Here is a 55,889-nt window from a genome sequence, read left to right on the forward strand (position 1 = left end):
TCCAGGCGTGGTGGCGGGTCCGGGCGTCGACCATGGTCTGGCGAACGGCCGCGGCGCGGACGGCGAGCCCGGGGACCCGGTCGATGACGTCCATGACCAGTCGGAACCGATCCAGGTCATTGCGCACGACCATGTCGAACGGCGTGGTGGTGGTGCCGGCCTCCTTGTAGCCGCGCACATGGAGCTGGGGATGGCCGGTGCGGCGGTAGGCGAGGCGGTGTACCAGCCACGGGTAGCCGTGGTAGGCGAAGATGACCGGCTTGTCCGGGGTGAACAGCGCGTCGTACTCCGGCTCGGTCATGCCGTGCGGGTGTTCCTCGTGGGGCAGCAGCCGCGTCATGTCGACGACGTTCACGACGCGGACGGCGAGCTCGGGCAGGTGGCGGCGGAGCAGGGAGGCGGCCGCCAGGACTTCCTGCGTGGGTACGTCTCCGGCGCAGCCCAGCACCACGTCGGGTGTCCGGCTTCCGTCGTCGGTGCCGGCCCACTCCCAGATGCCGGCGCCGCGGGCGCAGTGGGCCCGGGCCTCGTCCATGGAGAGCCAGTCGAAGCAGGGCTGCTTGCCCGCCACGATCACGTTCACGTAGTCGCGGGAGGCGAGGACGTGGTCGGCGACCGAGAGCAGGGTGTTGGCGTCCGGGGGCAGGTAGACCCGTACGACCTCGGGACTCTTGTTGAGTACGTGGTCGACGAAGCCGGGGTCCTGGTGCGAGAAGCCGTTGTGGTCCTGGCGCCACACGTGCGAGGTGAGCAGGTAGTTGAGGGAGGGGACCGGCGCCCGCCAGGGCAGTCGGCGCGCGGTCTTGAGCCACTTGATGTGCTGGTTGACCATCGAGTCGACGATGTGGACGAACGCCTCGTAGCAGGAGAAGAGCCCGTGCCGGCCCGTGAGGGTGTAGCCCTCAAGCCAGCCCTGGCAGGTGTGCTCGGAGAGGATCTCCATGACCCTGCCGTCGGTCGCCAGATCCTCGTCGGTGGGCAGGGTCTCGGCCTGCCAGGCCTTGCCGGTCGCCTCGAAGAGCGCGGACAGACGGTTGGAGGCGGTCTCGTCCGGGCCGACGACGCGGAAGTCGCGGCGCTCGGTGGTGTCGGCCATGATCTGCGCGAGCAACCCGCCCAGCACCCGGGTCGGCTCGTGCAGGGTGGCACCGGGTTTGCCCACGGGCACGGCGAACTCGTCGAGAGGAGGGAGGGGCAGCGCACGGGTGAGCAGACCGCCATTGGCATGCGGGGTCGCGCCCAGGCGGCGGTCGCCCTCGGGCACGCAGTCGAGGACTTGGGAGGTGGGGCGGCCGTCGGCGTCGAAGAGCTCATCGGGCCGATAGGAGCGCAGCCATGCCTCCAACTGCCGTAGATGCTCCGGGTTTTCGCGTACTCCTGCGAGCGGCACCTGGTGGGAGCGCCACGTTCCCTCGACCGGCACACCGTCCACGGTCGCAGGACCGGTCCAGCCCTTGGGGGTGCGCAGCACGATCAGGGGCCAGGGGGCACGGGCGCCGACGCCATCGGTGCGGGCGGTGTGCTGGAGTGCGGCGATGCGGTCGAGGGCCTGGTCCATGGCGTGGGCCATGGCGTGGTGGACCTCGTGCGGGTCGGAGCCGGTGACGTAGGCCGGGTCATGCCCGAACCCCCGTAGCAGGGCGTCCAGTTCGGCCTCCGGCAGACGCGAGAGTACCGTCGGGTTGGCGATCTTGTAACCGTTGAGGTGCAGGATCGGCAGGACGGCTCCGTCGTGGACGGGGTCAAGGAACTTGTTGGAGTGCCAGGAGGCGGCGAGCGGGCCGGTCTCGGCCTCCCCGTCGCCGATCACACAGGTGACCAGCAGGTCCGGGTTGTCGAGGGCGGCCCCGTAGGCGTGTGCGAGGGAGTAGCCGAGTTCGCCGCCTTCGTGGATCGAGCCGGGTGTCTCGGGCGCGACATGGCTGGGCACCCCGCCGGGGAAGGAGAACTGCCGGAACAGCTTCTCCATGCCCGCCGCGTCCCGGGTGATGTCCGGGTAGGTCCCCGTATAGGTGCCCTCCAGCCAGGAGTTGGCGAGGACGGCAGGGCCGCCGTGGCCCGGGCCCCAGATGCAGAGCGCGTCGAGGCCGCGTTGCTTGATGACCCGGTTGAGGTGGGTGTGGACGAGGTTGAGCCCGGGCGACGTACCCCAGTGGCCGAGCAGGCGCGGCTTGATGTGTTCGGGTCGCAGCGGTTCGGTCAGCAGCGGGTTGGCCATCAGGTAGATCTGGCCGACGGCCAGGTAGTTCGCCGCACGCCAGTGGGCGTCCAGCGCTGCCAGGTCGAGCGGGCGTGACTCGGGCACGGTACCTGCCTCTCATACCAGTGGGTCGGTCGAGTCGGTTGGGTCGGTCGAGCCGGTCGACGGACAGCTTATCGAAGCGCTCGCAATCGGTCGTACGGGACGACCGCCGCGGGACGGGCATCCTTTTCTGGACGATTCCATCCTGCGTGCATCGGCGCCGAGGGGCGAACCGGCCGGAGGGACGGGGGGAAGGAGGGACGGAAGGAGGGAGTCAGGGACGGGGGGAGTCAGGGACGGGGGGGAAGCAGGGACGGGGGGGAAGCAGGGACGGGGGGGGGGAAGCAGGGACCGACTGGTGCCCGGGGCCGGCCTTGCGGGGCGGCCGCCCGGTCAGGTGCGGGGCGGGAGCAGGGGCCCGAGGGGGCCGAGGTCCAGGTTGAGGTCTTCCAGCGCGTAGCCGTGTTCCGCGCACAGGTCGGAGAGGCGATCGTGGAGCGCCATGAGGGTGGCTCCCAGCTCCTCTTCCTGTTCGTCCGAGAGGCCTCCCGCCTCCACACGACGCAGGGCTTGGCGTTCGATGAGCTGGCGTAGGAGTTCCACAAGGGTCAGGACGAGTTTGAGGAGGTCCTCTTCCACCGTGTCGCGGTCGGTGTAGAGGCGGCGGGCGGGCCGCGGCGACGGTTCGTCGTGCGTGGGGGGCGCCTGAAGGAGGCGGAACGCGTGGGACATCGCGTCACCGACGTCGTGCAGGTGTGCGTCGGCTCGCGGGGCGGATCGTTCCTCACTCATCGTGAGGGCCCCTCTCCGCGGTGGCGGCGGATGTCTCGGAGCTCACGGACACGATGAGTGCGCGCAGCGATATGCGGACGAGGTCGATGTCGGCGATGGACAGGACGATGTCGCCGGTGATGACGACGCCGCCGCTGAGCAGTCGGTCAAGGAGGTCCACCAGCGCGACCTGGCGGCCGGGCAGCGGTTCCTCGCGGTGCGCGATGCTCATGGGCGCTGGTCCTGGCCCGAGGCTGCGTGCCCTCCCGTTTCGGAGGGCGGCATCGCGAAGGAGTACGGGGCCCACGGACCGGTGACTTCGACGTGGATGCCGTCGAAGGTGTGCGCGGCTTCCTCGACGGCAGTCTTGAAGTGCTGTGCGTCCTGGACGGGAACGAGGTAGGCGTCGTTGAGGACGTTTTCCGCCGGGCCGTTCAGGGCGCCGCTCTGAACGGGGTGGCTCACACGGTGGGTGGCGTAGTGGGAGGCGATGGCCTCCAGTGCCGCCGCGGCCTGCTGGGCCTGGCCGTAACGGGCTTCGACGGCATGGTGCTGGGCCTTGCGCCGTTGCAGATACGCCTTGCCGGGTGTGGTGGTGCGGACCGCGGCCTGCTCGTCGGCGGCGTGCCCTTCCTCAGGCTGGTCGGCGAGGGGGGCGAGGTAGATCTTGACGCCGAATTCGGTGTGGGCGTCAAGCTGGGCGAGCCGTTCGGTGAAGGGCGTGTGCTGCCGGCGCAGAGCCTGGCGGGCTCGGTCGTCGTCCTGGTAGACGGTGGCCATGCGCAGGGGCAGGACCGTGGCGTGGGTGGCGAGTGCCTGTACGACGTCGTGATGGGCTCGTGCGACGTCCTCCAGCCACTGAAGGTCCTCGAAGTGGATCTTCAGGTCGTGTTCGTTGAAGTCGTCGGCCGGGACATGGCCTGCGACGAAGGCCAGAGGTGGGTGGGAGGCGTCGGGGGCGGTCGTGGGTGACTCGGTCAGCGGGTGGACCGTCGCACCGTAGACGCCGCGGAGATCCGTGAAGGTCTCGCGCAGGGCATCGGTGAGGTACGCCGCTGCGTACACGTAGGTGAGGGTGCTCCCATCGTCGTTCATCGCCTTCGCCTTTGCGCAGGTCCGCCGTCGTCGTCCTGGGGCGCCTCGTCGAAGGTGCCGGCGTCGAAACTGTCGGCTACCGCGTCACGCGGGGTGTCGGGGCTCGTACCGCGTAGTTGTTCCAGTTCGGCCCGCAGGCGGCGGTTCTCCTGTTCGAGGGGGCTGCCGGTGTGCCGGGAGGACAGTGACGGGTCGTGCTCCCACCAGTCGATGCCCATCTCTTTCGCCTTGTCGACGGAGGCGATGAGGATGCGCAGTTTGATCGTCAGCAGCTCTATGTCGAGGAGGTTGATACGGATGTCCCCGGCTATGACGATGCCCTTGTCGAGGACGCGTTCCAGGATGTCGGCGAGGCTGGAGGAACTCTGTCCGTAGGGCGAGGGGGCGGCGCGGGAGGGGAAGGATCCGAGCCGGCCGGGGAGCGGTTCGTTCACGATGACACCTCGCCGTCACATACGCCGCTGATGGAACTCGGTGATTTCCGCCAGCCGGTCCAGGAGCTGGTCCTCGTACCGGTCGAAGGTGTCCTCGTCGATTTCGCCGCTGAGCAGGCGCCGCTCCAGGTCGGCGAGTTCACGCCGTATGGGTGCCGGATCGTAGTACTGGTTCTCGGCTTCCTCCGTGACGCGCTGGGCGGCCCAGACCACGGCCCGGACCGGTGCTGCGGGGAGCGTGACCAAGTACGTCAGCAATCCCATGGTCCTCGTCCTCCTCGTGACGCAGGTGGGGCAGCTCCGGGGCCGGTCACTGCACGAAGCTGTACGGGGGCAGGGGGCCGGCGACGCGCAGGTCGACGCCGTCCGCGAGCTGGTCGGTGAGGCCCTGGTGGGCGGTGAGGAAGTCGTCCTTCTTCTCGTGCGGCACCAGCAGGGACAGGTTGACGAAGTCGGGGTAGGCCGGTGGGTGGACGACGTGTTCGCGGGCGTAGCCGGTCAACGCCTGGATGAGTCCCGCGCCGAGTGCGTCCTGGCGTTCCTGGACTGCGCGGGCCACGAGTTCTCCGAGGGAGAGGGGCAGCTGCGGGTCCGGGTCGCCGGCTCGGATGCGGTTGTTGAGTTCCCGGGCCTCGGCGGAATCCTGCAGAACGTCTCGCAGCAGCTGCTCCTCGTCCTGTTGGGATGCCCGTACGTGGTATTCGGCGCATCCGTCCAGCCGGTCGAGGGCGGCGAGGTAGGCGGCGGTGTTCGCTTCGAGGGCCTGCCGCACGTCCTGGTCGTCGGCCGCGATGTAGCCGAACTGCATGGGCAGGATGACCGCGCCCGCCATGAAATGTTCCTGGACCTCCCGGTGGATCTGGAGGTCGCGTCGCTTGGGCCGGATCTCTTCCGAGATGTCGCTGACGACCGCGGTCAGAGGGCCTGTCGTGATGGTGCGGACCGGAGTCGGGTGGGCGCCGACTCCGCTGAGGCCGTCGGGACGGCGCGGGTGGTCCTTGCCCGTGATCGCGTACACGTAGAGCGCCATCGCTCACTCCTTCTCGCGGCGTGCCGGCCGCCGGGCGGGACGCCGGCGCCGTGGCGCGGCCTCCTCTTCCTCCGGCTCTTCCTCCGGCTCGTCCGCGCTGCCGGAACGGCCGGACAAGGAGTCGGTGACGGCTTCGACCGCGCCGCTGAGAGCGCCCTTGGACTTGCCGTGCGCACCACCCTCCATCAGACCGCCGACCACCTCGGGCAGCTGGGCGGGGGCCTTGCGGCCGGCTTCCAGGTCGAGGCGGTTGCAGGCTTCGGCGAAGCGCAAATAGGTGTCGACGCTGGCCACCACGATCCGTACATCGATTTTTATGAGTTCGATGCCGACCAGCGAGATGCGGGCGAAGACGTCGATGACAAGGCCGCGGTCGAGGATGAGTTCCAGGACGTCGTAGAGGTTGCCGCTGCCCCCTCCGCCTCTGCTCATGCTGCTGCCGCTCTGCGGCACCATGGTCATGGCGCCTCCTTCCCTGGCGGCCCTTCCGCTAGGTCGGCCGGTCGATCATGCCTCGGCTGTAGCGGCGGGTCCGCTCGTAGGAAACCAGCGCTCCCCGCGGGTCCAAGGCGACTTTGTAACTGGCCATCACGCTGGTCGTATCGGGGATGCGTTCCAGTTCGACCACCTCGACCTGTGCCTCCCACCCGTCCTCGGTCGGTTTGAGCGAGGTGACGGAATCGGGGACGCGGCCCAGGAGTTGGGCGAGCTGTCCGGCGGCGGAACGCATCGCGGAGGCCGCGTCAGGGACGCCGGCCCTGGCCTTCTTGGCGGGCGCGCGACGCGGCCCGTCCCTGTCTGCGTCGTCGGCTTCATCGGCCGGGCGCGGACGGGCACGGCGCGGTCTAGCCGGTTCTGGTGCGGCCATCGGTCACTCCACTGAGGGAACACCACGTGCCGAATACAATGCCATCATATATGTACATATCTCTCTCGCCTCGGGGGCAGGGGGCTGGTAGGCCTCCTGAGCGGGGCGGTCTCCCTGCGTCGGCATCCGACATCACCACGACGTCGGCGTAGCCGCGGACCCCGGACGTTCCCGGGCGGCATGAAGTCAGCAGCCCGGGTGAAGGGATTGCAGCTCATGCAGGACACGACCAAAATCACGCTCGCGGCCGCCATGGCCGGGGGTTACGTACTGGGACGCGCCAAGAAGGGTCGCCTCGCCTTCTCCGTGGCGACCTATCTCGCGGGGCGCCGCTTCGGTCTCGACCCTGCCCAGCTCATGACGCAGGGCCTGGCCAAGCTCAAGGAAACGCCGCAGTTCGCCGAGATCAGCGAGCAACTCCGCGGCGAAGCCCTCAGCGTCGGGAAGAAGGCGTTGAGCGCGACCGCCAACCGCAAGCTCGCCGACCTTGCCGACTCGCTCCATCAGCGCACCCTCGAACTCGGCAGCGGGCACAACGGCGAGGACCGGGACCAGGAAGAGGGCGAGGGCGAGGAGCCGTACGAGGACGAAGACGAAGACGAGGACTCCTACGAGGACGAGGACGGCTACGCGCAATCGCAGGACGAAACCGAGGGCGAAGAAGAACCGGAGGAGGAGCCCGAGGACGAGGGAGGCGAGGAGGAGTACGACGACGAGAGCGAGGACGAGGCCTACGCGAGGCGGCCCGAAGACGAAGAGGATGAGGAGGACGAAGAGGACGAGGAAGAGGAGCCCGAGGAAGCTCCCCCGCCGCGCAGACGCAGCCGGCCTTCCCCGCGCTCCCGCAGCAGCGCCGCCTCCGAGCCCGCCCCCCGCGGGTCCCCGCGTCGCCGGAGTCCCTCAACACCCTCGGCACCTTCGACGCCTGCGAAGAAGTCCGCGGCGAAGACCCCAGCGAAGAAGGCCCCCGCCAAGAAGAGCTCATCATCCCGGGCCGCCGGCCGCTCGCCGGCCGCCAGGAAGAGCACACCTTCTCGGGCCGGCGGGGGCCGCCCAGCGACGAAGAAGGCCGCACCGGCCAAGAAAGCGGCGCCGGCCAAGAAGACCGCCAACAAGGCGGCCTCGAAGCCCCCCGAGAAGAAGGCGAGCGCCAGGAAGAGCGCAAGCGGGCCCGCCCGCAAGACCGCGGCGAAGAAGACTTCGGCGCGCGCACCCGCGCGCAAGACGCTTGCGAAGAAGACGCCTGCGAAGAAGACGGCCGCCAAGAAGACGACGGCGAAAAAGACAGCAGCGAAGAAGACGGCGGGCCGCAGGCCGTCCGCGGGGAGGTAGGCCATGGCACAGTCACAGCGCTCCGAAGGACGGAACGGCAAGTCCGGACTGGATCAGCTCATCGAGGAAGCGACCTCGTTCCTGGGTGCCCAGGCAGGACAGCTGGCGGACAAGGCGACCGACAAGCTCTGGGACGTCACCGACCAGCTCCAGGACGTGGCCGACGGCAAGGGAAAGCTCTCCGACATCGCCGGCGTCGGAGGCCGGCTCCTGCAGGGCGACTCCCCCGTCAAGGCCATGCTCGGGCAGAAGGTCAGCAACGTGAAGGACACGGTGACGGACGCCGCCTCGAACCTGTTCGGCAAGGGCAAAAAGGGCCGTAAGAGCGGCGGCAAGGTCATCAACATCATCGAGTTCATCGACGTCGGCCTGCCCCTGCGCACGGTGTACGACCACTGGACTCAGTACGAGGACTTCAGCAGCTTCGCCAAAGGAGTACGCAGCGTCTCCCGCGACGACGACACCACCAGCGACTGGAAGGTGAAGGTCGGCCCCTCCACGCGCGGATACAAGGCCACCGTCCAGGAGCAGATACCCGACGAGCGGATCGTATGGACCTCGGAGGGCGCCAAGGGGAGCACACGCGGGTGCGTCAGCTTCCACGAGCTGGTGCCCACACTGACCCGCATCGTCGTCGTCGTCGAGTACTACCCCTCCGGGCTCTTCGAGAAGACCGGGAACATCTGGCGGGCTCAGGGCCGTCGGCTGCGTCTGGACCTCAAGCACTTCCTGCGACACGTCTCGCTCACCACGGACGAGGCGGAGGGCTGGCGCGGGGAGATCCGTGACGGTGAGGTGGTGCGCACTCACGAAGAGGCGTTGGAGGAAGAAGGCCAGGAGGAGGACGAAGCGCCCGAGGACGACACCGAGGAGGAGGGCGGCGACTACGACGAGGAGTACGAGGAGGAGCAACCCGGGCAGGACAACGCCGAGGAGGAGGACGAGACCGAGGAACCGTACGCCGACGAGGAGGAGTACGAAGACGACGAAGACGGACAGGACGAGGACGAAGCCCCCGAGGACGAGACCGAGGAGGACTCCGAGGACGATGAGGAAGAGCCCGAGACGCCACGTCGTGGTCGCCGCCGGCAGCGGCGCTGACCACCGCGACCCGTGACCGCAGAAGGGCCGGCACCAAATGCCGGCCCTCGCTCTGCGTCATGCGCGGTCCTTCGCGTCGCTCTGCGAACGCACCGCACTCCCCCGGCGCTCAGTGCTTCAACGTGTCCTTCCCCTTTTGCACCGTCTGCTTGGCGTCCCCCGCGATCTGCTCGCGAGCGCCCTTTGCCTCCAGGCTCTCGTTCCCGACAGCCCGGCCAGTGGTTTCCTTCATCTTGCCCTTGGCCTTATGGGCCACGTTCTTGGCCTTCTTGCCTGCCGCCATCCTCGCCACCTCCACGCCGCACAGCAGCGACTTTTCCGTTCTCAACACCTACCCAGGCATATGCCAAATACACGTGCAATGTAGTAAAAATGCCTCGACCCTATGTCCCCCACCGCCCCGGGGCCTCAACGCGGACGGACCGCGTGGGCACCGCCGTCCTGACCCTGCGATGTGCCACGATCGAGCGGGTGGGACGCCTCCGCGCCCGATACGCTCCTGGACCTGTGAATACCGAATTACTCGTCGCGTCCCTGTCAGGCTCGGTGGCCCTCGCCAGTGTCTGGTTCTCGGCACGCTCCGGCCGCCGACAGGCGCTGCTCGCACACGAGTTGGAGCGCCATACCGCGCAGCAGGACCTCATGGGACGCCACCGCGATCCGCTCCTGTGGGCAGCCTTCGACCTCCAGTCCCGCCTCTACAACATCGTGGACCGGGGTTTCCTGCGGGTGTACTTCCGTGACGGCTCCGACCGTGAACGCGCGTACGCCCGGCGCAGCACGCTGCAACACGCCCTCATGGATCTGGTCGATCTGCTCGATCCGCGCGGGATCCGCTTCCCCGACCACCGCCGCTCACGGCTCGGGCGCCCGCCGGAGAGGTGACACGACGCCGGCCGCCCCCGGGCCGCAGCCCCACCGGCAGCGTGCCGAGGCCGCGGCGCCCGGTGCTTCGACCGGGCCCGCGGCCGCGCACATCAGGCAGGGGAGGTGAACGTACGGCCGAGGTGACGGGCGAAGAAGCGGACCGCGCTCTCGGCTTCGTACCTCGGCAGCTCCTTGTGCTTGCCGGAGTTCACGTGCAACGACTTCTCCTTTGAGGCGAAGGCGTCGAACAGGGCGAGGCCGTCCTCGCGCGCGATGTGCTCGTCGTCCCACTGCAGGTCGAACTCGATCGGGACGGTGATCCGTTTCGCCTTCTCGGCCAGGGCATCAGGCCAGTGCTGACCGAAGACCGCGGCAGTGATCCTGGGTTCGACCGCCACGAACGGCACGCCGATCGCGGTACCCATGTTGATGCCCCAGAAGCCGACCGACTCGTCGGTGCCGATTTCCGGACGATCCTGGAGGGCATCCAGCACGGCCACGTACTCGGGCACGGCGCGTTCCGCCAAGTGGTCGTTGTAGCGCACGACGATCGGGCCTTCCGGCTCGCCCGCCGCCCTCGCCCGGAACAACTCGGCGACTTCGGCCTCGTCGTGCGCTGTACGAGGCCGGTCGCCGTGACCGGGCGCGTCGATGACGGCGACATGGAAGCCGCAACCGGTCACGAGGAGGCGGGCACGGCCCGCCATCGCCGGGTGTTTTTTGTGGTTGCCGCCGCCGTGGGCCATCAGCACCAACGGCGCGCGATCGGCCGTGCCGGAGGCAGGCGACCAGAGGACACCGGGGACATCGCCCAGGGTGAAGTCGCGTTCGAGCATGCCGTTCGACGACGACTCGGCGGTGAACTGCAGAGAGTACATAGGTGTTGCCTTTCGGGAGTGCCTTGTTGGGGTGCTCCCGGCGCGACATTAACCGCCGGCCGTGACGGCAAGGGGGAGCACCCACATCGGTACAGCGTTCATGGGTCTCACCTCCTTGGGCGGTGTCACGGTCGACTGAAAGCTACCAGCTCCACTGATCATCGCTCCACGCCTTTTCCTCCCCCGCCTTCCCTCGCCGTGGCCGGCGGGGGAGTCCTCGAATGGGCGGCAACGGTGTGGCGGTTCACGGGAGTTCGTGCCGGATGCCCTCGGCGATGGCATGGAGCTTGTCCGGGTTGGCGACATTGTGGATGGCTGAGATGCGGCCCTGCGGATCGAAGTCGAACGTCATCGTGGCGATCACACCCTCCGGCCCGCGGAAGACCACCCCCGGGCCACCGTTGATCCAGGTGAGTTCCGCCCGCATCTGCCCCGGCTCGACGCCCTGGTAGGTGACAGTGCCGAGCGCGGCGAACCAGCGGGCCACGGTCTCCAGACCGATGACAGGCTTGAGCGCCTGGCGGACCTTGCCGCCGCCGTCGGTCCACAGGGTCACGTCCGGGGAGAGCACCTCCATCAGGGTGTTGATGTCGCCCCCTGTCGCCGCCGCGAAGAACCGCTCCGTGACGTCGCGTTGGCCGGCGCGGTCCGCGGCAAACCGGGGGCGGCGGGCCTGCACGTGCTCGCGGGCGCGGTGCGCGGCCTGACGGACCGCCGGCTCGGAGCGCTCGACCGCCTCCGCGATCTCGCGGTAGCTGAAGGCGAAGACCTCCTTCAGCACGAACACCGCGCGCTCCAGCGGGCTGAGCGTCTCCAGGACGATCAGCAGGGCCATGGAGACCGAGTCCGCCGCGGCAACACCCTCGGCGGTGTCCGGGCCGGTGAGGATCGGCTCGGGCAGCCAGGGCCCGACGTAGGTCTCGCGCTGAGAGCGGGTCGAACGGAGCCGCTCCATCGCCAGGTTGGAGATGATCCGGGCCAAGTAGGTCTTGGGGTCGGCGACCTGGGAGCGGTCGGCCGCCGACCACTTGAGCCATGCGTCCTGGACCGCGTCCTCGGCGTCGGCTGCGGAGCCGAGAATGCGGTACGCGACGGAGAACAGCAGGGTGCGGTACTCCTGGAAGACGAGCTGATCGGAGTCGGCCTGGTGCGGCCGGCGCTGGGTCACTTGATCCTCCTGGTCCGGGTGTAGCGGCCGCCGTTCGGAGTCGGCCTGGTGCGGCCGGCGCTGGGTCACTTGGTACTCCTGGTCCGGGTGTAGCGGCCGCCGTTCGGAGTCGGTCTGGTGCGGCCGGCGCTGGGTCACTTGGTACTCCAGGTCCGGGTGTAACGGCCGCCGTGCGGCCAGAACGCGCCCGAGGCGGGCATCTTCTTCATACGGGCGAAGGTGGGCCACGGCGAGGCGGTGACCGTCTCCTTGTACTTCGCGGCCCGTTTGCCGGTCAGGACGATCCGGCGCGGGCTGTCGTCGGGGTGGGTGAACTGCACGACGCCGTCGTCGCGGCCGAGGCTGACGGGCGTGTGGTAGTAACCGAAACGGAATGGCTTGGGCTCCTTGCCGGCCAGTGCCCGCAGGATCGAGAGAGCCGCGTGCACCCCGGCGGGCATGCCGCTCTGACAGGTCCCGTGCATCAATCCGTAGCCCTGCCGGATCGCGGCCGCGTCGCCCACGGCGTACACGTCCGGGTGGGAGACCGAGCGCAGTGAGCTGTCGGCGACCACGCGGCCGCGATCGTCGACGGTGAGGCCCGCGGCGGCGGCAAGCGGCGAGACGCGCGTGCCGCAGGTCCACAGCACCACGGCCGCCGGAATGCTGGAACCGTCGGCGAGTTCGACGCTGTCGGGCAGCACCTTGGTGACCTCGACGCCACTGCGTACCTGCACGCCGAGCCGCGCGAGCGCCCCGTCCAGGTGGGTCTTGGCCCGCGGGTGCATGCCCGCGCCGGGTTCCCGCCGGCCCAGGAGCACCACGTTGAGCTCGGGGTACCGCTCGGCGATCTCCGCGGCGGCTTCGACGCCGGTGAGCCCGCTGCCGCCGACCACGGCGGTCCTCCCGTCCGACCGGGCCAGCCGACGCGCGAGTACGGCAGCGTCCTGCGGGCTGTCGAGGGTGTGGGCGTACTCGTCCACGCCGGGGACGGTCGTGGTGTCGGCGATGCCGCCGAGGCCGTAGACCAGGGTGTCGTAGCGCAGAACCCGGTCGTCGTCGACGCGTACGGTCCTGGCCTCCGCGTCCACGGCGGTGACCCAACCGCGAACGAAGTGGGCCCCGGTCCCGGCAAGCAGTTCCGGGATGTGCAGCTCGGCCGTCTGCTGGCCGGTGGCGGTCATATGCAGCCGGAGCCGCTCGGTGAACGTGTCGTAGGGGTTGACCACCGTGACATGCAGGTTTCCGCGCTTCCTGGTACGGGCCGCGAGCTGGATCGCCGCCGCGAGCCCCGCGTAGCCGGCGCCCAGGACCAGAACCTCGTGCTGCCGTGCTGCCGTCGCGTTCATCGCTCTGCTGCCTCTTTCGAGTCGGTCGTTCCTGCCGTGCGGACGACCAACAGACGCAAGCGGCCCTTCCGTTCGTGACATGGAGCCGATGTGACCCGCGTCACTTGCCGACGGGGGTGGGCGAGCACGGACCCAGCCCCCCGAGGCGCCGCGACGCTCTACAACGCGCAGGATTCAACCATGATCGACTCGGTGCCGCACGGGAGCTGACGGGATCAGCCCACGGGCCCGCTCGCTCCGGGCTCCTCCGGAACTGACCGTCGCTCAAACCTTGCTCGCTGCGGACGACGTGGGAAGGTGACAGGTCGACTCGTCCTGGTGAAGACCTGAAGGAACCCAGGGAAGTGCGCACGCTCTCCACCCGGCCCCGGCCGGGCGGGCGGGCCGGTGGCGGGCATCGAGGTCTGCGGCATTCCGGACCCGGAGGCGTCGCCGGCCACTCGCGCCGGGCCATGCCGATCGCGCTCAGCGTCCAGCCGCCCGGGCCATGTCACGCCCCAACAGGCCGTTCTATAGGCTCTGGTACGACTCGGGGGAGGACATGATGAGCAGTGTGCTGGGCGAACCGGTGGCGGTGAGACAGTCGCGATATGTGGCGCGTGCGGCGCGTGCGGCGCGGGCGGCCGGGGTCGGGCTGGTCACGGTGGCGGTCTTCTTGCTGTCGACATGGCTACTGCTGGACTCCAGCGCCTGCCGGAAAGCGTCGGGCTATGGCTGCCTGGGGGTCGCCCTTCTGTGGACCTACGCCGCGCCACTCCTGGATTTCCTCTTCTCGTGGGCAGCCCTGCGTATCGTCCAGGTCCGGCCGGCCTGGCTCACCGCCCTGCTCGGTGTCGGAATCGACTGGTACGTCGCCTGGAGTACGCACACGAGCGAGTGGACTTCCGTCGGGGCCCTGTTCGTCCAACTCGCTTTGTACGTAGCCTTGTTCGCCCTCGCGGCCTGGGCCACTCAGTCGAGCAGGCCACTGTGGCCGCGTGCAGTCGTGGCCCTTGCCCTGGTCCTGCTGATGCCGATCGGATCGTTTGCCGCCTCGCGGGCCGCGCGAAGCAGCCAGGAGAGCGAACTGGCCGCTGCCCGTGTCTCCCTCCTGGGGCCGAACCTGCCCGCGGGTTACTACCTGAACGGCGTCGGCACGACCGGTTCGACTCCCGGAAGCACACCCACCTTCTACTACCGGCTCACCCCGGACAGCCTGCGCAGGGGCGCCAACACGATGGACGAGCTGCACCAGGAGATCCAGGTGATCGTCGGCCCCGTACAGCCGGGATTCACGCCGCCCTCCCACTGCACGGCGGTCACCGGCGACTCTCCGACACCGTCGCCCGCCTGCACCCAGGTGGCTCCCGGAGTGTGGCGATCGTCGAACTACCAGTACGTCACGTACTTCACGCGGGTCGGCGGCGCTGTCGCAGTCATCGAGGCGACCACTCCCCCGGTGAGCGACGCCGTTCTCCGTGAGCTCGCCGCCACGATGCGAGTCCGCACACCGTCGTACTTCTCCGGCGGCTGAAGCCCCGCCGGAGCCCGCCCCGGGAAGGGGCTGAGGAGCTTGGCCGGGCTGGGCTGCGGCACGGCCCCGCCCTCTGCGCTCTGCGCTCTGCGGCTCAGGGACGACGACCGATCCAGGTGGTGCGGACGGTGCGCACACACAGGTCGTCGCGGCGCGCGATGCTGTGCGGCTGTGTCTCGTCGAGCAAGGTGTCCAAGGTGGCCAGGTCGTTCGTGTCGAGGACGGTGGCCGCGTGGGAGCGCAGCTTTGCCAGGCAGACGTGGGCGTAGCGGTTCAGAGCCGGCCCTGCCTGCGTGCGGTCAAGTGCGATCTCGAAGGGCCGACGGGCCTCGACGGCGAACCCGGCGTCGATCAGCTCGTCGGTCCATTCGGAGGGCGGCCGGGTATCCGTCGCGGCGTGCAGGCGGGCCTCCAGGCCGGACCGCCCGATACCGACGTCCTCAGGCAGGAAGCGGGGGAAGAAGTCCATCTCGGTGACGGCCACGAGCCCTCCCGTCCGCAGGCGCTCGAAGGCCTGGGTGAGGATGCGATGGGGGACGGCCGCGTGGTGCAGGAAAGCCGCGGCCCACATCAGGTCGTACGGACCCTCCCCGTCCCTTTGTGGCCACGTCTCATCCAGATTCGCCTGGAGCGTGCGGACCCGGTCCGTGACACCGCGCAGAGCTGCCTGCGCCTGCAGACGGTGCAGCATCTGCGGCGAGATGTCCGCGGCCGTCACCACCGCCCGGGGAAATCGGTGGGCCAGGACGAGACTGCCGGTGCCAGGGCCGCTGCCCAGGTCCAGGATTCGGGCCGGAGCAGCGTCCGAAAGCTCGGCGAGCCAGCCGGTCAGCTCCGCGAGATAGGGCGCAAGAACCTCTGCGTCCAGCTCCAACAGGTCCGCCATCGCGCCACCGGAGCCCATCGCGCGATTGTGGCTGGTGGGACCTGTTGCGCTGTGAAATTCGTTCATGCCGCGACGGTAAAGCGATCGTTGCCTTCCAGTCATAGACTCTTGCCGGTGGAGCAAGAAGCTACGGTGGATGCCATCGTCAGGATGCGGATCCGAGCCCTGCGCAAGGCCCATGGCTGGTCACTGGACAACCTCGCCGAACGCGCGGGCATCAGTCCGTCCCAGCTCAGCCGGATCGAGACCGGCCACCGGCGCATCAGCCTCGATCAGCTCACCGCCATCTCGGGAGCCCTGGGCAAGTCCCTGGACGAGCTTGTCGAGTCCCCTGACGACTCCGACGTCGTCATCCGCCCCGACCGCGACGAGAAGCGCGGTCTGACCATCTGGCTCCTCACCCAGGACAGCGGCCCCCACGGTCTGACCGTCGCCAAGATGCGCATCACCGACCAGGCCGGCAGCGTCGCCCCCGGCGACCTCGGTGTCCATCCCGGCCGGGACTGGTTCACCGTCCTGTCCGGCACCGTCATCCTCTATCTCGGCGAACGCGTCATCCGGGTCGAGACCGGCCAGGCCGCTTCGTTCTCCACGATGACTCCGCACACCATCCGGAGCGACCGCGGCCCCGCCGAAATCCTGTGCATCCTCGACCACAACGGGGAACGCAGCCACCTCCACACATGAACGCCTCGACTGGTGATCAGCTGAGCGGCTGAGGGCCCATGCGGATGCGGAGGGAGAGCGTACTGACCGGCACGTCGGACTTCCATGGTCGCTGCACTTTGCCAGGCTGGGCCGGGGCTGGGCATGGCGCATGGCTGGGCTGTTCAGCGCGCAACAGGCTGTGCGACAGGCTGCCGGCGCCGGACCAGCCTATGGTCGGTAGGGGGAGAGGGCAGTCTCCCATCAGACACCCATCGGATCGCGAACCGACCGCCTCAGACCGGAAACCGACCGACCGCCTCAGACCTGAAACCGCCGTCGCGGGTAACCACGCGGACGGCGGCGGCCTCACCTGGAGGGACCGTCATGGGCCCTGTGCACGGTTTGCAGGGCCGTACGGCCGTCATCACCGGCGGAGCCCGCGGTATAGGTGCGGTGTTGGCGCGGGAGCTTGCCGAGCGCGGCATGCGGGTGGCCCTGCTGGGACTGGAGGGCGACCGCCTGCGCGAGGTCGCCCGGGCCCTGCCGACAGAGACGTGCTGCGTCGATGTGGACGTCACCGACGAGGCAGCGATGGAGCGCGCGGCCGGCACGGTCGACCAGGAGTTGGGGCCTCCGTCGGTGGTCGTGGCCAACGCGGGTATCGCCGAAGGCGGCCCCTTCGCCACCGGTGACCCGACGACATGGCGGCGCGTCATCGAGGTCAACCTCTGCGGGAGCGCCACCACCGCCCGCGTGTTCCTTCCCGCGCTGCTCAGCAACCGTGGCTACTTTCTGCAAATCGCCTCCACCGCCGCGTTCGGCTCGGCGCCGATGATGAGCGCCTACTGCGCGTCGAAGGCGGGAGTCGAGTCCTTCGCCCAGTCCCTGCGCGCCGAACTGGCGCCCCAGGGCACCCAGGTGGGTATCGCCTACGTCCACTGGACCGACACCGAAATGATCCGCGACGCCGACCAGCACACAGTGCTGCGTGAGCTACGCGCCCATATGCCACCCGGTGCCCGGCGCACCTACCCCGCGCCCACCATCGCCACTTGGCTGGCCCGCGGCATCGACCGACGTCGTGCCTCTCTGTACGCCCCACCCTGGCTACGCTGCGTCCAGCCGCTGCGTCCCTTCCTCCCCTTGGCCGTCACCGCCGTCTCACGCCGAGCCCTGCCACGCATGGCCGACCAGGGTCCTGTCGCTCCGACCGGACTGCTCGGACGGGGCGGTCAAGCCGCCCGGACGGGCTGATGGAGCCGCCAACCTCGATCTGCGAGACCACCGACGCGCCATCGCGGCGCCCCATGGCAGTGACACTGTGACCGCCACCTGCTTGCGTCCGGCCCGCCCAGCCCGAACCGATTGATGAGGTGGATTCCGACGAAGGTGTTCACCGCCGAGCTGGTCGACGCGGCGCTAGCCAACCACGACCGTGCCGAGCGGCGGCGCCGCAGTCTCCTACCGGGCACGACGCTGCTGGACCCCGATCGGACTTTTCGTCGCTACCTCAACGCCGAATCTGCCGCATCTGCCGCAGACGAGGTTGGGCCCGTCTTGGCCGGCGAGCCCGCAGCAACCACTGACACGCCGCGGGTCGGCGTGAAGCGCTGTCCCAGGAACGTCCTCCGGGTGGCAGATCAGAAGGCTGCCGTCGAAGTGGATCGTGAAGGTCCCCAGAGACATCCGCGGCGGAACGACCTCGTGACCCGATGGCCGCTCGCGACCCCTCACTGGTTCTCTCGCCACCACTTCGCTGGTCACGGGCTGCTGACAATTGACACAGCGGAAGATGGTCATGCAGTCGTTCTCTCGGGTTGCACGGGGCGCTATGAGGTCGGGGACGCCGAGGCAGCTTCATCGGCCTCACAAGGCCCCCACCCGCCGGCGCCTCGCCAGGACCCGCCGGTGCCTCACCATGCCCCATTTCACCGAAGCCGCATCGGGCCCCACCCTCGCCGATGCCCGTCGAAGCCAAGATTCGACGGTGTCCTCCAGGGGATGTATGACGACGGGCCCACCCTCGACATCCTGGGTGGCGTGCTCGAGTCCACCCTGAACACCGAACCCTCTCCCCTCCGCAAGCCCCGAAAGCGACCAACTAGGCTGACACGGTGACTGATGAGCAGGGGCGGGTGCAGCCGTCGGGAGTGTGGGCCACCGCTGTGGGCGTGGCGAGGGTACGGGCGCTGGAGAGCGAGCGGAAGGACGCGTTGTTCCGCGACCCGCTGGCGCAGGCCTTCGCCACCGCCGGTGGCCTGTGGCCCGATTCGGCGCCGCTGCCCGATGACGAAGCCGCGCGGCGCCGACGGCTGGCTGTCTCGTTCTCCATCGTCATCAGGACGAAGTTCCTCGACGACCTGCTGTGGCAGGCCTCCGCGTCCGGGGTTCGGCAGGTCGTGCTGCTCGGTGCCGGCATGGACAGCCGTGCCTTCCGGATGGACTTGCCCGAGGGCACCCGGCTCTTCGAAGTCGACACCTCCGCGCCACTGGATTTCAAGGCTACGGTGCTGCGCCAGGAGCAGGCCGTGGCGCGCTGCGAGAGGGTCACCGTGGCGGTGGATCTGCGTGAGGATTGGCCGACCGCGCTGGCGGCCGCAGGGCACGACCCGGCCGTGCCGACCGCGTGGATCGCCGAAGGTCTGCTGATCTATCTGCCCGAGGACGCGGTGGAGTTGCTCCTGGCCCGGATCAGCGCGCAATCGGCGGCAGGCAGTTGGATGGGGCTGACCCTGGGCTCGCGCGGCGTGATCGAGCGCTTCGGCGCGGACGCCGCACCGGGAACGGCGGCGTCCATGTGGGTCTCGGAGATGCCCGACGACCCGGTGGGCTGGCTGGCGACGCACGGCTGGGAGGCCGACAGTCACACCGTGCGCGAGCGCGCCGCCGCGTACGGCCGCCCGATCAACACGCCGCCGCCGCGTGAAGAGGGGCCTGGCGGACTCATCTCGGCGATCCGCCGCTAGAGCGCCGCTCGGCCGATAGAACGTCCCGCGGACGTGGGCCTCGCGGACGTGGGCCACCGCTTCCCCACCCCTGCACCCCCGCGGGGCGCGGACCGCGGTGCCGACGGTAGGGCGTCGGAAGCGCAGCCGTAGCAGCGGGAGCAGCGGGAGCAGCGGGATGCAGCGGTAGAGGGCTCTCGATTGTCAGTGGCTCGCCGTACTCTCCGGTGGATGAATGACCATCGGACAGCGCCACGCACCCTCGAAGCTGCAATCAGGGATACGCGTCAGGCTCTTGTCGAACTCGACAGCGCGCTGGAGTGGCTGCTGCGCCCTGGCGCAGCTGCAGATGGGCCGCTGGCCGCTGAGGTGTGGGCGTTCGACGAGGCCTTGACGCACGTCTTGCTGGTGCACCACCGCTGGCGCGGGTGGGTGCCGCCGGGCGGCAAAGTCGATCCCGGAGAAACGCCACGCGAGGCAGCACGTCGAGAGCTGTTCGAGGAGACCGGAGTGAAGACGGAGCTGCTGGCGATACCAGCTGCTGCCACCGTGCGCTCCTACCACCCCGACTGGTCGGCCACTACGGGGCTTTCCTACCTGGCGGTCATCGATCGGCAGACGCCACTCAACCCCGAGAAGGGGCAGCCGGCGGCCTGGCAGCGCCTGGACGAACCATGGCAGGGCTGGTTCTCCGACGATCGGCTCCAGATGAAGCAGTGCTCCAGCCGGATCCGGCTCGGAGAGGTCGGCGAGCCCTTCTGACTGTCCCGCGGCCGCGCCCGCCAACGTCGGTCGGCCTCGCGGCGTCGCAGCCTCACGGGCAGTACCTGACCCGACGCCACATTGAGCGAGCCCAGGAACTGTTGCGAACCGCCAACCTCACGGTGACCAAGGTCTGCAACCTGGTCGGCTTCTCCAGCCTCGGCAGCTTCTCGTCCCGCTTCAAGAAAGCCACCGGGCTCACGCCGTCCGCATACCGAGCACGGCACGTCGGACGTGGGGCCGCCCTCATCCCCGGTTGTTACGCGATGCTGTGGGCCGGCGGCTTCCCTCGCGCCGAGGCGCCAGCCGGAGAGAGCGATTTTCGAGAAGCGCCCTGAGGATCCGGCTGCCTACGGTGGCATTACCGAAAACCGCGCACCAGGGAGCAACGCCATGATCAAGGGACTGACCATCTCCACCATCTGGGTCCTTGACCAGGATCGTGCCAAGGACTTCTACACCGACAAGCTGGGACTGGAGGTCCGCACGGACATGACCATGGGAGAGGGCGGCTCGCGCTTTCTGACGGTCGGTGCCAAGGATCAGCCCGAGGTCGAGCTCAATTTGATGGTGCCGGGCGCCCCCGCCATGGACTTCGAGTCCGCCGAAGCCATGAAGAAGCTGATCGCGAAGGGGGTGCTCGGCGCGGGCGTTCTGGCCACGGACGACATTCACGGCGACTACGCCAAGCTCAAGGCCCACGGGGTGGAGTTCCTCCAGGAACCTCGGGAACGCCCGTACGGGACCGAGGCTATTTTCCGGGACGATTCGGGCAACTGGTTCTCGTTGACCCAGCCCCGCGCCGGCGACCTCGACCTGGGCAAGGACTGGCACTGACGTGGTACTGACCTGATGTCGGAGCGCCCTGGCGGACACACCGCAACAGCGGGGCGACCGACCACACCGGGGACGCACGCAACGGATGGCCCTCTCAACTCGCCTTCTGGCACAGCCCGTTGTGCGCCACCACCACCGCCGTGCGTGTTGGGGGGCATACGCCTCGGCCAGGAGCCCGGGTTCGAACACGCCGGGAGCTACCCGCAGAAGCCGCCTTCCCGCACGCGGCGTTGCATGGCGTACCGTTTCGACAACCGAGCCGGGAGGACACCCGTGGGTGAGAACAAACGCCTGATGCTGGCCGGCGAGTGGTACCTGCCCGACGATCCCGAACTCCTCGCCGACTCCGAGCGCCGCGTCCGGCTGTGCGCCGCCTACGACGCGGCAGTCACAGCACCCGCCGCCGAACGGCACGCGATCCTCACGGAACTGCTCGGCACGGTGGACCCGTCCGTCCGCGTCCGGCCGCCGTTCCGCTGCGATTTCGGCTACAACATCAGTATCGGTGCGAGGACGTTCGTGAACTTCGGCGCGGTATTCCTCGACACCGGAACCATCAGCGTCGGGTCGGATGTCCAGATCGGGCCGAACGTACAACTCCTCACCCCGACGCACGAGTTGGATGCGGTGCGAAGGCGGGCGGGATGGGAGAAGGCCCTGCCCGTGACCATCGGAGACAACGTGTGGCTGGGCGGCGGGGTGATCGTTTGCCCCGGCGTGAGCATCGGTGCGAACACGGTGGTGGGTGCGGGCGCCGTCGTCGCTCGCACCTTGCCGCCAGGCGTGCTCGCGGTCGGCAATCCAGCCCGGGTGGTACGGGAACTGACCTGAGGGGCGCGGGCCCGGGCGCCGCGTATGTCCAGCACAGCCGTACCGCCGTGCAGCTGTGCACCATCCGCACCCGCGCGCCCGACGAGGACGCGGCCGGTTACCCCCGCCTGCTCGACGAGTACGGATGACCATGTCCAGTGACGGGGCGAGTTGAGGGCGGGTCAGGGTGGATCGAGGACGGGTCCAGTTGGCAACGCACAGGCCGTGTCATGAGCTGGTACGTGTGCGGCCCACAGGTCACCCGGGCCGCGCGGCCGTCGGTGCGCCACGGATAGCCTGCGCGAATGAAACGGATTCAGCGGGCCGCCGGCGCGATCGTCGGCTCAGCGGTGGGTGATGCTCTGGGCGGGCCTTTCGAGTTCAGTCTTCGGGGGGCGTTCTCCGCCCGATTCCCCACGCCCGGCGCTGGCGGCGAGATGTGCGGAGGCGGTGGCTGGGACCCCGGCGAGGCCACTGACGACACGCAGATGGCCGTCCTGGTCGCGGAGTCCCTGTTGGACCGGGGCGGACTGGATCTGCCGGACATTTTTGGCCGCTTCCAACGGTGGGCTGTGTCAGATCCCAAGGACATCGGCCTGCAGACCGAGGACGTCCTCACCAACGGCATGCCCTGGGACCTCGCCGCCGCGCTCCATTTCCAGGTCAACCAACGAGCAGCCGGAAACGGCTCTTTGATGCGGGCCTCGACCTCCGCGGTCCATTTCGCGGCCGCCGGTCAGGAAGCCACCATGAATGCGGCCCGCCGCATCGCCGCTCTCACCCATGGAGACCGCGCGGCCTGGGAAGGCACCGCGATCTTCCACGAACTCATCCGCGTCACGTTCGAGGACACCGATCCCCTCACCGCGCTCCCGGACGTCCTGGCTCTCGTCCACCCCGACCACCGCGACCGGTACACCACCGTGCTCTCGCCCCACTGGCACCCCGATGAGGCAACCGAGTTCAACGGCGCCGTCTGGCCGTGCCTGGGTTCCGCGGTATGGGCCCTGCGCACCACCACCAGCTTCGAAGCCGCGATACGGGCCGCGATCGACCTCGGCGGTGACACGGACACCGTTGCCGCGGTGACCGGGGGTCTCGCGGGGGCGTACTACGGACTGGACGCGATCCCCGCGCACTGGAGCCTGCCCCTCCATGTTCCCCTGCCAGGCTTCGACGGACGCGTGCTGCGCCGGGCCGACCTCCTTCATCTCGCACAGCGCCTCGCAGAGGGCCACGGATAGCCGGCTCAGCCGCATCCGTTCGGCGCCGACCGCGCTCGGCGCCCCGCGCGGTCCGGCCGCACTATCGACTCCCAACTCGGCTGCGCCCCTGGGGCCGTTGCCCAGTCCGGGTGCGGCTGCAACCAGTGCGACCGTCGGCCCGTCTTGCTTGCTATTCGAGCCGCTACGAAAGGCGCACCAGTGCACCGTGCCACCGCCACCATCCTCACGGCGACCGCCGTCGCCGCCCTCGCACTCACCGGCTGCGGCAGCGATCAGGGGGCATCCAACAACGCTCCGCCGTGCCCGACTCCGGTCCGCACCAATGGTGGCGATCTCGTCCCGCCCGGCGTCCGACCGTGCCTCCTGTCGGGCCCGGGCGCGACCGCGAGACCAACGCCCGGCCGCACCACCAGCACCCGTCCGACATCCAGCCCCTCGCAGGGAGCCGGCGGGAGAACTGGAGCATCCAGCACCAAGAGCGCAAGCAGACCCAAGACCGCGCCCCCTGCCAAGGCACCCGCCACCCGCTCGAAGCCGAAAGCCCCCGCCGCCCCGCCCCGCGCCCGCCGCTGATCCATCCCCCGCACCGGAGACCACCCGGGCGGCCCGGGCTCTCTCCCCCATGGCGAAGCCCCGCCAACACCTCGGGATACGCCCCCCACATCTCGAACCGAAGCCGCAGGCCCCGAGCGAGCCGGACGTCACGGTGGAGGGGAGGTGTTCACCCCCGCCATTCGTCCACGGACTACGCGGGCTCCAACGGCTCCACGAGCCAAACGAGCCCCACGATTACGGGCGTGCCCCGGCTCCCGAGGCAACAGCAACAGCAACAGCGCGCAGGACACGCGAGTGCGGACACCCGCATCCGCTCCTCACCCGAGCCACGTCAGGAACCGCATATGCTCCTCACCGCAACCGCCCGACCACCGGGAAGGATGGTGGCCGGCCGGGCTGCAGGACGACCCGTGGATCGGACGACAAGGTGCACTGGGACTTCACCGGAGACATCGCGCCACGCACGGCTCGGTGTCCCGGTGCTCTGCTGAGCGCTGTGCGGGCAGGTGCCGGCCCGCCGCTGGATCAAGGATCTGCCACTACTGCGCGAGATCCGCCTCCGTCGTGTTGACCACGAACTCACGGGCTCGACACACCAACCACGACAGGAGTTCTCATGCCCACCAAGTCTCTGCAGATTCCGACCGCCGATGGCCAGTCCGACGCGTTCGCCGCCTTCCCCGACGGGGGTGGCCGGCACCCTGGGGTGCTGATGTACGCGGACGGCTTCGGCATCCGGCCCGTGCTGCGCGCAATGGCCCTCGAACTGGCCGAGCACGGGTACTACGTGCTGGTGCCCAATTTCTTCTACCGGCACGGCCCCACACCGGTGATCGAGCTCCCCGAGTACATCGGAGCCGAGGAGCGCCCCGCGGTCTTCGCCCAGCTGATGCCCATGATCCAGACGCACACCGCGGAACGTACGGTGCGCGACGCAGACGCCTATCTCCGTTTCCTCACCGCGCAGCCCGAGGTCGCCGCCGGTCCGGTGGCGGTGACCGGCTACTGCATCGGCGGCCTCCTCGCGGTACGCACCGCCGCGGCCCACCCCAGCCAAGTGGCCGCCGTCGCCGCGTTCCACGCCCCCGTGAGTGCCGACGGGAGTGATCCCTTCGCCCAACTCGCCGCCCCCGTGCACTTCGGTCACGCCGCAAGCGACCTGACGCCCGAGGCTCTCGAAGAGCTCAACCACACTCTCGATTCGGCGGGCGTCGACTACACCTCCGAGATCTACCCCGCCAGCGCGCACGGCTTCACCATGGCCGACACAGACGCCTTCAACTCCGCCGCCCTACAGCTGCATTGGGACCGTCTGCTGCCTCTCCTGCGCCGCACCCTGACCAACGACTGAGGCTCGGCGCTCGGGGCCGGGTGAGCGCGGTCCGGGACTGCCTCGCCCGGCACCAGGGGTCAACTCCCCGCCGGGATACCGCCCCGGGAGCGACCACACCCAAACGCGGCGCTCGGGAGGCGTTCCGCGCACGGGCCGCAGTCATCACGTCGTGCAGCCGAAATGAGCCTCGCCCCCTTCACAGCCGGAGCCCCGAAGCCGGCGCCCACGCCTACCGGCGCTCAGGAACAGCCTTCGGTGTCCTGCGCACTCATCTCGCCAACCGCAGGCCCGGCCTGGGCAGCCGCGACACTGCTCCTCGCCGCCGTCGTCGTTCACACCAACGGCGAGCTCTGGCGCTCGGCAGCAGGCTTCGAGGTCCCCTTCGCCCTCGCTCCCGGCCATGCCACGGGCCAGCGCGGGGCTGGCGCTTCGGAATCAGAAACACTACGCTCCCCGAGAGCGCTTCTAACTTCGAAGCATCGCCCAGCAGGAGGTCGCCGTCATGGCCACCCGGATCCCACCGCTAACGGTCCCGTATCCCGGACAGGCCGCGGCAGTACTGCAGCGCATGATGCCCGGCGGAGAAGAGCCCATCGCCCTCTTCCGCACCTACGCCCATAACCTTCCCCTCGCCGAGGCCTTGCACAGCTGGGGCTCCTACCAGCTCAGCCGCCGACTCAGTCTCGACCTGCGAGACCGGGAACTCGTCATCGACCGTACCTGCGCACGGTGCGGCTGCGAGTACGAATGGGGCGTCCACATCGCCCTGTTCGCCGACCGCGCCGGACTGACCCCCCACCAGATCGCCTCCCTGACCCATGGATCCAGCGTCGACCCCTGTTGGAGCGACGAGCGCGACCGACTCCTCCTCGACACCGCCGACGCCCTGCACGACGGCAACGACATCGACGACGAGCTGTGGGCTCGCCTCAGCGCCCACTTCAGCCCCGAACAGATCCTCGATCTGCTCATGCTGTGCGGCTGGTACCACGCCATCAGCTTCACCGCCCGCGCCACCCGGCTCCCACCGGAGCCGGGCGCACCGCGGTTCGGCGATTTCCACACGCCCGGCACGCGGGCCGGCTGCTGATGCGCGTACGCGGCCAAACCGCACCCCGCGCTCGCAGCAGCACCCGCCGCACCCGCCGGCGCACCCCCGCACTTCCGCACCCCGCCCCCCAGTCCCCAGTCCGCAGCCCGCAGCCCGCAGCCCGCAGCCCGCAGCCGCGAGTAACGCGGCGTCCGATTGCCGCCAGCAAGGACCCACCGCGCCAGCCATGCTGACGGCATGACGATGTCACCACACCCTCGGTCGGCAACCGTTCTCACCGGCATGTACGCAGCTGAAGCGGCCTACCTGGAGGCAGGAGGTCCCGGCGAGGTCTCGTTCGACCTGCTGGCTCCGTTCTTCGCGCCGGACGTCCGGTTGCACCAAGCGGACGCGCTGCCCTACGGCGGCGTTTGGCGCGGGCACAACGGCATGGCGCAGTTCTTCCTCAAGATGGGAAAGGTGTGGGAGTCGTTCGCCATGGTGGAGCAGGAGTTCCTTGCCACGGGTGAGACCGCGGTGGTCCTCACCCAGGTCCGTGCTCGCGCTCGCGCGACCGGCCGCGAACTCGACTTCCCTATCCTGCAAACCATCAGCGTCAAGGACGGGCGGATAACCGAGGTTCGCCCGTTCTACTGGGACACGCAGGCAATCGCCGACGCCTGCACCGTTCCGACACCGGCGGCCGAAGCACGTGCGACGGCAGACTGACGACGACGGCAGACCGCCCCGTACCCGCCCCCACACCCGCCGATTGCGGAATGAGCCCGCCCGCCGGTCGAGGACTGGGCCATGCAGAAGAGGGGCGATAGTTCGAGCGATAGTTCGTAAGAACAAATCGGATGGCCGTGTTCCCGCGGACGACTTCCACCCCGAGCTGGACCTCCTCGCCTCACGCGGCTGGCTCACCGACCCCGCCGGCGCCCCCGGGTGCGGCCGTGGTGGCGACCGCGGCGGCCCGGGTGCAGTAAGGCCGGGTAAGGCCGTAGTCACCGACCCTTCCGTCCCCCGGGCGTTGATGCAACCGGGCGGTCCGCTGCACCCGTTCGGGGTCATCGCCGACGGCGCGGTCATATGATCTTCCCCGAGGTCTGCTCTGATGACGCCACCCCGCTGTCGATGTCTGGGAGGGCTGCACGGTGAGACCCCGGGTCAGGAACTGGAGCATGGCGCTCGCCGCGGCAAGTGCCATGACGTTGGCCGCCGCGGCGCCCAGGCCTCTGTCATCAGACCCTGCTGCCGCGACCGTCCCCGTTCTGGCGGACACGGCGCTGGAGGCCGTGGTGGGCAAGAAGCCCACTGGCGGACGGTGCTCCGGAAGCTGCCCCGTCGGCTCGTGCGCGACCGCGGGCTTCTGGGACGAGAACCGTCTGCAGGCGACAGATGCGAGGGACGACACCGACCGGCGTCAACTGCTCATCCGGCGAACCGACTTGGGCCCGGCCGGGCGACCCGGCTCCGCTACGGAAACCAGGACGTCGTCGGCCGACCCGGCCGATGCCCTGACCGTGAGGCTGACGGCGGACGGCCGGCTCACGGACGTGAGCGTCACCGACGCCATGGGAAGACACGTGGCCGGCCGGATCAGCGACGACGGCTCCTGCTGGCACACCACGGCGCCGCTGCGCGCCGGCACCCACTACCGGATCCGAGCCACGGCCGAGGACCAGGACGGCACCCCGGGACAGGCTGGTTGGGCCTTGGCGACCGCGCAGCCACCACCGGGCAGCCGCCTCACCGCGACCTTCGGCCCCACGGCCGGGGTCTATGGGGTGGGGCAGCCCGTCGTCGCCGAGCTGTCCCGGCCCGTCCCGGGCGACGACGCCCAGGCGCGACGGCTCGTCGAACGGTCGCTCCAGGTCACCTCCCAGCCCGCCGTGCGGGGCGCCTGGCACTGGGTGGACGACAGCACGCTGCACTACCGGCCCCAGACGTACTGGCCCGCCCACGCCACGATCCAGGTCCGCAGCGGCCTCGACCGCGTACACGTGACCAACACGCTGTACGGCGGCCCCTCACAGCCGCTCACCCTCGCCACCGGGGACCGGGTCGAAGCCGTCACCGACGTCGCGGCACACGAGATGACCGTCAAGCGCAACGGCCGCACGGTCCGAACGATCCCCGTGACCACCGGCAAGCAGGGCTTCCGCACCCGCGCGGGTATCAAGGTGGTCCTCGGCAAGGAGCGCACGGTACGCATGCGGGGCGACTCCATTGGCATCGCCCGCGGCACCAGCGACTTCTACGACCTGCCCGTCTCCTACGCCACCCGCCTCACCTGGAGCGGCGAGTACGTCCACGCCGCGCCCTGGTCCCTCGAAGCCCAGGGCGCCGAGAATGTCAGCCACGGCTGCACCGGCATGTCAACGGACGACGCCGCGTGGTTCTTCAACACCGTCCGCCCCGGCGACATCGTCGATGTCGTCCACGGCTACGGAGCCCCCATGACCGTCTTCGACAACGGGTACGGCGACTGGAACCTGACCTGGAAGCAGTGGCGTACGGGCAGTTCGCTGGCCGCCGCCTCCTACCACCCGACCAACTCCATGGCCCCCGCGCGCCTGCGCCCCGCGACGTGAACGTGCTCTCGCGCCAGACGTCCCAAGACCCCGCCTCTGCTGTGAGAGCGACAGGTCGCCCCAAGGGTCCTGCCCCCGGGGGCCGTTCATGCTAAGTCGACTCGGAGTAGGGGCACGACGGAGTCAACTTCCTTGGACCGGCTGGTGTGGAACCGTCAGTTATAGATTGCCGCTATCTGGTCGGCGAGCGATTCCAGGTAGGCCGCTGTCCGGCCGGTGAGGGGCTTGCCGGCGAAGACCGGCCTGTTGAGGGCGAGCTCCTCGAACTCGGCTGCCAACTCGTGATCGCGAAGCGCCGCATCAAGCCCACTCCGGTGTGCGCCTAATGCGCCGCACTTGCGCCCTGTGCGCCCTGGCGCGGCCGTGGAAGGTGGTCGGGCAGGTCGGTGAGCCGTTCGATGCGGAGCATCGTCTCGTCTGCCGTCGGCGAGGGTCCACCTGTGACGAAGTCGATGCCACGGTCCAGCCAGATGCCGGCGAGCCCTGCGAGGCTCAAGGGCGGGGGTGCAGCGTTTCTCCGTCCGGCGGTGGGGCTCCGGTGATGTTGGTGAGCAGGTCGGTGCACAGGTCGCGGAGTTTGATGTTGCGGTGTTGCGAAGCGGTGCGCAAGATCGCGAACGCTTCCTCTGCCGTGCAGCGCTGCTGGCCCATGATGACGCCGATGGCCTGGTCGATGACGCTGCGCGAGACGAGCGCCGCCTGGAGGTCGGCGGCGAAGGTGCGGGCGTCCGCGATGCGATGGGCGAGCTCGATGGCCCCGGTCGCCTGGGAGGCGAGATTGCGCAGGTCCGTCAGGTCGGCCGCCTCGAAGGCGCTCGGCTTGGGGGCGTAAAGGTTGAGGGCGCCGGAGGTGTCCGTGTGGGCCGCGATCGGCAAGGACATGGAGGACCGGGTGCCAAGGGCGGCTGCGTGGGCGGGGTAGGGGCCCCAGCGGGTTTCGCTGAGCATGTCGGTGACAGCCACCTCCTCGCCTGTCCGCAGGGACTGCAAACAGGGGCCGTCGTCCTGTCCGTACTGGGCTTCGTCCAGCTCGGGGGCGTCGTGGCCGGCGCTGACGACCGTGGTGGGGCGGCCCTGGCGCTCCAGGGTGATGCCACAGCCCTCGGCCTCCGGGGCCAGCGCCAGCGCACATTCGGCCAACGCCTGCAGGAAGGTGTCGAGGGAAGTGGTGTCCAACAGGAGCGAGGTCACATCCGGCAGGCCGGGCGTGGGGACGCCAGTCATGATCGCTTCCGTTCCGGGCAGAGCCCGCGAGTGGCCGGTGTCAGGTGCCGCCGGGGCCCGCGGTCCAGTCCGAAGGGGTATCTCCAGCGCGATCGGCCGCCGCCGCTGATGACGGATCCGGACGGCGACGTCCTGTTTCCACTATGCGCCCCCGAGCCCAGGGGGGCCGCGCAGACGCCCCGCCCCGCCCCGCCCCGGCCCGCCCCGGCCCGCCCCGGCCCGCCCCGGCCATGATCCGCCAGACACCCCGTAGCTCCGGTCCGTAGCGCCAAGCAGCTCAGGCCGGCTCCAGCGGCCGGCCGAGCGGCTTCTGGCAAGATGGAGCCGCGGGTTAGGAAGCGGCCCCTTGTTTTGTGCTGCTTTCACGGAGAAACCGATGTCCGGCCTGCCCTACACCTTCCGTCTTGACGATCACCGTTTGATCATTGAGTTGCACGAGGTCATCGACTCCGACAACTCGGGCCCCGTCGAGGACGGGCTGTGCGCCCTCCTGCCCCATCCCGGTGCCGCATGCGTCGTCGTGGACATCCACGTCGCTGTCGTCACCGCCGCCAACCTCCACCTGCTCCTGAGGCTGCGTCAGGTCGTCGAGCGGAACGGCATGCTCCTGTTCGTCGTCGCGCGCCAACCGTCGGCGCGCAAGGTCTTCCGCATCACCCATTTGGAACGAACCCTGCGTGTGACCGCCTCCCTCTCCCGAGCCCGCGGTGCCACCCGCCGACCCGCCGGCGACAGGCACTCCACTCCGGGAGGCGCGGCCGGCCCTGCTCGACCTGGAACCCCGCCGATCGGATACCTCCACAAGTTGCTTCACTCGCTCGTGGGCCGGATCTTCAATCGCCTCGGATAGAGCACCTGTTGACCCACAGTGGCCCCCAAGTGGTGGGGCGGGTCGGGCACGGCATCTCCGTAATGTCTCCGCGCTCAGCCGATACGTCCAACTAATTCCCTGTCTCCGCCCGCAAGGGCGTGCGGACAGGGACGATGGGTGGGAACGGCAGGGCGTGCGCGACAAAACGGAGGAGCCGGCGTGAGCGACGACGAAGACCGCGGGCCGGGTCGGGCCAAGGACCGGACTCAGGCCGAGGGCCGTGGTGAGGGCCTGGGCGACAGCCGTGGTGACTACCTGGGAGACATGGGCCAGAGCCAGGGCCACGGCCAGAGCCGGGGCCGGGGCCGGGACGCGAGCCAGTGCCAGGACCTCCAGGACCTCCAGGACCTCCAGGACCTCCAGGACCAGGGTCCGGACCCGGACCAGCCCGCCCGGGCCGTGTTCGATGTGCTGGGCCTCGCCTACGAGAAGGCGTTCGGCGCTTCCGAAACGCACCGGGCGTCGCTCGCCTGGCTGTTGAGCGAGCTTCCCCCCGAAGCACGCGTGTTGGACGTCGGCAGCGGGACAGGCCGCCCCACCGCGGCGGCGCTTGCCGCTGCCGGGCACCAGGTGCTCGGTATCGACGTCTCCCCCGTCATGGTTGAGATCGCCACCCGACAGGTTCCCGGCGCGGAGTTCCGGTGCGCGGACATCCGAACCGTCGTGCTCGGCGACGAGTCGTATGACGCGGTATGCGTGTACTTCTCGCTGCTGCAGATGTCCCGCGAGGAGCAAACGCGCCTCGTGGCCGGGCTCTCCCGCGCGGTGAAGCCCGGTGGCCATATGGCGCTGGCGACCATTCCCGTGGACGCTGAAGGGGTCGAGGTCGTATTCATGGATCAGCCGGTGCGCGCGACGAGTTTCTCCCGTGACGATTTCGTCGCCATGGTCACCGATGCACATCTGACCGTGCAGTCCGAGCACACCTTGGTATTCACCCCGGCGCACCCCGGTGCCGCAGCGGAACCCCACCTGTTCCTGCACTGCCGACGGGATTGAGCATCTGACGCTGCGCGCACCGACTGAGCCGGGGCGGACGAACGAACGCGGCGAGCCGGCGGGGACCGGCTCCAGGCAGATCAGGAGTAGCGGGAGGCGGCGGATGGGTGGCCGTCACGGACGCCCACCCATCGGGACCGGCCCACCTGAACCACTGCGGGCTATCTGGGCCGCCCCGCCCTGCCCGCCTACGGCCCGGTCAGCCGGTTCAGCCCGTGATGGCCACCGGCCCGTCCCACGCGTCACGGTCGACGGTGATGGTGTAACCGCCGCGGGATTCCTTGCTGTTGACCATGTACTGGTGGCCACGGCTGTGGTCCGTGTAGAGGGCCTTCGACCAAGGCCAGTCGCTGGTCGTCGAGTTGACGTTGTCCCACTTCGCGTACCAGAGGTTGCCGGGCAGGTCGGTGCGGTTGGCGGCGGTGGCGATGGCCTGCGCACTGGAGGTGCTGAAGCCGTAGTAACCGGCTCGGTAGGTCTTGGCGCGCAGGGTCTTGGTGAAGGCGCGGACGTAGGACAGGACCGCGTTGTTGCAGGAAACGTTTTTGGTGTCGTACGGCTCCATGTCGAGGTAGATCGCGCTGCCCTGCTTCATGCCGAGCGCCGACGCCTTGGCCGCCGCGTCCGCGCCGTCGGTGGCGCCCAGGGAGGAGGCGTTGGAGGCGGTCATCTTCTCGGGGTTGGAGCCGGTCTGGCACGACGGCTGCGCACCCACGTACAGGGGGACGAGCTTCCAGCCCTGGGCGGTGACCGTCTTCACCCAGGGTGCGGTGAGGTTGGGCTGGGAGCAACCACGGTTCTTGCCGCCGATGTAGACAGCTGCCGCACCGTAGGGCCCGGACTTCCAGGCCTTCATCGCGTTGGCGGAGGGAGCGGTGCAGGTGTCGAAGGCAAGTCCGGTGTACGTCCTCTGCGCGGGCCACACCGTGGCCGCCGATGCGCTCTGCGCGATCATGCCGCCTCCACCGGCGACGGCGACCGCGGCGGCGCCCCAGGCGATGTAGCGGTTTCTCTTGGAGAGTCGGTGCGCGGGCTTGCGCGGCTTGTCGGACATGTGGTCCCCACCCCTTGCTGGCTGTCTCTGGTCTGGATGTACGGCCACCGGAGCCGACCTCAAGCGGCGTGTGCGCCGAACTCCTGCCGTGTGCTGCCCCAGGGGCGCAGCACAGATTAGCCAGAGCGTTTGATTCCGTGAGGTTTCCGTGATCCTCACCAGCACAAGACTTGGCCAAGGCGGAGCAAAGACCGGGCGTCCACACTCCCGGTGGCGGTTGTCCGGCCGGCCTCGAACGACCCTCTGTTGCCGCAGGTCCGGGCGGGACAAAGGGAGGCTACGTCACCCCACTCAGGCCAAATCGGCACCCGGTGTGGCGCGTTGGCTGCTGCGCGGCTATCGCCCTTCGCCTTCCGGAGGCAGGTGCGCCGGCGGACCGCCCGGGTGTAATGATGAGCCGCTCCGATCGGGCTCTCGCCCTCCTCGAAGCCTTCGGCGGGCGTGTGCCCGCTCGCCAATGGGCGCCCGGATCCGGGTGCTTTTCATGGAAACATCTCCTGGGGAGGGACCCCGTGACAACCAAGCGTGCCGTCACCGCTGCCGTCGCGACCGCGACCGCTGCCGTACTCATGTCCGCGCAGAGCGCATACGCCTGCACCATCGGTGACTTCACCGCGAAGGTGACATGTGACACCAGCACCGGTAAGGCGATGTCCGCCATCATCGTCACGGACAAGGACCCCTCCGGCACACCCGCGGACATCAGTGTGCGGATACGGCTGGCAGACGGCTTCGACTCCGAGACGGTGGGCTCCGGGCACATCGCGCACCCCACCGCGGCGGGTGTGAGCACGACCATCCTGGTGCCGTTGATGCAGGGCTACCAGTGGAACATCCACGTGACGGCGGGCAGCATTCACGACGAGCTGTTGACGAACCTGCCGGTCTCCCCGGAGGGCCCCTGCGTGGTCGCTTCCTCGCACCCCTCCAGCACCCCGTCCCACCCGACCCACTCGGCAACGCCGTCCGCCGCCGCGACGCCGACCTCCCCGGCCGCCGCCCCCGGCACCTCCACCTCCCCGGCCCCCTCGGCCGCCTCGTCCTCGCCGGCCGCGGGAACCGGGCTCGCCGAGACCGGAGGCGGCAGCAACACCGCTCTCATCGGCGGGGCGGCCGCCTTGGTGATCACGGCCGGCGCAGGCGTGCTGTTCGCGACGCGACGCCGTACGGGATCCACACGCCACTAACCGCTGGAAGACAGAGCTGTACCTGCCCCGGGGCTTGCCCCCCCGGGGCAGGTATGACACAGCGTCAGGTGCCCGGAGCCGCTTACCGGGGACGACTGTAGGGGCGCGTCATGATCTCCATGTTGTGACCGTCGGGATCCTTGAAGTAGGCGCCGCTGCCGCCGAACAAGTGGTTGATCCGGCCGGGTTCGGTGTGGTTCGGGTCGGCGTAGTAAGTGACTCCGACCGCTTCGAGGCGGGTGATCATGGAGTCGAAGTGGCCGTCCGGGACGAGGAAGTCGCACCCGGCAGGTGATGTGCCACAGAGCACAGATCGGAACGGACGACTGCGTCGACTACCTCGGTCGCACGAGCCGGGTTTCGTAGGCGAACACCACGGCCTGCACCCGGTCGCGGAGTTCCAGCTTGAGCAGGATGCGGTTCAGATGCGTCTTCACCGTCGCTTCGGCCAAGTGCAGTGCGGCGGCGATTTCCGTGTTGGACAGGCCACGGCCGACCTCCGTGAGCACCTCGCGTTCACGGGCGGTCAGCCTGCCGAGCCGGTCGTCGGCTTCGCGACCGGGGCCCGAAGGGAGTTGGTGGGCGAAGTTCTCCAGGAGCAGCCGTGTGATGCGCGGTGCCACGACCGCGTCGTCGGCGGCGACGGAGCGGATGGCGGCGAGCAGTTCCACCGGGAGCGCGTTCTTGAGCAGGAAGCCCGAGGCCCCGGCCCGCAGCCCGGCGAAGGCGTACTCGTCGAGGTCGAACGTGGTCAGGATGAGCACCTTCGAATCCGGGGACTCGGCGACGATGCGCTCGGTCGCCTCGATTCCGTCGGTGCCGGGCATCCGTACATCCATCAGCACGACGTCGGGCCGCAGCTCGTGGGCGAGCCGTGCGGCCTCCGCGCCGTCGCCGGCCTCACCGACCGGCTCCATGTCGGGCTGGGCGTCGAGCACCATCGTGAATGCCATGCGCAGCAGGGGCTCGTCATCGACGAGAAGGACGCGGATGGTCATACGGACTCAGGTTCACTTCCGTTGAGGGCGAGTACGGCGCGGACCTGCCAGCCACCGCCGGGACGAGGGCCTGCCATGAGCGTGCCTCCATAGGCCGCGGCCCGCTCCCGCATCCCGTGCAGTCCGTGACCGTTCGTGAGGGTAACGGGTGAGTCGTTGGTGGGGCCGTCGTCGGTGACGTCGACCGTGATCTCCCGCGAGCCGCAGCTGACGCGTACGGCGGCCGCGGTGCCCAGAGGGGTGTGCTTGAGGGTGTTGGTGAGGGCTTCCTGGACCAGTCGGTAGACGGTGAGCTGCGCGGCGGCGGAAGCGGCTGACGGGTCGCCTTCGATCTCCAGACGGGTGGGCAGCCCGGCGGCACGCACCTGCTCGGCCAGCTGTTCCAGTTCGGCTATGGCCGGCATGGGATGGCGCAGGGCGTCCGGCTCGTCGGCCCGTAGTACGCCGAGGAAGCGCCGCATGTCGGTGATGGCCTGTCGGCCCGTGGTGGAGACCTGACGCATGGCCGTGGTGGCCCGCTCGGGGGTGCGGTCCTGGGCGAAGACCGCGCCGTCGGCGAGTGCGACCATGACCGACAGGTTGTGCGTGACGATGTCGTGCATCTCGCGGGCGATCCGGGAGCGCTCTCCGGCGACGGCGAGCTGCGCCTGCTGGTCCCGCTCGCGTTCCAGTCGCTGGGCCCGCTCTTCCAGGAGGGCCATCTCGGCGCGCCGGCCGCGCATGTTGCTGCCGATGACCGAGGCGGCCACCACCATCGCCGAGAGTGCGATGAACGCCTCGACGGCCCTGTCGTCAGGGGCCCAGCGGATGGCGGCCAGCAGCACCCCGCCTTCCAGGACCCCGATGGCAAGCCGGGTACGCTGCCTGCTCGCGTGCGCGGCCACCGTATAGAGGCCGATGAGCAGGGCGATGTCCGCCGGAAGCCGCAGGTCGGCGAGCCACTGGACGAACGCGACCCCCGCCATGGTCAGGAACACGGCGAACGGCGCCCGTCTGCGCCAGACGAGCGGCAGGACCATGGGCGCCGTGAAGCCGACGATCGTCCACGGGTGGTCGTGCAGCGACCGTCGGGCCATGCCGGTGAGCGCCAGGAAGACGGCCGCCGCGAACAGGGCGTCCACCGCGAGCGGCGACAGCCTGTCACGGGCCCGGAGCCGGGCGTGCCCCGCGAGGGCGCGCCACGACTCGGCCCGGCGCCGCACGGAGGCCACGGGGGTGTACGTCATCGTCCCGCCCGGGGCGGGTGTGAGGGACCGGCGGCGCCGGGGCGCCGCGGTGTCGGTGTGCCCGCGCCGCCGCCGGTCGCCGCCGGCCCCATCAGGCGTCCCGCCGCTTGAGGGCCACTCCCGCCCCGGCCAGCGCGATCAGCGCGTACAGGCAGAAGAATGCGAACCCGGTCCATGGGGCCAGGGTATGCGGCTCCTGGTGGATGTGGATGAGGCCCTGCCCCGCGGTGCTCGGCAGGTACGGGTTGATGTGCTGGAACCACGACGAGGGCAGGGCCTCGGCGAGTACCGGCAGCACGAGCAGTACGCCGAAGACGGTGGCGATGCCGCCCGCCGTGTTGCGGATCAGCGCGCCGAAGGCCACTCCGAGCAGACCCACGACCGTCAGGTAGAGGCCCGCTCCGAGGACCGCCCGCAGCACGCCGGGTGCGCTGAGCGAGGTTCCCAGGTGGTGCCCGGACATCGCGGCCTGGCCCACGAGGAACGCGACGAGCGAGGCGATCGTGGTCAGCACCCACGCCACCACGCCGTACACCAGTGCCTTGGCCCACAGGACGGGCAGCCGGCGGGGTACCGCGGACAGTGAGGCGCGGATCATGCCCGTCGCGTACTCGCCGCTGACGACGAGGACCCCGAGGACACCGACGGCGAGCTGGGCGAGGAAGAACCCGCGCAGGCTGACCAGGGTGGGGTCGAAGTGGGCTTTCTCGTCGGCGGGCAGATGCGCCCAGTGATCAGCCGTGAAGTAGCTGAACAGCAGGCCGAGGCCGATCATCGCGAGGACGGCGGCGAGCAGCGTGAAGAGTGTGGAGCGCAGCGAACGCAGCTTGATCCACTCGGAGTGGATCACCCGGGCCTGCGTCACCTCGCCGCGTGCCGAGGCGGGGATGATGGATGCCGTCGTCATGCCGCACTTCCTTCGCTGCCCGCGGCGACCAGTTCGGGTGCCGGGGCCTGGTACTCCACGGCGTCCTTGGTGAGCTCCATGAACGCTTCTTCGAGCGAGGCCTGCTGCGGGGTGAGTTCGGCCAGCGCGATGGCGTGATCGGCGGCGATGCGCCCTATCCGCTCACTGCTGAGTCCGTTCACTTCCAGGACCCCCGGCTCCTGCGAGCCGACCGTGACGTCGGGACTTTCGAGCAGGGCGCGCAGCTTCTCCGCCTCATCGGTGCGCACGCGGACCAGGTCGCCGGCGGCCTGCGCGGTGAACTCGGCCACCGAGGTGTCGGCGATGAGCCGGCCGCGTCCGATCACGATCAAGTGCTCGGCGGTGAGCGCCATTTCGGACATCAGGTGCGAGGAGACCAGGACGGTACGACCCTCGGCGGCGAGGCCCTTGAGCAGATTGCGGATCCAGAGGATGCCCTCGGGATCGAGGCCGTTGACCGGCTCGTCGAGGATCACCGTCGCCGGGTCGCCCAGCAGCGCGCTGGCGATGCCGAGACGCTGCCCCATACCGAGGGAGAACCCGCCCACCCTCTTTTTCGCGACGGCACGCAGTCCCACCAGGTCGATCACCTCGTCCACCCGGCGGGCCGAGATGCCGGTGGTGGCGGCGAGGGCCAGGAGGTGGTTGTACGCACTGCGCCCGGTGTGGATGGCCCGTGCCTCCAGCATCGCCCCCACCTCGTGCAGCGGTGCCCGGTGCTCGGCGTAGCGCTTGCCGTTCACGACCGCGTGGCCCGAAGTGGGCGCGTCGAGGCCGAGGAGCATCCGCATCGTGGTGGATTTGCCGGCGCCGTTGGGCCCGAGGAATCCGGTGACGATGCCGGGGCGGACCGTGAAACTGAGGTCCGCGACGGCGGTGCGCTCGCCGTAGCGTTTGGTGAGGGAATGGGCTTCGATCATGGAGAGGATCCTTGCGAAAAAAGGCATCGGGGGTCCGGATCGGACGCTCTCCACGCTAGGTCCGGGCCCCGGCCGCCACGACGCCCCACCGGCCGATATCACGGCGTCGGCCGTGCACCCCGGGATGGAACGCACCTACACCCGGAGGTGTACAGGGCCGGCTCCGGGCAAGGGGCGGGACGCTCCGGCCCCGATGTTCTACATCATGTAGTAGGTTCTCGTGGCACTCCCTGCCCTGACCCGCTGTCACGGTTCCCGAGGGAGGCGGTGTTTCGCATGCTTCAGGAGGCTGATCGGCTGTGCTCCGTCATGACATCCCGGGCGATACCAGGCCCCCCGACCCATCCTGCGGCGGCCGGATCACCATCGTGTCCGCGAGCGTGGGCGCGGGACACGACGGCGCCGCCGACGCTCTCGCCCTGCGGCTGGACGCGGCCGGGTTCCAGGTGGACCGGCACGACTTCCTCGACCTGCTGCCGGCCCGGCTCGGCCACATCCTGCGCGGCGGCTACCACCGGCTCCTGACCAGAGCACCCGCCGGATATCAGCGTATCTACGCCGCCACCGAACGCACCGGCTCCCCCGGCCCCGCCATGCGCGCCGTGCTCCGCGGCGCCGAGAGCCGCCTTCTGCGGGCCGTCGGACCGCACTCACGGGCCGTCATATCGACCTATCCACTCGCGAGCCAAGTGCTGGGCGCCCTGCGCCGGAACGGCCGGCTGGGCATCCCCACTCTCACCTATCTCACGGACTTCTCCGTCCACCCTCTGTGGGTCGCCCCCGGCGTCGATGCCCACCTCGCCGCACATCCGGTTCCGGCCGCTCAGGCGACCGCGCTCGGTGCGGCTGCCGTGCGGGTGAGCGGGCCGGTGACCGGGCCGCGTTTCATCGCGGTCGACGAGGGCCGGCGCCGGGACGCCCGGGACCGGTTCGGGCTTCCGCACGACGCCGCGCTCGCCCTGCTGGTCGCGGGATCCTGGGGCGTCGGGTCCGTGCGGGAGTCCGCCGCCGAGATACGTGACTGCGCGGCCGCGGAGCCGGTGATCGTATGCGGGCACAACACGGCGCTGGCCGGGCAGTTGCGCGCCGACGGGTTCCGGTACGTCCATGAGTGGATCGACGACATGCCGCTGCTGATGCGCGCCTGCGACGTCCTCGTCCAGAACGCGGGCGGCCTCACCTCGCTCGAAGCGTTCGCCAGCGGGCTGCCCGTGATGAGTTACCGCTGCATACCGGGGCACGGGCAGACCAATGCGGCCGCCCTCCACGAGGCCGGGCTCGCCGTACGGGTATCGGAGCCGGGAGGTCTCGCCTCCGTCCTTACCGATCTGACCAGAGGAGCGCTCGGGGAGCGGCAGCGCGCGGCCGGGCTCGCTCTCTTCTCGGCGACGCCCGGCCCCGTCGCTGCTGTCGCCGCCGTCGCCGCTGCGACCCGGCCCCAGCCGCACGTACGCAAGAGACCCCACCGCGCTTGGCGCAGAGGCAAGTTGGCGGCCGTCGGCCTGACCGCCACCCTGTCGCTCGGCATCGGCGCGCCGTTCATGCACGCCTTCGCCGCCGACCACGGGCGGCTGCCTCACGTCGCCCACACCTTCTTCGAGAGGTACGAACTGTGACGTCCCGTGCCGCAAGGGCCGCTCTGTCCGTCGCGGCCGGGGCGCTTCCCGCCCTCGCCGCCGCGCACGCGGCACCCGCCGTGTCCGCCATCGGCCCGCTGCGCAACCGCGCCATGCCCGGGCTGTCGGGGCGGGGCCGTCCCGACCACATCGCGCTGACCTTCGACGACGGGCCCGACCACCTTTCCACCCCGCACTTCCTGCGCCTGCTGGACCGCGAAGGGGTGAGGGCGACGTTCTTCCTGCTGGGCTCCATGCTCGCCCGCTCACCCGGGCTCGGCAGAGAGATGGCCGCCGCCGGGCACGAGCTCGGCGTGCACGGCTGGGCCCATCGGCCGCTCGTGCTGCGCGGGCCGCGCTCCACCCGGGACGACCTCGCGCGGGCCTACGACATGATCGGCGAGGTCACCGGGGAGGCGCCCCGCCTGTTCCGGCCCCCGTACGGGGTGATGAGCACCGCAGCTCACCTCGCCTGCCGCAGACTCGGGCTCGCCCCGGTGCTCTGGACTGCCTGGGGCGAGGACTGGCGCAGTCGGGCCACACCGCGCTCGGTCCACGACACCGTGATGGGCTCGCTGCGCGGCGGTGGCACGGTGCTGCTGCACGACTCCGACTGCACGTCCGCCACCGGCTCCTGGCGCACCACCCTGAGCGCTGTACCCGCGCTCCTCGACACCTGGCGGTCCCGGGACTGGCAGACCGGGCCGCTGCGCGACCACGGCTGCGACCGTCTCTACGCCGCGTAGTAGCTTGGGCCCACCCGGTGGCCACCGGGTCGAGCACGGTGACGAAGGGGTGCGAACGTGTCGGACGACGGCGCGGGTACGGCAGGGCGGCGGGCACCGGGTGCACTGGAGAACGAGGTGCTCGCCGTCCTCTGGGCGACCGGGGAGCCCGCGGCCGCCGCCACGGTCCGCGAGCGGGTGGCCGGCGACCCCGCGTACACGACGATCCTGACTATCTTGTCCAGGCTGTACGAGAAGGGCCTGGTCACCCGGGAGCGCGCAGGTCGCGGCTACCTCTACTCGCCCGTGCGCGACGAGGCGGGGCACGCCGCGGCGGGGATGCGGGCGCTGCTCGACAAGGGAGGCGACCGGGCCGCGGTACTCGCCCGGTTCGTGTCCGAACTCGCCACCGAGGACGAAGAGATCCTGGAGCAGTTGCTGCGCGGACACCAGGAGGGCTGAGCGGTGCGCGTCGCCCTCTTCACTCCTCTCATGGTCAGCGTGGTGCTCGCCGTCGCGGCGCCCTGGGCCGGCGGCCGGCTGCCGCCGCGCATGGCCGCCTGGCTGTTGACGCTCGCCTCGCTGGTCGTGGCGGTCGGCACGGCTACCGCTCTGGGCATGATGGCCTTCACGCTCATCGCACAGATCCCGGCCATCGCCGCGGAGGGCGAGTGGTCACCCCGCCTGGTGGCGGCACACACACCGGTCGACTGGCCGGTGGCCGCAGCCTGCACGCTCGTCCTCGCCGGATGCCTGGGTTCGCTCGCTGTCAGTGCTTGGCGGCAGGGCACGATGTGGCTGGCTGCCCGCCGGGAGTCCCGGGCGCTGCCGACCAACGGCGAACTGACGGTGGTCGACGATCCGGTGCCGCACGCTTTCGCACTGCCCGGCTCACCCGGTCGTATCGTCGTCTCGTCCGGGATGCTGCGCGCGCTGTCCGCCGAGGAGCGCACCGCGCTGCTCGCCCATGAGCGGTCCCATCTGCGTCACCGCCATCACCTGTTCCTGCTCACCCTGAACCTCGCGGCGGCACTCCACCCGCTGCTGCGGCCCGTGGCGCGGGCCGGGAGCTTCGCGGTGGAGCGCTGGGCCGACGAAGAGGCAGGCGCTCAGGTGGGCGACCGGACCCTGGTGGCGCGGGCGGTCGCGCGCGCGGCCCTCGCGGCCAAACGCGCCCCGCGCCAGTCGCTCGCCGCGACCGGCGGCCCCGTACCGCAACGCGTGCGGGCGCTGCTTGCTCCCCCGCCGACCCTCCGCCGCGATCTGGTCGTGGCGCACGCCCTGTTGATGCTGGTCTGCTGCACCAGCCTGGTCCTCTCCGCCAGCGACATGGACCAGCTCTTCGACAATTCGGCGCCACGGTCAGCGACTTACGCCGTCGGCACGGTCATCGGTGCGGAATCGGTCAGGGCCCTGATGAACCAAGGCGTTACGGTCCCATGTCGCGAGCACCGTGTTGATCGCCACCACGAGGGCGAACACGGCGGCCCACCCATGCCGGCTGATTGCAGGGTCCGCCGCTCGTGACATGTCTATCTTGCGTGACCTGGGCGTTCTTGGCTGTCTCACGGCATGTCACCCGTGATCAGTCTCAAATCTGTGGCATTTTCTCGCGAGGGCTGGGTCGAGATCGGGCGGCTTGCCCGAGTCGGCCGGGTACACCACGCTGAGCCCCGGGCACGAGGACTACCGGCGAGCCCAGATCGCGCGCCGATGAGTTTCCCGCGCCGCAGTGGTCCATACGCCGGACACCTACGGACGGAAGGCTGGGCCATGCGGAAACTGATCTACGGCATGAACCTGACCCTGGACGGCTACATCGCCGCGGCCGGCGACGACATCGGCTGGAGCGGACCGCCGAGCGACGAGCTGTTCCAGTGGTGGCTCGACCACGAGAAGGCAAGTGGTCTGTCGCTGTATGGGCGCAAGCTGTGGGAGACGATGAGTTCCCACTGGCCGACCGGCGACCAGCAGCCCAACGTCACCCCGGCGGAGATCGAGTTCGCGCGGAACTGGCGGGACACGCCGAAGGTGGTGTTCTCCTCGACGATCGACAAGGTCGACTGGAACACCCGCCTGGTCACCGGCGACGCGATCGCCGAGATCACCCGGCTCAAGGCCGAGGACGGCGGCCCAATGAACATCGGCGGCGCGACACTCGCTGGGGCGGCCATGCGCGCCGGGCTGGTCGACGAGTACGTGATCGCCGCCCATCCGGTCCTGGTCGGCAGCGGCACGCCGTTCTTCGCCCCGCTGGACAGCTGGGTGAACCTGAACCTGGTGGAGACGCGGACGTTTCCCGGCGGCGTGGTCCTGACCAGGTACGAGACGAGGCGCTGAGCAGCAGCACCCACGCGCTAGTCTCACGGTGATGTCGTACACGACATCGGTACGAGACGGCCCGTGAGATTACGACATCAGCCGCGAGACCCTACACCGGTGGCTGCGCGGCAGCTCGGCACAACTGCCCGCCGGCGCAGGGCCGATGACGTGGCAGGGCCGATGACGTACAAGGAGGCGGCGGCTCCGTCTCCTCGCGTCAGGTGGGCTCCCCCAGGTGGCGCAGGGCTCGGCGGAAGTCGTCGAGGGCGAGCCTGAACTCATGGGCGGCGGCATGGAAGGTCGACCGGTCGATCAGGGCCCTGGCCAGGGTGCGCGTTCCGTCTGCCGGGTCGCACTTCGCCAGCCGGCCGGCCAGGTCCACTCCGTCGTGGAACAGGGGGCGGACGTGCTCCGCGAACAAATGGGTGCGGTCCTGCCAGTAGACGGCGGAGCGGATGGTGAGGACCCTTTGCAGCCGGACCAGTTCGGCCAGATGCCGGTCCGGATCCTCGACGGCTCGCGGAGCGAGGGCGTCCACCTCTTCTTGGAGCGCGTGGCGGCTGTCGAAGTAGCGCCGCTTGACATCGGGGGACCACCGCATGGGCACCGCCCCCGAAGACGGACGCGGTTCACCGGGTTCAGGCCGATCGCCTTCGGCGCCGGGGAAGGACAACAGCACTGCCCAGAACGACGCCTGGTAACCACTCCAGGACGTCCGCTCACCAGAATCGGACAATTCCGTCAGCAAGGCGAGCGCCTCTTGCCGTACGCGGGCGGCCTGCTGCCCTCGGCCGTGAGTGCCGAGCATCTGCGCGTACCCGATGAGCGAGTAGAGATGGCTGGCCATCGAACCGCGGTCGTTGGCGGCATCGGCCGCTTCCATGCTGACGAGTGTCTCGAATGCGGCGAGCGCTTCGCCGTACCGGCCGGCGTTGTGGAGAGTGGCGATCCACTCCAGAAGTGACCATGCGAGCGCCCCTCCGGCGGGTCCCGCGGGCAGGATTGCCTCGACCAACTCGGTCAGGGCATCGGCAGCCTCGGCGTACCGGCCTTCCTCGGAAAGGCCTGCAGCCCACTCGCCCAGCCCTTTGGCCACGGGAGCTCCGGACAGTTCGGCCTGTGCGCGGCCAATGGAGAGCATCTCGGCGCGCATGGCGAGCCCTTCGGCGCGTCGACCCGCGGCGTACAGCTGCCTCTGGCACGAGCAAAGGGCCGTACAGAACATCAGCACGGGCAGCTTCGGCCGGGTCGATGGACCGCGCCGCGGCCACGGCCTCCTCGCACAGCGCGAGGCTGTCCGGATGCGGCCTGCCGCGGCCGGCGTCGTAACTCAGACGCTGCAGCGCCTTGGCCAGGAGCGGCAGATACGAGGCGGGACCGACGTGGGCGCCGGCGTCTGGATCACGACACACGGGCCGCTCGTGCTACACGGTGGGGCGGCTGTGTCCGTCAGCCGTGAAGCCGCACAAGGCATGGTCGACGAGAGTGCCCACCGCGCGGTTAAGGGTGGCCAGGTCGGGCGGGGCCGTAGTGGTGGTGAGGGAGACGGTCACGGCGCGGGTGCCGTCCGCGCTCACGGCTGGGCGGGTGTTGACGCCGATCCCGTCGCCCTCATGGGTGTAGTAGAAGCCACCGCAGGAGAGCGGAATCTTGCGCAGTCCGAGGCCGTAGGTACCCGCGGGCATTTCGGCCACGTCGTCCGGGTCGTCGGTGCGCTGGACCGTCTGCCGCATGTCGCGCCACTGCTCGGCGGGGAGCAGTCTGCCGTCGGCCAGGGCACGGAAGAAGGTGTTCAGGTCGGCGGTGGTGCTCACCACACCGGAGTCCGCAGTGTGCTGCAGGCTGTGTTCGGTGACATCGAGGCGCTTGCCGTCCTGGGTGGTGAGGTACGCGTTCACGTGCGGGTCGGGCAGGCGGGGGTCGAGTCCGGGGAGGGAAGTGTGGCGCAGGCCCAGTCTTGCGATCACCCGGTGCTCGATCAGCTCCTGCCAGCTCGCGCCGCCGGCCTTCTCGGCGATCATCGCGGCCAGCAGATAGTTGGTGTTCGAGTACGCCCACCGGGTGCCGCCGGCCGGCTGCGGCAGGAACGCGGGCCGGTGTTTCATCGCAACCGCGACGAGATCGGCCGCCGGGGTGGTGTCGTAACGGTGCTCGTCGAAGTGGTTGATCAGTTGGTCCCGGATCTCCGGGTCGTCGATGTAGTCGAACAGACCGCTGGTCTGGCGGAGCAGGTCGCGGACGGTGATGCGGCTGCCGTCGTTGCCGTTGCCCCTGACGACGCCCGGCAGCCAGTGCTCGACGGTGTCCTCCAGCGACAGCCGTTTCTCCGCGGCCAGTTGGAGGACCACGGTCGCCATGAACGTCTTCGTAGTGCTCGCCGTGCGGAAGTGCGCGTTCCACGGAATGGGCTCAGCGCCGCCGGCCGTTCGGGTGCCGATACGTGCCATCACAGGCGCGCCGTTCGTTGCGTCCACCCTGGCCAGCACGTTCACATCACCGCCGCCGGCTTTGCGTACGGCCGCGAGATCCTGCTGGAGCATGTGCTTGCCGTACACGGTCCTCGCGGCCGCGGAGCCAACGACGGGGGCCGCGACCGCGGGGGAGCTCAGCGCGAGCAACGCGGCGGCCAGTGCGACAGCCTTGACCTTCTTGGACAACGGCATCTGCATGTTCGTATCCCCCGGTGCTCTGAGTCCTGCTCGGTGACGATCACCAGCCAACCGGAACCGGAAGAGCGAAGGCATGGGGCAGCCATCCGATTCCGGGGTGTACCTAGGCCCCCTGACGCGTGGACACCGGTTCGACGACGGCTCGATCCACTGGAGCCTGGGCACCGGGCGGCACGCCGCGCGGGGGCCCGCCCGGTCGGTCAGGCGTAGCCCCAACTCGACTGAGACAACGGCTACTTGGAGTGGACGGGGTGATGGCTCAGCCGTGCGGTGGCACACCCGAGGTATGGGGCATCGCGGTGGCGGCCGCGGCACCGTCGGCGCGGGGGATGTGGGACAGGTCGTTGAGCAGCGCGTCCAGCCAGGAGACCGTCGCGTAGTACAGCCGGGGCGCGTCCGGTGGCTCCGCCGCGAACGCGGTGAGCGCCGGATCGAAGGGCCGCAGAGGGGCGGTAGGGGTGTCGTCGCCGGGGTCCAGCGCGGCCGAGACCAGCAGCATCCGCCCGGCCACCCGCTCCCCCAGTGCGCCGACGGCCGTGGCCGCGGCCGGGCCGAGCCGGCACTGCGGCGGTTCCAGTAGACGGTCCGAACCCCACAGCGCGTGGTGCCCGGCGATCAGTGTCGCCTGCCAGTCCACCTGACGCTGCGCCGCTCGGCGGGCGGTGCCCCCGGGGGGCGACGGCTCGCTCTGGTACTGCGCATAGGCGGACTCCGCGAGGATGACGGCGTGTTGGAGCGAACGGCGGCCCGGAACGGTGGGTCGCGCCGCGGCCGCGGCACCACCGGCCGGTGCTCTATCGGCCGCGGCACCACCGGCCCGTGCTCTATCGGCCGCTGCCCGCTCGACCGGTGCCCCCTCCGCCGGCGCTCCCTCCCCCCGCGCCCCCTCACCCCGCGCCCCGTCGGCCGGCGCCCCCTCGGCCAGCGCTCCGTCGGCCACGGCGGCGCTGGTGGCCACCACGATCTCGGCTGCCCTGCGCAGGAGTTCGGCCGCGGTGCGGCGCAGTTCGTCGTGGGCACCGCGCGGCCAGGCCAGCAGACCGATGACAGCTCCGATGGCACTGCCGATGAGCACGTCCAGCATCCTCACCTCCGCCAAGTGCCAGCTGGGAGGGGCGAGTTGGGCGAAGACCAGGGCCACAAGCACCGTGAACAGCCCTTGCGCCCAGCCGATTCCCTTGACCGGCCCCACGGTGAAGGCGAACAGCATCCACAGCGGGAGCAGCGCCGCGTACCAGACGGTGTCCGCCCCGACGAGGGTGAGCACCCCGGCGGTCACCAGGGCTCCGGCGAGGGTGCCGGTGAGTGCGGTGCGGATGGTGCTCCAGGTCTCTTCCATGGTCGTACGGGTCAGGGTGAGCGTCGCCAGCGTCGCCCAGAAACCGTGCGGCAGCGTGTCCAGGCCGGCCACCAGCCGGGCCGCCGTGAGAGCCAGGGCCAGGCGCACCGCGTTCTGGAAGAACACCGAGCGCTGTCCGGCGTGCCCCTGGATCCGGTGCCACCACAGGGTCGGGCCGCTGAGCGAGGCGTACCAGAAGCGGCCGGGCGCCACCGGCACCGAGGCGTGCCGTCCGCGCGTCGCCAGGTCCGCCGCCGTACCCATGGCGAGGGCGGCGTCGGCGATCTCCAGGACGGCGGCGTGCCGGCGCAGCAGGGTGGCGGAGAAGCCGGGTGCGGCGCGGGAGGGGGGCGACGGCGTGCCGCCCACGTGGGCGGCGGGAGCGGTGAGTGGTGCGGGGCCGGCGGACAGGGCCGAGAGGTGTGCACGTGCCGCGACGAGGGCCGCGTACGACGTGACCGGAGGCGGGCTCCCGCGCAGACAGGCGGACGTGGCCGTGGCCAGGTCCGTCACCGCCGTCAGCACGGCGATGACCTCGGGCCCCGGGGGCGTTTGTGGTGCGGGAGACAGCAGCGCCAGCCGGTTGAGCAGGGTGCGGGTGGCCAGGCCGGTGTGGGTGAGTGCGCGGTCCCGCACGGCGGGTCCCGCCGGCCGCTCGGCCTCCGGCACGGTCAGCGGCCGTAGCTCCTGGCCGCTCTGCCGGGCGGCTCGGAGGTCGTCGGCGGTGAGGGTGTACGGGGACGTGGTGAGCAGCGTCGCGATGCGGGCGGCGGTCCGGGCGGCTTCGGCGGCCCGTTCCCGGTACGACAGGGGCGCGGGCTCGGGAAGGATCAGCGTCTCGAGAACGATGAACAGCACCAGGCCGCTTGTCGTCCCGAACAGCCGCTCGGGCAGTGAGGCGGGGTCGTACGGGGGGAAGGACGGCAGGATGTAGAGCAGTTGCAGACCGGGCGCCGCTCCGGCCGGACGCGGCCCGCCGACGGCTGCGAAGGCCAGGGCGAAGCCGATCAGCAACATCCCGGTGACCGCGCTCCAGGTCCGCACCGACAGATAGGTGCCGACGGTGACGAGCAGCCAGCACACCGGGAGGGCGCGTACCACCGTGACCGCGCGCTGCCGCCCGGTGCCGGGAATCCGGGAGAGTCCGCCCACCGCCACGGCGCCGAACAGGGCGTAGGTCGCCGCGACGGGCCGGCCGAGGCCGTAGCGGAAGAGGTAGAACCCGGCTGCGGCACTCAGCGTCACGCGTACGGCCCGACGGCCGGCGGCGGCGTAGGCCGGCGGCATCCGACGCACTGAGACACCCCACACTCCTACAGAATCACCCACCGCCGCGCCCAGGGCACCTTCTCGGCGCATCGGGCAGCTGAGGGAGGCCGTCCCTGCGCCGACCGCACGGGCCGAGGGAACCTGGCCCGATGTGAACGCCTCAAGCCCCGCGTGATCCGACAGCACTCCGGGGGCTCGGTTTCGGCCTTCGCCGTGGCTCGGCTGGTGGGCGGCCACACACGCCGGGCTGCTGCTCGCGCTCGTCACCTTCCCGACGGGACGATCAGCTGAGCGGGGCGCTCTGCTCCTGGACAAGCAGCACCGCGTCCCGCGCCCGGCATACGGAGGCCCTCACCTCGTGGGCAACCTCGCGGGGCAACCCCTGGCCGGTGTCCCTCGTCGGGTCTTTTTCGGCGTGCACTACAGCGTCGATGTGCTCACCGGACAGCTTTGGACGCCGGCTGGGTGACCGTCGCCGCCATGGTGCTGCACCGCCGGTCAACCCTCGGCTTGCGAGGCGCCATCCGAGAGGTGCCACCCGAGAAGTGCCGCCCGGCCCGGCGGATGAACCCGTGCCATGATGCCGCCGTGCCGATCAACCACAACGTTCACTACCATGACCTGTTACTGCGTGAACTTCCTTCGTCATGCCGCACCGCCCTCGATGTGGGCTGTGGCACCGGGGAGTTCGCCCGGAAACTGGCGCGTCGAGGAATCGAGGTCGACGCCCTCGACGCGGACCGCCACGTCATCGACGCCGCACGCGAGCAGACAGCTGCGCTCGACCCGCCCCGGAACATCACCTTCGCGCAGGCGGACATCCGTCAACTCGCTCTGCCGCCAGGGACGTAGGACTACATCGCCTGCCTTGCCAGCATTCACCACGTCCCCTTCGAGACAGTGCGGAAGCTGCGCGCGGCGCTGACCGAGAACGGCGTGCTGGTCATCCTCGGCTGCTACCGGGCGACGACTCTGTGGGACCACACCCTGGGCCTGCTGGCCGTCCCCGTGAACGCCGCTTGGCGGACCGTGGTCTTCCTCCGGGAGAAAGGCCGGGGAATGCGCACCGCCCAAGGGCAACGACCAAGGGCATGCCCTCAGGGCTCCCCGGCGTACCCCCGAACGTTGGGAGCTGGGTGCCGACGACCAGCCGTCCGCCGATGATCGCGGGGCGCGGACGGCTCGCGGGACAGGCCCTTCGCGGAAGTCGGCGGCCGCCACCCGTGTGGCCCCCGCGGCTTGTGTCTCGTCAGGCCGGCTCGACCGTCTGCATGAGGCGCTGGAAGGCCGTCATACAGGGCAGGCAGTGGTGGTCGGTCTGGGTGTCCCCGTCGGGGACGACGGGCTGGCCGCACAGAGTGGCCTGGTGATCATGGGCGACGACGTGCCACACCCGGCGGGTACCGGAAATGGCCGTGCCGACGTGCATCTCGTACATGGCAGTCCTCCTACAGGGGGAGCACTCCACACCACCATCCCGACAGGGGCCATGCCCGCCCAGGACGCCATTCGGGTGAACCCGTCGTCACTGTGACCGGGGCCCGGGAAGCCGTGCGCCGTGCCGGGCGGCGGGTGGGCTCGCCCCCCCCCTCACGGCAGTGATGGCCGTGCTGGCCGTGACAGCTTTCCTGAACGTCATGGACGCCATGAATCCCATGGATCCCATGAACCCCATGGCTGTCAGAACAGCACCGTGCACCACCGGTTGAAGTTCACCTCCGTCCCGGTCGAGCCGCGCTGTACGCGTGTGTCCACGGGAGGCGGCCCCTCGTGGCGCGGGGCTGCCGCGGCCGTGCGCTGCGGCAGGGCGGGACAGCACTTCGCCCGGTGCGGGCCTTTGATCGGATGAGCGCACTCTTCCATGGAAGGGGAAACGAGCGACCGCCCCGGGAGGTTGCGCGGTCCGCGGAGGGCGCCCTGGACGCGCCCGATCGCCCCTCCGGGGGAGCTCGCGGTGTGACTGTCATCCGATTCGCTCGTTTGTAGGGCGTCGACACAACGACCGCCCCGGAGAAGGTGTCCACCATGCCAGCCCCTCAACGCGAGCGTCATCCCCGTCGTGTCAGCCCGGTGCCGGGTCCGGTACCGGGGCTCGGCCAGGCGGAGGCGGCTCTTGTCGAGCACTACCCCAGGCTCGTCCGGCTGGCCTACCTCATCCTCCCGCCCCGACTCGGCCGCCATCGGCGCGTGCTCGCCGCGCACGGCGTGGTACAGAGCGCGCTGCCCGCCCGTCCAGGGCAGGTCACACGAGCCCGGGTACCCGTACAAGGGGGTGCACATGGCGGCACGCAAGGCGGTGCACAAGAGGGCGCACAGGCGGGTGTACACGGAGGTGACCGCGCTCCGGCCCTCGGCTGGCTCCTGCGGCGCGTGGTCCGCGCCGCACTGTCGTACGAGCCCGGAGCCGCTCGCTGGCGCAGAGCCGTACGGCCGGCGCTGCCCGCAGTCTGGGGGCTGCGGCTGACGCCCCGGATCGGCGGGGCGGACGAACTGGCCCTGGAACAGCAGCTGGCGACCGTGCCGGCCGAAGTCCGCGCGGCCTTCGTGCTGCGGCACCTGGAGGGATGCACGGCCGATGGCGCCGCCGAGCTTCTGGCGGCTGCCGGAGTGCCGGATCCGCAGGCCGCGCTGCACGCATCCGAACGGCTCGGCCCGCAGGACGGCGCCGGGGCGGGAACGCTGCTCGGCTCCGTCGAGTTCGACCCGTGTACCGTGCAGGCCCGGCCCACGGACCTGTTGCGCCGTCGCCACTGGCAGCGTTGGGGCGCGGCCGGCGCCCTGCTGGTGGCGGTCCTGCTGACCGTGGGACAGAGCGCCAGGGACCCGTCATCGCCGGAACCGGCGGGCCGCTCTGCCGTCGAAGTCGCGATGGCCGACCCGGCGTCCTTGGTGCGCGCCCCCGACGCCGATTGGCAGTCGAGCTCCCGCATCGACTTCACGGTCTGGCCCGCGCGCGGCAGCCTCACCGGCGACCGAGCGCTGTTGGCCCGCGCGCTGCGGGCGTGGGCGCGGCCCGGCCCGGGCGTGCACGTGTCGGCCGCCCCCAGGACCGGGACCGGTCCCGCGCCCACCGCGCCCCAACTCCTCTACGCGGGACGGGTGGACGACACCGACGTGGTCCTCCTGTACGACGGCGAACGCGTCGTGCGCTATACGGAAGCGACGGGCCGGCCGACCGAACTGGTCTTCTCTCGCGCAGACGACTCCGACGTCACGACGGCGGCCGCCCTCGTCCTCACCCGGACCGAGCGTCAGGCTCGCTTCCTGTTCGCGCCCTGGGTCGCCGAGTCGACCACCCGCGATCTCCTGGCACCCGATGCCCCGGCCCGCCCGTTGCACGTCGCCGACGACGGCGTCAGCGACGAGGTGGCACGCCCGGATCTGAGCGGGCCGTGTTCCAACTGGCCTGCTCTGCAACTGCGTTCGTCCGAGCGCATTGCCGAGAAGCACGCTTTTCTGCTCACCGACCTCGGAGGCCTGTCACCGGTCCACCTCACCTATACCCCTCCGCCGGGCAGCGGGGCACCGGCCCGCCAGCCTCGCGAAGCCACGAGTACAGCGGCGCTGGTGAGCTGGGGCCACACTGCCTGTACGTTGCGGTCCGCTGCGGCGGGAGGCGGCGTACGGGCGGTGAACAACTGGGTGTTCGCGGAACAGCAACTGCCCGAGGGCGCGGGCCAGGCGGAGTGGCTGTGCTCAAGGGCCGACACCTGGAACGGGCCGGGCCGGGCCCTCGTACGGTTCCAGCCGCCCACCACCCCGGCGCGGGAGCCCGGCACCCTGATCGCCGACGCCCGCAACACCTCGTACTGCAGCCGCTTCAACCAGCACGTCCTGGCCGACACCCGGTGGAACGCCCCATCGGGCACCCCGTACCTGCTGGCCGCCGGGAGCCGGGCCGTGACCCGGATCACCGTCACGGGGCAGGTGCGCGCGGACGCCACCGGTACGACCCTCGCCGTGAAGGCCGCCCGGGACCAGTCGGCACAGCTCAGCGGAGCGCTCAGCACCGGAAGGACGCTCAGCGCAGTTCAGTGAGCCGGAGCCGGTCGGACTGAGCGGTAATGAGGCCGGTCCTGCCTGGTGCATTGTCGAGCGTTTCGGTCAGCCAGAGCGATGCGGCCGCAGCAGGGGCGAACCTCACGCGGGATCGACCGACGGCACCAGCTACGGTTACGCCGTCGACGACACGGAAGCATGGGGGACGGCAGTGGCCAGCCTGAGCAATGAGACTCCGGCGATCTCCGGACCGCTGGGGATGCTGCCCAGCGTCGTCAGGGGCGGAGCAACCCTGGCGCTGCTCGCGGCGCTGACCGCGATCATTCTCGCTCTCCTGCCCGTGTCGAAGACGGTTCACGGCCTCGACTCCGACGATCGCGCCGACACAACTGACGTGACCTGCGGATCAGTTCTGATGCCCTCGGGCGACGATGTCCTGGGCGACTACACCGACAGGAATTCGGCGCTGGCATGCAGCTCGGCGAGGTTGCAACGGGCGGGGTGGGCCGGCATAGCGCTCGGTGGCTCCGTCGTCATCCTCGTCTTCTCCCTGCTGATGGGAGACGGCATGGCCCCAAGCCCTGATCCGGAATCGCCACAGGTGCGGAGTGCCACCGACCAAGAGGCCGCCGAATAGCCCGTCGCAGCAACCCAGCTCATACCCCTAGATGCCCGTCGACCAAGCCCTACCGGTTCGGAGTCCAGGGCTGCGGCAAGGGCTGCGGACCCTCCAGTGCGCTGCGGAACTTCTCCTTCAGGCTCTTCGCCGGTGCCTCTTCCTCCGTCCGTGCGTGCATGAGCCGCGCCGCGGTCACCCGAAAATGGCATGCCCGATGGCGCTGCCGCACCAGGACGACCCACGTTCCGTCCTGCGCGAGAAACGCCTCGCGACCCGGTTCGTCTCCCGGCCGGGCGTGCCGGGCCAGCACCGCCGGTATGTGACGCAGCGCCGCGTCCTCGGCCACTGCGACCGCCTCCGCCTGGTCCCCGCCAATGCGGTGCGCACCCACCAGCATCCACCGGTGCAGCGCCAGTTCCTCGCCGTCAGCCCGCTTGTGTATCCGGGTGTCCTCCTCGATGAGGACGTACCACTCGTTGGTCACAGCCCATGCCTTCCCTGCTTGTCCGTCCCTCACGTCATACTCGACCACACCCCACACCGACCCGGGCGCCCTCACCCACGGACAGCTCCCCCGCGGGCCAGACGCGCACCGCGTCGTACCAGCGCAGGGCGTTGTACTCACCTGGCAGCAGGTGCGCGCGCCCGGCCTCGGCAGCCGGCGCGAGGAACCGGTGGCGCCGGGCGCAGACCTGATCAGGCCCGCCTGCCTGGTCGAGGGAGGGTCACGCCCTTCTGTCCCGGCGCAGCACTCGCAGGCTGTGGGCCTCCATCGGGAACTCGGCTTCCGCTTCGAACACCGCCGTCCCCTCCCTGTCGGCCGAAGGGTCGGCGGTGTCCAGCACCAGCTGCCATTCCTCGCCGAAGGCAGCCGGCGGCAGACGGAAGTCAATGGGCTGCCGGTAGCTGTTGAACAGCAGAAGGAACGTGTCGTCGGTGAGGGGCCGGCCCCGGGCGTCGCGTTCCATGAGCCCGTCGGCGCTCAGATACACCGCGAGGGCATGCGCGTCGCCGCGCTTCCAGTCCTCGTCGCCCATCTGGCACGCGTCGGGCCGCAGCCAGACCACCTCGGCCCGCTCGGGCGGGGTGTCGGGGGTCGGGCCGACGGGGAAGTGCCGGCGCCGAAGCCCCGGATGGGCGTGGCGCAGCGCCACCACGCGCCGGGCGAAGTCGAGCAACCCGCGGCGCTCGTCGTCCAACTCCCAGTCCACCCACGAGATCTCGTTGTCCTGGCAGTAGGCGTTGTTGTTGCCGCCCTGGGTGCGTCCCATCTCGTCGCCGTGGGCGAGCATGGGCACGCCCTGGGAGAGCAGCAGGGTGGCGAGCAGGTTGCGCTGCTGGCGCAGCCGCAGTTCGCGCACGCCGGGATCGTCGGTCTCGCCCTCGGCCCCGCAGTTCCACGACCGGTTGTCGTCGGCGCCGTCCCGGTTGTCCTCGCCGTTGGCGTCGTTGCGCTTGGTGTCGTACGAGACGAGGTCGCGCAGTGTGAAGCCGTCGTGTGCCACCACGAAGTTGACACTCGCGCGGGGCCGTCGCCGGTCGTGTTGATAGAGGTCGGATGAGCCGGTGAGCCGGGACGCGAAGTCGGCCAGGGTGTCGTCGTCGCCCCGCCAGAAGCTGCGTACGGTGTCGCGGTAGTGGCCGTTCCACTCGGACCACAGGGCAGGGAAGTTGCCCACCTGGTAGCCGCCGTCCCCGATGTCCCAGGGTTCGGCGATCAGCTTGACCTGGCTGATCACCGGGTCCTGCTGGACCAGGTCGAAGAAGGCCGAGAGGCGGTCCACCTCGTGGAACTGGCGCGCCAGGGTCGCCGCGAGGTCGAAGCGGAAGCCGTCGACGCGCATCTCGGTGACCCAGTACCGCAGCGAGTCCATGATGAGCTGCAGGACGTTGGGGTGCCGCATGAGCAGGGAGTTGCCGGTGCCGGTTGTGTCGAAGTAATGCGCCGGGTCGTCGTCGACGAGACGGTAGTACGCCGCGTTGTCGATGCCCCGGAACGACAGTGTGGGTCCCTGATCGTTGCCCTCTGCCGTGTGGTTGAACACCACGTCGAGGATGACCTCGATTCCGGCGGCGTGGAGCGCCTTCACCATCTCCTTGAATTCGACGACCTGTTGGCCCCGGGTGCCGCCGGCCGCGAAGCCGTTGTGCGGTGCGAAGAACCCGATGGTGTTGTAGCCCCAGTAGTTCGACAGACCGCGGTCGACGAGGAATCCGTCCTGCGTGAACTGATGCACCGGCATCAACTCCACTGCTGTGACGTCGAGTTCCTTGAGGTGGTCGATCACCTCGGGATGCGCGAGCCCCGCGTAGGTGCCGCGCAGCTCCTTGGGCACACTCGGGTGACGCATCGTCAGGCCGCGGACGTGCGCCTCGTAGATCACCGACTCGTGGTAGGGGTGACCCGGACGCCGGTCGCCCTCCCAGTCGAAACCCCGGTCCGTCACGACGCCGAACATGCCGTGCCCGGCGCTGTCCAGGCCGTTGGGCGTCCCGGGGGTGTCCGGGTCGGCGCTGAGCAGCGAGGGGTCCCCGTCGAGCTGTCCGTCCACGGCGGTGGCGTACGGATCGAGCAGCAGCTTCGCGGGGTCGCAGCGCAGGCCCTCGTCGGGGCGGTACGGTCCGTGCACGCGATAGCCGTACCGCTGGCCGGGGCCCACCCCCGGCAGGTACGCGTGCCACACCGACCCGTCCGCGTCGGTGAGCGGTACGCGCCGCTCTTGACCCGCGTCGTCGAAGAGGCAGAGCTCCACCCCCTCGGCGACCTCGGAGAAGAGAGCGAAATTGGTTCCGGCGCCGTCGTGGACGGCACCGAGCGGATAAGGACGACCAGGCCACGTCTCCATCCCCGCATCAAAACACGGGAGCCCCGGACGGCCGTCCCCGACGCGACGGCGCCACGACGGCTTTGCCCGATCGCCGGTCGGACTCAGCCCGCCGCGTAGCCCTGGACGGAACGGTCGGCTGCGGGAACGGCGAGAGCGCCGGGTGGGTGACGGTGCTCACGTCGCGTCTCCTTGTGATTCCCCCCGAGGGGGCCGCCTTGTTCGACCCTCCTGCTCTCCTCCCCCCGAGCGGGGCACGCCGGCAGCAGCAGCGCCAGTGGCAGACCGACCGCGGCGACCGGGGCCAGGGCGAGCAGCGTTGGACCCGTCGGCGGGGCGAGTGCCGCAGGAGAGCCGGAGCCCCGGCGGGCCCAGGTGGTTATCCAGCGCCGCCCTGATGAGCCGGTCGAGGTGCGCGTCAGCCGGGCCGCCGCCTGACGCTTCGTCACCGAGGGCGAGCTGGATGCTGCCCCCTGCCCACAGGAGAGCGATGCCGTGCAGGTTGGCCCTCAGAGCGGCGGCCGTCACCGCGGGCAGGGTGCCGGGGACGGAAGCGGCGGGCTGCTCGGCCCGGCACTGGCCGGCCTGCGCGATGCAGATCGAAGAGGCTGTCACTCGTGGGCCGGCGCGGCCGGGAACCCTCCCGTCGCCACCGGCCCCCAGCGAACCGGCGTCACCCGGATCAGGGACTTGCCCTGCTTCTCCATCGCCGCGCGGTACTCCGCCCAGTCCGGGTGTTCGCCGCTGATGCTGCGGAAGTAGTCCACCAACGGCTCGACCGACTCCGGCGCGTCGATGACCTCGGCCTCGCCGTCCACCTGGACCCACGGCCCGTCCCACTCG

55 protein-coding genes and 2 pseudogenes (2 of these 57 cut by a window edge) are annotated in these 55,889 nt (G+C 70.1%); 27 read left to right on the forward strand and 30 right to left on the reverse strand.

Features of this window, described 5'->3' with window-relative positions; all coding sequences use genetic code 11:
- From AB0D31_RS03455 to AB0D31_RS03495, 9 genes are all read right to left on the reverse strand, one after another.
- Positions 1–2,305 carry the 5' portion of a phosphoketolase family protein gene (locus AB0D31_RS03455; RefSeq protein ID WP_362716347.1) on the reverse strand. It extends 56 nt beyond the left edge of the window, so the window shows 2,305 of its 2,361 coding nt (coding positions 1–2,305); the start codon lies at positions 2,303–2,305; the stop codon falls past the left edge of the window.
- A gap of 330 nt (positions 2,306–2,635) precedes the next feature.
- On the reverse strand, positions 2,636–3,034 hold the full coding sequence (locus AB0D31_RS03460) for a gas vesicle protein K (protein ID WP_362716350.1): 399 nt from the start codon (positions 3,032–3,034) through the stop codon (positions 2,636–2,638).
- The gene (locus AB0D31_RS03465; RefSeq protein WP_362716353.1) at positions 3,027–3,245 is read right to left on the reverse strand and encodes a gas vesicle protein; all 219 of its coding nucleotides are present in this window, start codon (positions 3,243–3,245) and stop codon (positions 3,027–3,029) included. The genes AB0D31_RS03460 and AB0D31_RS03465 overlap by 8 nt, the downstream gene beginning before the upstream one ends.
- Positions 3,242–4,108: a GvpL/GvpF family gas vesicle protein gene (locus tag AB0D31_RS03470; RefSeq protein ID WP_362716356.1), complete on the reverse strand. Its 867-nt coding sequence runs from the start codon at positions 4,106–4,108 to the stop codon at positions 3,242–3,244. The genes AB0D31_RS03465 and AB0D31_RS03470 overlap by 4 nt, the downstream gene beginning before the upstream one ends.
- The gene (locus tag AB0D31_RS03475) at positions 4,105–4,542 is read right to left on the reverse strand and encodes a gas vesicle protein (protein WP_362716359.1); all 438 of its coding nucleotides are present in this window, start codon (positions 4,540–4,542) and stop codon (positions 4,105–4,107) included. The genes AB0D31_RS03470 and AB0D31_RS03475 overlap by 4 nt, the downstream gene beginning before the upstream one ends.
- Positions 4,543–4,557: 15 nt before the next feature.
- Positions 4,558–4,806, reverse strand: a complete 249-nt coding sequence (locus AB0D31_RS03480) for a gas vesicle protein GvpG (RefSeq protein WP_362716361.1) — start codon at positions 4,804–4,806, stop codon at positions 4,558–4,560.
- Positions 4,807–4,852: 46 nt separating this feature from the next.
- The gene (locus AB0D31_RS03485; RefSeq protein ID WP_362716363.1) at positions 4,853–5,572 is read right to left on the reverse strand and encodes a GvpL/GvpF family gas vesicle protein; all 720 of its coding nucleotides are present in this window, start codon (positions 5,570–5,572) and stop codon (positions 4,853–4,855) included.
- A 3-nt stretch (positions 5,573–5,575) separates the two neighbouring features.
- Positions 5,576–6,034, reverse strand: coding sequence for a gas vesicle protein GvpJ (gene gvpJ / locus AB0D31_RS03490; RefSeq protein ID WP_362716366.1), 459 nt, complete (start codon positions 6,032–6,034; stop codon positions 5,576–5,578).
- 28 nt (positions 6,035–6,062) lie between these two features.
- A complete protein-coding gene (locus AB0D31_RS03495) occupies positions 6,063–6,440 on the reverse strand; it encodes a gas vesicle protein (protein WP_362716369.1) in 378 nt (125 codons plus the stop codon).
- 216 nt (positions 6,441–6,656) lie between these two features.
- Between AB0D31_RS03495 and AB0D31_RS03500 the strand changes: the two genes are divergently transcribed.
- Entirely contained in the window at positions 6,657–7,772 is a 1,116-nt protein-coding gene (locus AB0D31_RS03500; RefSeq protein WP_362716372.1) for a histone protein, read from the forward strand.
- A 3-nt stretch (positions 7,773–7,775) separates the two neighbouring features.
- On the forward strand, positions 7,776–8,873 hold the full coding sequence (locus AB0D31_RS03505) for an SRPBCC family protein (protein WP_362716375.1): 1,098 nt from the start codon (positions 7,776–7,778) through the stop codon (positions 8,871–8,873).
- Between the two features lie 109 nt (positions 8,874–8,982).
- Here the strand turns inward: AB0D31_RS03505 and AB0D31_RS03510 are convergent, their stop codons facing one another.
- Positions 8,983–9,156, reverse strand: a complete 174-nt coding sequence (locus AB0D31_RS03510) for a CsbD family protein (RefSeq protein WP_362716689.1) — start codon at positions 9,154–9,156, stop codon at positions 8,983–8,985.
- Between the two features lie 224 nt (positions 9,157–9,380).
- Between AB0D31_RS03510 and AB0D31_RS03515 the strand changes: the two genes are divergently transcribed.
- Positions 9,381–9,758, forward strand: coding sequence for a hypothetical protein (locus AB0D31_RS03515; protein WP_362716377.1), 378 nt, complete (start codon positions 9,381–9,383; stop codon positions 9,756–9,758).
- 92 nt (positions 9,759–9,850) lie between these two features.
- Here AB0D31_RS03515 and AB0D31_RS03520 read toward each other — a convergent pair whose 3' ends face one another.
- The 3 genes from AB0D31_RS03520 to AB0D31_RS03530 form a co-directional block, all read right to left on the reverse strand.
- Positions 9,851–10,618, reverse strand: a complete 768-nt coding sequence (locus AB0D31_RS03520) for an alpha/beta hydrolase (RefSeq protein WP_362716379.1) — start codon at positions 10,616–10,618, stop codon at positions 9,851–9,853.
- 244 nt (positions 10,619–10,862) lie between these two features.
- Positions 10,863–11,786: an RNA polymerase sigma-70 factor gene (locus AB0D31_RS03525; protein WP_362716382.1), complete on the reverse strand. Its 924-nt coding sequence runs from the start codon at positions 11,784–11,786 to the stop codon at positions 10,863–10,865.
- Positions 11,787–11,920: 134 nt separating this feature from the next.
- The gene (locus AB0D31_RS03530; protein WP_362716384.1) at positions 11,921–13,114 is read right to left on the reverse strand and encodes an FAD-dependent oxidoreductase; all 1,194 of its coding nucleotides are present in this window, start codon (positions 13,112–13,114) and stop codon (positions 11,921–11,923) included.
- Positions 13,115–13,658: 544 nt separating this feature from the next.
- Here AB0D31_RS03530 and AB0D31_RS03535 point away from each other — a divergent pair.
- Positions 13,659–14,627, forward strand: a complete 969-nt coding sequence (locus tag AB0D31_RS03535) for a hypothetical protein (protein WP_362716387.1) — start codon at positions 13,659–13,661, stop codon at positions 14,625–14,627.
- Positions 14,628–14,721: 94 nt separating this feature from the next.
- On the opposite strand, the gene AB0D31_RS03540 is transcribed toward AB0D31_RS03535, so the two are convergent.
- Positions 14,722–15,579, reverse strand: coding sequence for a class I SAM-dependent methyltransferase (locus AB0D31_RS03540; protein ID WP_362716389.1), 858 nt, complete (start codon positions 15,577–15,579; stop codon positions 14,722–14,724).
- Positions 15,580–15,663: 84 nt separating this feature from the next.
- Between AB0D31_RS03540 and AB0D31_RS03545 the strand changes: the two genes are divergently transcribed.
- The 12 genes and pseudogenes from AB0D31_RS03545 to AB0D31_RS03600 all read left to right on the forward strand — a co-directional run bounded on the left by AB0D31_RS03545 (position 15,664) and on the right by AB0D31_RS03600 (position 28,256).
- Positions 15,664–16,200: an XRE family transcriptional regulator gene (locus AB0D31_RS03545; RefSeq protein WP_362716691.1), complete on the forward strand. Its 537-nt coding sequence runs from the start codon at positions 15,664–15,666 to the stop codon at positions 16,198–16,200.
- 345 nt (positions 16,201–16,545) lie between these two features.
- Positions 16,546–17,415 carry an SDR family oxidoreductase gene (locus AB0D31_RS03550; RefSeq protein WP_362716391.1) on the forward strand — a complete coding sequence of 290 codons (870 nt, stop codon included), beginning with the start codon at positions 16,546–16,548 and terminating at the stop codon, positions 17,413–17,415.
- 860 nt (positions 17,416–18,275) lie between these two features.
- Positions 18,276–19,127, forward strand: a complete 852-nt coding sequence (locus AB0D31_RS03555; RefSeq protein WP_362716394.1) for a class I SAM-dependent methyltransferase — start codon at positions 18,276–18,278, stop codon at positions 19,125–19,127.
- A gap of 210 nt (positions 19,128–19,337) precedes the next feature.
- Positions 19,338–19,868, forward strand: a complete 531-nt coding sequence (locus AB0D31_RS03560; protein WP_362716397.1) for an NUDIX hydrolase — start codon at positions 19,338–19,340, stop codon at positions 19,866–19,868.
- Positions 19,869–19,924: 56 nt separating this feature from the next.
- Positions 19,925–20,206, forward strand: a pseudogene (locus AB0D31_RS03565) (helix-turn-helix domain-containing protein); the annotation flags it as partial.
- A 55-nt stretch (positions 20,207–20,261) separates the two neighbouring features.
- Entirely contained in the window at positions 20,262–20,705 is a 444-nt protein-coding gene (locus tag AB0D31_RS03570) for a VOC family protein (RefSeq protein WP_362716399.1), read from the forward strand.
- Between the two features lie 273 nt (positions 20,706–20,978).
- Entirely contained in the window at positions 20,979–21,536 is a 558-nt protein-coding gene (locus AB0D31_RS03575) for a sugar O-acetyltransferase (protein ID WP_362716401.1), read from the forward strand.
- Between the two features lie 284 nt (positions 21,537–21,820).
- A complete protein-coding gene (locus AB0D31_RS03580; RefSeq protein WP_362716404.1) occupies positions 21,821–22,759 on the forward strand; it encodes an ADP-ribosylglycohydrolase family protein in 939 nt (312 codons plus the stop codon).
- 1,153 nt (positions 22,760–23,912) lie between these two features.
- Positions 23,913–24,647, forward strand: coding sequence for a dienelactone hydrolase family protein (locus AB0D31_RS03585; protein ID WP_362716407.1), 735 nt, complete (start codon positions 23,913–23,915; stop codon positions 24,645–24,647).
- Between the two features lie 484 nt (positions 24,648–25,131).
- Positions 25,132–25,719, forward strand: a complete 588-nt coding sequence (locus tag AB0D31_RS03590; RefSeq protein ID WP_362716409.1) for a carboxymuconolactone decarboxylase family protein — start codon at positions 25,132–25,134, stop codon at positions 25,717–25,719.
- Positions 25,720–25,917: 198 nt separating this feature from the next.
- Positions 25,918–26,388, forward strand: a complete 471-nt coding sequence (locus AB0D31_RS03595; RefSeq protein WP_362716412.1) for a nuclear transport factor 2 family protein — start codon at positions 25,918–25,920, stop codon at positions 26,386–26,388.
- A 455-nt stretch (positions 26,389–26,843) separates the two neighbouring features.
- Entirely contained in the window at positions 26,844–28,256 is a 1,413-nt protein-coding gene (locus AB0D31_RS03600; RefSeq protein WP_362716415.1) for an Ig-like domain-containing protein, read from the forward strand.
- Positions 28,257–28,411: 155 nt separating this feature from the next.
- Here AB0D31_RS03600 and AB0D31_RS03605 read toward each other — a convergent pair whose 3' ends face one another.
- The 3 genes from AB0D31_RS03605 to AB0D31_RS03615 are packed head-to-tail and all read right to left on the reverse strand — an operon-like array spanning position 28,412 to position 29,480.
- Complete coding sequence (locus AB0D31_RS03605) at positions 28,412–28,534, reverse strand: hypothetical protein (RefSeq protein WP_362716417.1); 123 nt, start codon at positions 28,532–28,534, stop codon at positions 28,412–28,414.
- Positions 28,535–28,578: 44 nt separating this feature from the next.
- Entirely contained in the window at positions 28,579–28,752 is a 174-nt protein-coding gene (locus AB0D31_RS03610; RefSeq protein ID WP_362716420.1) for a hypothetical protein, read from the reverse strand.
- Positions 28,749–29,480 (reverse strand): GAF and ANTAR domain-containing protein, encoded by a 732-nt coding sequence (locus AB0D31_RS03615; protein WP_362716423.1) that lies wholly within the window; start codon positions 29,478–29,480, stop codon positions 28,749–28,751. Before AB0D31_RS03615 ends, AB0D31_RS03610 begins: the two co-directional genes overlap by 4 nt.
- Positions 29,481–29,856: 376 nt before the next feature.
- On the opposite strand from AB0D31_RS03615, the gene AB0D31_RS03620 reads away from it, so the two are divergent.
- Positions 29,857–30,330, forward strand: a complete 474-nt coding sequence (locus AB0D31_RS03620; protein WP_362716425.1) for an anti-sigma factor antagonist — start codon at positions 29,857–29,859, stop codon at positions 30,328–30,330.
- Positions 30,331–30,750: 420 nt separating this feature from the next.
- The gene (locus tag AB0D31_RS03625; protein ID WP_362716694.1) at positions 30,751–31,350 is read left to right on the forward strand and encodes a class I SAM-dependent methyltransferase; all 600 of its coding nucleotides are present in this window, start codon (positions 30,751–30,753) and stop codon (positions 31,348–31,350) included.
- A gap of 208 nt (positions 31,351–31,558) precedes the next feature.
- On the opposite strand, the gene AB0D31_RS03630 is transcribed toward AB0D31_RS03625, so the two are convergent.
- Entirely contained in the window at positions 31,559–32,404 is an 846-nt protein-coding gene (locus tag AB0D31_RS03630) for a glycoside hydrolase domain-containing protein (protein ID WP_362716428.1), read from the reverse strand.
- Positions 32,405–32,916: 512 nt separating this feature from the next.
- Between AB0D31_RS03630 and AB0D31_RS03635 the strand changes: the two genes are divergently transcribed.
- Positions 32,917–33,591, forward strand: a complete 675-nt coding sequence (locus tag AB0D31_RS03635) for an LAETG motif-containing sortase-dependent surface protein (protein ID WP_362716430.1) — start codon at positions 32,917–32,919, stop codon at positions 33,589–33,591.
- 82 nt (positions 33,592–33,673) lie between these two features.
- Here AB0D31_RS03635 and AB0D31_RS03640 read toward each other — a convergent pair.
- The 5 genes and pseudogenes from AB0D31_RS03640 to AB0D31_RS03660 all read right to left on the reverse strand — a co-directional run.
- Positions 33,674–33,868: pseudogene (locus AB0D31_RS03640) on the reverse strand (VOC family protein); the annotation flags it as partial.
- Between the two features lie 58 nt (positions 33,869–33,926).
- Positions 33,927–34,589 (reverse strand): response regulator transcription factor, encoded by a 663-nt coding sequence (locus tag AB0D31_RS03645; protein WP_362716433.1) that lies wholly within the window; start codon positions 34,587–34,589, stop codon positions 33,927–33,929.
- Positions 34,586–35,815: a histidine kinase gene (locus AB0D31_RS03650; RefSeq protein ID WP_362716436.1), complete on the reverse strand. Its 1,230-nt coding sequence runs from the start codon at positions 35,813–35,815 to the stop codon at positions 34,586–34,588. The genes AB0D31_RS03645 and AB0D31_RS03650 overlap by 4 nt, the downstream gene beginning before the upstream one ends.
- 91 nt (positions 35,816–35,906) lie before the next feature.
- The gene (locus AB0D31_RS03655) at positions 35,907–36,722 is read right to left on the reverse strand and encodes an ABC transporter permease (RefSeq protein ID WP_362716439.1); all 816 of its coding nucleotides are present in this window, start codon (positions 36,720–36,722) and stop codon (positions 35,907–35,909) included.
- The gene (locus AB0D31_RS03660) at positions 36,719–37,663 is read right to left on the reverse strand and encodes an ATP-binding cassette domain-containing protein (protein WP_362716442.1); all 945 of its coding nucleotides are present in this window, start codon (positions 37,661–37,663) and stop codon (positions 36,719–36,721) included. Before AB0D31_RS03660 ends, AB0D31_RS03655 begins: the two co-directional genes overlap by 4 nt.
- Before the next feature lie 368 nt (positions 37,664–38,031).
- On the opposite strand from AB0D31_RS03660, the gene AB0D31_RS03665 reads away from it, so the two are divergent.
- From AB0D31_RS03665 to AB0D31_RS03685, 5 genes are all read left to right on the forward strand, one after another.
- Positions 38,032–39,279: a UDP-N-acetylglucosamine--N-acetylglucosamine transferase gene (locus AB0D31_RS03665; protein WP_362716445.1), complete on the forward strand. Its 1,248-nt coding sequence runs from the start codon at positions 38,032–38,034 to the stop codon at positions 39,277–39,279.
- Positions 39,276–40,025: a polysaccharide deacetylase family protein gene (locus tag AB0D31_RS03670; protein ID WP_362716448.1), complete on the forward strand. Its 750-nt coding sequence runs from the start codon at positions 39,276–39,278 to the stop codon at positions 40,023–40,025. Before AB0D31_RS03665 ends, AB0D31_RS03670 begins: the two co-directional genes overlap by 4 nt.
- A 57-nt stretch (positions 40,026–40,082) precedes the next feature.
- Complete coding sequence (locus AB0D31_RS03675) at positions 40,083–40,466, forward strand: BlaI/MecI/CopY family transcriptional regulator (RefSeq protein ID WP_362716451.1); 384 nt, start codon at positions 40,083–40,085, stop codon at positions 40,464–40,466.
- Between the two features lie 3 nt (positions 40,467–40,469).
- Positions 40,470–41,531 (forward strand): M56 family metallopeptidase, encoded by a 1,062-nt coding sequence (locus AB0D31_RS03680; protein ID WP_362716454.1) that lies wholly within the window; start codon positions 40,470–40,472, stop codon positions 41,529–41,531.
- A gap of 246 nt (positions 41,532–41,777) precedes the next feature.
- A complete protein-coding gene (locus tag AB0D31_RS03685; protein WP_362716457.1) occupies positions 41,778–42,344 on the forward strand; it encodes a dihydrofolate reductase family protein in 567 nt (188 codons plus the stop codon).
- A gap of 199 nt (positions 42,345–42,543) precedes the next feature.
- Here AB0D31_RS03685 and AB0D31_RS03690 read toward each other — a convergent pair whose 3' ends face one another.
- From AB0D31_RS03690 to AB0D31_RS03700, 3 genes are all read right to left on the reverse strand, one after another.
- Positions 42,544–43,479, reverse strand: a complete 936-nt coding sequence (locus AB0D31_RS03690) for a hypothetical protein (protein ID WP_362716460.1) — start codon at positions 43,477–43,479, stop codon at positions 42,544–42,546.
- A gap of 271 nt (positions 43,480–43,750) precedes the next feature.
- Positions 43,751–44,995, reverse strand: a complete 1,245-nt coding sequence (locus AB0D31_RS03695) for a serine hydrolase domain-containing protein (RefSeq protein ID WP_362716463.1) — start codon at positions 44,993–44,995, stop codon at positions 43,751–43,753.
- Positions 44,996–45,254: 259 nt separating this feature from the next.
- Positions 45,255–47,621 carry an FUSC family protein gene (locus AB0D31_RS03700; protein WP_362716466.1) on the reverse strand — a complete coding sequence of 789 codons (2,367 nt, stop codon included), beginning with the start codon at positions 47,619–47,621 and terminating at the stop codon, positions 45,255–45,257.
- Positions 47,622–48,083: 462 nt separating this feature from the next.
- On the opposite strand from AB0D31_RS03700, the gene AB0D31_RS03705 reads away from it, so the two are divergent.
- Entirely contained in the window at positions 48,084–48,455 is a 372-nt protein-coding gene (locus AB0D31_RS03705) for a class I SAM-dependent methyltransferase (RefSeq protein WP_362716469.1), read from the forward strand.
- A 397-nt stretch (positions 48,456–48,852) separates the two neighbouring features.
- On the opposite strand, the gene AB0D31_RS03710 is transcribed toward AB0D31_RS03705, so the two are convergent.
- Complete coding sequence (locus tag AB0D31_RS03710; RefSeq protein WP_362716471.1) at positions 48,853–49,041, reverse strand: hypothetical protein; 189 nt, start codon at positions 49,039–49,041, stop codon at positions 48,853–48,855.
- A 932-nt stretch (positions 49,042–49,973) separates the two neighbouring features.
- Between AB0D31_RS03710 and AB0D31_RS03715 the strand changes: the two genes are divergently transcribed.
- Positions 49,974–51,641 (forward strand): hypothetical protein, encoded by a 1,668-nt coding sequence (locus tag AB0D31_RS03715; RefSeq protein ID WP_362716474.1) that lies wholly within the window; start codon positions 49,974–49,976, stop codon positions 51,639–51,641.
- A 172-nt stretch (positions 51,642–51,813) separates the two neighbouring features.
- A complete protein-coding gene (locus tag AB0D31_RS03720; protein WP_362716477.1) occupies positions 51,814–52,239 on the forward strand; it encodes a hypothetical protein in 426 nt (141 codons plus the stop codon).
- Between the two features lie 49 nt (positions 52,240–52,288).
- Here AB0D31_RS03720 and AB0D31_RS03725 read toward each other — a convergent pair whose 3' ends face one another.
- From AB0D31_RS03725 to AB0D31_RS03735, 3 genes are all read right to left on the reverse strand, one after another.
- Positions 52,289–52,705, reverse strand: coding sequence for a hypothetical protein (locus tag AB0D31_RS03725; protein ID WP_362716480.1), 417 nt, complete (start codon positions 52,703–52,705; stop codon positions 52,289–52,291).
- Positions 52,706–52,946: 241 nt separating this feature from the next.
- On the reverse strand, positions 52,947–55,067 hold the full coding sequence (glgX, locus tag AB0D31_RS03730; RefSeq protein ID WP_362716482.1) for a glycogen debranching protein GlgX: 2,121 nt from the start codon (positions 55,065–55,067) through the stop codon (positions 52,947–52,949).
- A gap of 590 nt (positions 55,068–55,657) precedes the next feature.
- A protein-coding gene (locus tag AB0D31_RS03735; RefSeq protein WP_362716484.1) for a PPOX class F420-dependent oxidoreductase crosses the window boundary here: on the reverse strand, positions 55,658–55,889 show its 3' end. The gene runs 236 nt beyond the window's last position; the window shows 232 of its 468 coding nt (coding positions 237–468); its start codon lies beyond the right edge, outside the window; the stop codon is at positions 55,658–55,660.

Origin of the sequence: Streptomyces sp. NPDC048361, from assembly GCF_040651795.1 — a bacterium.
In the GTDB taxonomy this organism is placed as follows: Bacteria; Actinomycetota; Actinomycetes; order Streptomycetales; family Streptomycetaceae; genus Streptomyces.

Coding starts and splice junctions, on each gene's coding strand:
- AB0D31_RS03460 (WP_362716350.1), bottom strand. CDS start 3,034: ATGAGTGAGGAACGATCCGCCCCGCGAGCCGACGCACACCTGCACGAC.
- AB0D31_RS03465 (WP_362716353.1), bottom strand. CDS start 3,245: ATGAGCATCGCGCACCGCGAGGAACCGCTGCCCGGCCGCCAGGTCGCG.
- AB0D31_RS03470 (WP_362716356.1), bottom strand. CDS start 4,108: ATGAACGACGATGGGAGCACCCTCACCTACGTGTACGCAGCGGCGTAC.
- AB0D31_RS03480 (WP_362716361.1), bottom strand. CDS start 4,806: ATGGGATTGCTGACGTACTTGGTCACGCTCCCCGCAGCACCGGTCCGG.
- AB0D31_RS03485 (WP_362716363.1), bottom strand. CDS start 5,572: ATGGCGCTCTACGTGTACGCGATCACGGGCAAGGACCACCCGCGCCGT.
- gvpJ (WP_362716366.1), bottom strand. CDS start 6,034: ATGACCATGGTGCCGCAGAGCGGCAGCAGCATGAGCAGAGGCGGAGGG.
- AB0D31_RS03495 (WP_362716369.1), bottom strand. CDS start 6,440: ATGGCCGCACCAGAACCGGCTAGACCGCGCCGTGCCCGTCCGCGCCCG.
- AB0D31_RS03500 (WP_362716372.1), top strand. CDS start 6,657: ATGCAGGACACGACCAAAATCACGCTCGCGGCCGCCATGGCCGGGGGT.
- AB0D31_RS03505 (WP_362716375.1), top strand. CDS start 7,776: ATGGCACAGTCACAGCGCTCCGAAGGACGGAACGGCAAGTCCGGACTG.
- AB0D31_RS03510 (WP_362716689.1), bottom strand. CDS start 9,156: ATGGCGGCAGGCAAGAAGGCCAAGAACGTGGCCCATAAGGCCAAGGGC.
- AB0D31_RS03520 (WP_362716379.1), bottom strand. CDS start 10,618: ATGTACTCTCTGCAGTTCACCGCCGAGTCGTCGTCGAACGGCATGCTC.
- AB0D31_RS03530 (WP_362716384.1), bottom strand. CDS start 13,114: ATGAACGCGACGGCAGCACGGCAGCACGAGGTTCTGGTCCTGGGCGCC.
- AB0D31_RS03535 (WP_362716387.1), top strand. CDS start 13,659: ATGAGCAGTGTGCTGGGCGAACCGGTGGCGGTGAGACAGTCGCGATAT.
- AB0D31_RS03540 (WP_362716389.1), bottom strand. CDS start 15,579: ATGAACGAATTTCACAGCGCAACAGGTCCCACCAGCCACAATCGCGCG.
- AB0D31_RS03545 (WP_362716691.1), top strand. CDS start 15,664: ATGCGGATCCGAGCCCTGCGCAAGGCCCATGGCTGGTCACTGGACAAC.
- AB0D31_RS03550 (WP_362716391.1), top strand. CDS start 16,546: ATGGGCCCTGTGCACGGTTTGCAGGGCCGTACGGCCGTCATCACCGGC.
- AB0D31_RS03560 (WP_362716397.1), top strand. CDS start 19,338: ATGAATGACCATCGGACAGCGCCACGCACCCTCGAAGCTGCAATCAGG.
- AB0D31_RS03570 (WP_362716399.1), top strand. CDS start 20,262: ATGATCAAGGGACTGACCATCTCCACCATCTGGGTCCTTGACCAGGAT.
- AB0D31_RS03580 (WP_362716404.1), top strand. CDS start 21,821: ATGAAACGGATTCAGCGGGCCGCCGGCGCGATCGTCGGCTCAGCGGTG.
- AB0D31_RS03585 (WP_362716407.1), top strand. CDS start 23,913: ATGCCCACCAAGTCTCTGCAGATTCCGACCGCCGATGGCCAGTCCGAC.
- AB0D31_RS03590 (WP_362716409.1), top strand. CDS start 25,132: ATGGCCACCCGGATCCCACCGCTAACGGTCCCGTATCCCGGACAGGCC.
- AB0D31_RS03595 (WP_362716412.1), top strand. CDS start 25,918: ATGACGATGTCACCACACCCTCGGTCGGCAACCGTTCTCACCGGCATG.
- AB0D31_RS03600 (WP_362716415.1), top strand. CDS start 26,844: ATGGCGCTCGCCGCGGCAAGTGCCATGACGTTGGCCGCCGCGGCGCCC.
- AB0D31_RS03615 (WP_362716423.1), bottom strand. CDS start 29,480: ATGACTGGCGTCCCCACGCCCGGCCTGCCGGATGTGACCTCGCTCCTG.
- AB0D31_RS03620 (WP_362716425.1), top strand. CDS start 29,857: ATGTCCGGCCTGCCCTACACCTTCCGTCTTGACGATCACCGTTTGATC.
- AB0D31_RS03630 (WP_362716428.1), bottom strand. CDS start 32,404: ATGTCCGACAAGCCGCGCAAGCCCGCGCACCGACTCTCCAAGAGAAAC.
- AB0D31_RS03645 (WP_362716433.1), bottom strand. CDS start 34,589: ATGACCATCCGCGTCCTTCTCGTCGATGACGAGCCCCTGCTGCGCATG.
- AB0D31_RS03650 (WP_362716436.1), bottom strand. CDS start 35,815: ATGACGTACACCCCCGTGGCCTCCGTGCGGCGCCGGGCCGAGTCGTGG.
- AB0D31_RS03655 (WP_362716439.1), bottom strand. CDS start 36,722: ATGACGACGGCATCCATCATCCCCGCCTCGGCACGCGGCGAGGTGACG.
- AB0D31_RS03660 (WP_362716442.1), bottom strand. CDS start 37,663: ATGATCGAAGCCCATTCCCTCACCAAACGCTACGGCGAGCGCACCGCC.
- AB0D31_RS03685 (WP_362716457.1), top strand. CDS start 41,778: ATGCGGAAACTGATCTACGGCATGAACCTGACCCTGGACGGCTACATC.
- AB0D31_RS03690 (WP_362716460.1), bottom strand. CDS start 43,479: ATGCGCGCCGAGATGCTCTCCATTGGCCGCGCACAGGCCGAACTGTCC.
- AB0D31_RS03695 (WP_362716463.1), bottom strand. CDS start 44,995: ATGCAGATGCCGTTGTCCAAGAAGGTCAAGGCTGTCGCACTGGCCGCC.
- AB0D31_RS03700 (WP_362716466.1), bottom strand. CDS start 47,621: ATGCCGCCGGCCTACGCCGCCGCCGGCCGTCGGGCCGTACGCGTGACG.
- AB0D31_RS03705 (WP_362716469.1), top strand. CDS start 48,084: ATGGTGCTGCACCGCCGGTCAACCCTCGGCTTGCGAGGCGCCATCCGA.
- AB0D31_RS03710 (WP_362716471.1), bottom strand. CDS start 49,041: ATGTACGAGATGCACGTCGGCACGGCCATTTCCGGTACCCGCCGGGTG.
- glgX (WP_362716482.1), bottom strand. CDS start 55,067: ATGGAGACGTGGCCTGGTCGTCCTTATCCGCTCGGTGCCGTCCACGAC.